The organism is Halomonas sp. V046 (genome assembly GCF_052645355.1).
The window spans coordinates 287,427-345,097 of the sequence record NZ_JBQXYF010000003.1 but is presented as its reverse complement, the minus strand read 5'-3'; the positions used below and the strand labels follow the sequence as shown (position 1 = coordinate 345,097).

The 57,671-nt window shown below is 64.6% G+C and carries 45 protein-coding genes (2 of these 45 cut by a window edge); 37 read left to right on the top strand and 8 right to left on the bottom strand.

Annotated elements, in window-relative coordinates; genetic code table 11:
- Positions 1 to 250: the 3' portion of an acetoacetyl-CoA reductase gene (phbB, locus tag ACUN9Y_RS05860; protein WP_445459750.1), read on the top strand. 497 nt of this gene lie to the left of the window's left edge; the window shows 250 of its 747 coding nt (coding positions 498-747); the start codon falls outside the window, past its left edge; the stop codon is at positions 248 to 250.
- A gap of 323 nt (positions 251 to 573) precedes the next feature.
- On the opposite strand, the gene ACUN9Y_RS05855 is transcribed toward phbB, so the two are convergent.
- Positions 574 to 3,360: a DUF349 domain-containing protein gene (locus ACUN9Y_RS05855; RefSeq protein ID WP_445459749.1), complete on the bottom strand. Its 2,787-nt coding sequence runs from the start codon at positions 3,358 to 3,360 to the stop codon at positions 574 to 576.
- Between the two features lie 252 nt (positions 3,361 to 3,612).
- Here ACUN9Y_RS05855 and minC point away from each other — a divergent pair, with 252 nt between their 5' ends.
- From minC to sbcB, 4 genes are all read left to right on the top strand, one after another.
- Entirely contained in the window at positions 3,613 to 4,362 is a 750-nt protein-coding gene (minC, locus tag ACUN9Y_RS05850; protein ID WP_445459748.1) for a septum site-determining protein MinC, read from the top strand.
- A gap of 64 nt (positions 4,363 to 4,426) precedes the next feature.
- A complete protein-coding gene (gene minD, locus ACUN9Y_RS05845) occupies positions 4,427 to 5,245 on the top strand; it encodes a septum site-determining protein MinD (RefSeq protein ID WP_445459747.1) in 819 nt (272 codons plus the stop codon).
- Positions 5,242 to 5,496 (top strand): cell division topological specificity factor MinE, encoded by a 255-nt coding sequence (gene minE / locus ACUN9Y_RS05840; protein WP_445459746.1) that lies wholly within the window; start codon positions 5,242 to 5,244, stop codon positions 5,494 to 5,496. Before minD ends, minE begins: the two co-directional genes overlap by 4 nt.
- 284 nt (positions 5,497 to 5,780) lie before the next feature.
- On the top strand, positions 5,781 to 7,271 hold the full coding sequence (gene sbcB, locus ACUN9Y_RS05835) for an exodeoxyribonuclease I (RefSeq protein ID WP_445459745.1): 1,491 nt from the start codon (positions 5,781 to 5,783) through the stop codon (positions 7,269 to 7,271).
- Between the two features lie 221 nt (positions 7,272 to 7,492).
- On the opposite strand, the gene ACUN9Y_RS05830 is transcribed toward sbcB, so the two are convergent.
- Together ACUN9Y_RS05830 and ACUN9Y_RS05825 are read right to left on the bottom strand one after the other, a co-directional pair.
- The gene (locus ACUN9Y_RS05830) at positions 7,493 to 10,438 is read right to left on the bottom strand and encodes an insulinase family protein (RefSeq protein WP_445459744.1); all 2,946 of its coding nucleotides are present in this window, start codon (positions 10,436 to 10,438) and stop codon (positions 7,493 to 7,495) included.
- A complete protein-coding gene (locus ACUN9Y_RS05825; protein ID WP_445459743.1) occupies positions 10,438 to 11,121 on the bottom strand; it encodes an SOS response-associated peptidase in 684 nt (227 codons plus the stop codon). The genes ACUN9Y_RS05830 and ACUN9Y_RS05825 overlap by 1 nt, the downstream gene beginning before the upstream one ends.
- Before the next feature lie 199 nt (positions 11,122 to 11,320).
- Here ACUN9Y_RS05825 and ACUN9Y_RS05820 point away from each other — a divergent pair, with 199 nt between their 5' ends.
- A complete protein-coding gene (locus tag ACUN9Y_RS05820) occupies positions 11,321 to 11,941 on the top strand; it encodes a TetR/AcrR family transcriptional regulator (protein ID WP_445459742.1) in 621 nt (206 codons plus the stop codon).
- Entirely contained in the window at positions 11,938 to 12,648 is a 711-nt protein-coding gene (locus tag ACUN9Y_RS05815) for a 1-acyl-sn-glycerol-3-phosphate acyltransferase (RefSeq protein ID WP_445459741.1), read from the top strand. The genes ACUN9Y_RS05820 and ACUN9Y_RS05815 overlap by 4 nt, the downstream gene beginning before the upstream one ends.
- Before the next feature lie 254 nt (positions 12,649 to 12,902).
- Here ACUN9Y_RS05815 and ACUN9Y_RS05810 read toward each other — a convergent pair whose 3' ends face one another.
- Positions 12,903 to 14,189: an HlyC/CorC family transporter gene (locus ACUN9Y_RS05810; RefSeq protein WP_445459740.1), complete on the bottom strand. Its 1,287-nt coding sequence runs from the start codon at positions 14,187 to 14,189 to the stop codon at positions 12,903 to 12,905.
- Positions 14,190 to 14,264: 75 nt separating this feature from the next.
- Positions 14,265 to 15,065: a cytochrome C assembly family protein gene (locus ACUN9Y_RS05805; protein WP_445459739.1), complete on the bottom strand. Its 801-nt coding sequence runs from the start codon at positions 15,063 to 15,065 to the stop codon at positions 14,265 to 14,267.
- A 244-nt stretch (positions 15,066 to 15,309) separates the two neighbouring features.
- Between ACUN9Y_RS05805 and ffh the strand changes: the two genes are divergently transcribed.
- The 11 genes from ffh to recJ all read left to right on the top strand — a co-directional run bounded on the left by ffh (position 15,310) and on the right by recJ (position 27,130).
- Positions 15,310 to 16,728, top strand: a complete 1,419-nt coding sequence (ffh, locus tag ACUN9Y_RS05800) for a signal recognition particle protein (protein WP_445459738.1) — start codon at positions 15,310 to 15,312, stop codon at positions 16,726 to 16,728.
- 408 nt (positions 16,729 to 17,136) lie between these two features.
- The gene (gene rpsP, locus ACUN9Y_RS05795; RefSeq protein WP_445459737.1) at positions 17,137 to 17,385 is read left to right on the top strand and encodes a 30S ribosomal protein S16; all 249 of its coding nucleotides are present in this window, start codon (positions 17,137 to 17,139) and stop codon (positions 17,383 to 17,385) included.
- 225 nt (positions 17,386 to 17,610) lie between these two features.
- The gene (rimM, locus tag ACUN9Y_RS05790) at positions 17,611 to 18,180 is read left to right on the top strand and encodes a ribosome maturation factor RimM (RefSeq protein WP_445459736.1); all 570 of its coding nucleotides are present in this window, start codon (positions 17,611 to 17,613) and stop codon (positions 18,178 to 18,180) included.
- Positions 18,181 to 18,224: 44 nt separating this feature from the next.
- On the top strand, positions 18,225 to 19,034 hold the full coding sequence (gene trmD / locus ACUN9Y_RS05785) for a tRNA (guanosine(37)-N1)-methyltransferase TrmD (protein WP_445459735.1): 810 nt from the start codon (positions 18,225 to 18,227) through the stop codon (positions 19,032 to 19,034).
- Between the two features lie 112 nt (positions 19,035 to 19,146).
- Positions 19,147 to 19,503 (top strand): 50S ribosomal protein L19, encoded by a 357-nt coding sequence (rplS, locus tag ACUN9Y_RS05780; protein WP_445459734.1) that lies wholly within the window; start codon positions 19,147 to 19,149, stop codon positions 19,501 to 19,503.
- Positions 19,504 to 19,626: 123 nt separating this feature from the next.
- Positions 19,627 to 20,544 carry a site-specific tyrosine recombinase XerD gene (xerD, locus tag ACUN9Y_RS05775; RefSeq protein ID WP_445459733.1) on the top strand — a complete coding sequence of 306 codons (918 nt, stop codon included), beginning with the start codon at positions 19,627 to 19,629 and terminating at the stop codon, positions 20,542 to 20,544.
- Between the two features lie 2 nt (positions 20,545 to 20,546).
- Positions 20,547 to 21,284 carry a DsbC family protein gene (locus tag ACUN9Y_RS05770; RefSeq protein WP_445459732.1) on the top strand — a complete coding sequence of 246 codons (738 nt, stop codon included), beginning with the start codon at positions 20,547 to 20,549 and terminating at the stop codon, positions 21,282 to 21,284.
- A 253-nt stretch (positions 21,285 to 21,537) separates the two neighbouring features.
- Positions 21,538 to 22,854 carry a homoserine dehydrogenase gene (locus ACUN9Y_RS05765; protein ID WP_445459788.1) on the top strand — a complete coding sequence of 439 codons (1,317 nt, stop codon included), beginning with the start codon at positions 21,538 to 21,540 and terminating at the stop codon, positions 22,852 to 22,854.
- 122 nt (positions 22,855 to 22,976) lie between these two features.
- Positions 22,977 to 24,368: a threonine synthase gene (gene thrC / locus ACUN9Y_RS05760; RefSeq protein WP_445459731.1), complete on the top strand. Its 1,392-nt coding sequence runs from the start codon at positions 22,977 to 22,979 to the stop codon at positions 24,366 to 24,368.
- 108 nt (positions 24,369 to 24,476) lie between these two features.
- The gene (locus ACUN9Y_RS05755; RefSeq protein ID WP_445459730.1) at positions 24,477 to 25,094 is read left to right on the top strand and encodes a glutathione S-transferase family protein; all 618 of its coding nucleotides are present in this window, start codon (positions 24,477 to 24,479) and stop codon (positions 25,092 to 25,094) included.
- Between the two features lie 239 nt (positions 25,095 to 25,333).
- On the top strand, positions 25,334 to 27,130 hold the full coding sequence (recJ, locus tag ACUN9Y_RS05750; RefSeq protein WP_445459729.1) for a single-stranded-DNA-specific exonuclease RecJ: 1,797 nt from the start codon (positions 25,334 to 25,336) through the stop codon (positions 27,128 to 27,130).
- A 29-nt stretch (positions 27,131 to 27,159) separates the two neighbouring features.
- Here recJ and ACUN9Y_RS05745 read toward each other — a convergent pair whose 3' ends face one another.
- The 3 genes from ACUN9Y_RS05745 to ACUN9Y_RS05735 form a co-directional block, all read right to left on the bottom strand.
- Positions 27,160 to 27,576: a VOC family protein gene (locus tag ACUN9Y_RS05745; RefSeq protein WP_445459728.1), complete on the bottom strand. Its 417-nt coding sequence runs from the start codon at positions 27,574 to 27,576 to the stop codon at positions 27,160 to 27,162.
- Between the two features lie 228 nt (positions 27,577 to 27,804).
- On the bottom strand, positions 27,805 to 30,471 hold the full coding sequence (locus ACUN9Y_RS05740; RefSeq protein WP_445459727.1) for a heavy metal translocating P-type ATPase: 2,667 nt from the start codon (positions 30,469 to 30,471) through the stop codon (positions 27,805 to 27,807).
- The gene (locus ACUN9Y_RS05735; protein ID WP_445459726.1) at positions 30,468 to 30,899 is read right to left on the bottom strand and encodes a MerR family transcriptional regulator; all 432 of its coding nucleotides are present in this window, start codon (positions 30,897 to 30,899) and stop codon (positions 30,468 to 30,470) included. The genes ACUN9Y_RS05740 and ACUN9Y_RS05735 overlap by 4 nt, the downstream gene beginning before the upstream one ends.
- Positions 30,900 to 31,200: 301 nt before the next feature.
- Between ACUN9Y_RS05735 and ACUN9Y_RS05730 the strand changes: the two genes are divergently transcribed.
- The 19 genes from ACUN9Y_RS05730 to ACUN9Y_RS05640 all read left to right on the top strand — a co-directional run.
- Positions 31,201 to 32,526 (top strand): OmpP1/FadL family transporter, encoded by a 1,326-nt coding sequence (locus tag ACUN9Y_RS05730; RefSeq protein WP_445459725.1) that lies wholly within the window; start codon positions 31,201 to 31,203, stop codon positions 32,524 to 32,526.
- 933 nt (positions 32,527 to 33,459) lie between these two features.
- The gene (locus ACUN9Y_RS05725; RefSeq protein ID WP_445459724.1) at positions 33,460 to 33,897 is read left to right on the top strand and encodes a copper resistance protein NlpE N-terminal domain-containing protein; all 438 of its coding nucleotides are present in this window, start codon (positions 33,460 to 33,462) and stop codon (positions 33,895 to 33,897) included.
- A 155-nt stretch (positions 33,898 to 34,052) separates the two neighbouring features.
- Positions 34,053 to 34,802, top strand: coding sequence for a hypothetical protein (locus tag ACUN9Y_RS05720; RefSeq protein ID WP_445459723.1), 750 nt, complete (start codon positions 34,053 to 34,055; stop codon positions 34,800 to 34,802).
- A gap of 54 nt (positions 34,803 to 34,856) precedes the next feature.
- Entirely contained in the window at positions 34,857 to 35,387 is a 531-nt protein-coding gene (gene tssB / locus ACUN9Y_RS05715; protein ID WP_445459722.1) for a type VI secretion system contractile sheath small subunit, read from the top strand.
- 15 nt (positions 35,388 to 35,402) lie between these two features.
- On the top strand, positions 35,403 to 36,899 hold the full coding sequence (tssC, locus tag ACUN9Y_RS05710) for a type VI secretion system contractile sheath large subunit (RefSeq protein ID WP_445459721.1): 1,497 nt from the start codon (positions 35,403 to 35,405) through the stop codon (positions 36,897 to 36,899).
- A gap of 91 nt (positions 36,900 to 36,990) precedes the next feature.
- Positions 36,991 to 37,458 (top strand): type VI secretion system baseplate subunit TssE, encoded by a 468-nt coding sequence (gene tssE, locus ACUN9Y_RS05705; RefSeq protein WP_445459720.1) that lies wholly within the window; start codon positions 36,991 to 36,993, stop codon positions 37,456 to 37,458.
- Positions 37,458 to 39,293: a type VI secretion system baseplate subunit TssF gene (gene tssF / locus ACUN9Y_RS05700; protein ID WP_445459719.1), complete on the top strand. Its 1,836-nt coding sequence runs from the start codon at positions 37,458 to 37,460 to the stop codon at positions 39,291 to 39,293. Before tssE ends, tssF begins: the two co-directional genes overlap by 1 nt.
- Complete coding sequence (gene tssG / locus ACUN9Y_RS05695) at positions 39,257 to 40,339, top strand: type VI secretion system baseplate subunit TssG (RefSeq protein ID WP_445459718.1); 1,083 nt, start codon at positions 39,257 to 39,259, stop codon at positions 40,337 to 40,339. The genes tssF and tssG overlap by 37 nt, the downstream gene beginning before the upstream one ends.
- The gene (gene tssH, locus ACUN9Y_RS05690) at positions 40,336 to 43,146 is read left to right on the top strand and encodes a type VI secretion system ATPase TssH (RefSeq protein WP_445459717.1); all 2,811 of its coding nucleotides are present in this window, start codon (positions 40,336 to 40,338) and stop codon (positions 43,144 to 43,146) included. The genes tssG and tssH overlap by 4 nt, the downstream gene beginning before the upstream one ends.
- Complete coding sequence (tssJ, locus tag ACUN9Y_RS05685) at positions 43,133 to 43,768, top strand: type VI secretion system lipoprotein TssJ (RefSeq protein ID WP_445459716.1); 636 nt, start codon at positions 43,133 to 43,135, stop codon at positions 43,766 to 43,768. The genes tssH and tssJ overlap by 14 nt, the downstream gene beginning before the upstream one ends.
- A gap of 22 nt (positions 43,769 to 43,790) precedes the next feature.
- A complete protein-coding gene (gene tssK / locus ACUN9Y_RS05680) occupies positions 43,791 to 45,134 on the top strand; it encodes a type VI secretion system baseplate subunit TssK (protein ID WP_445459715.1) in 1,344 nt (447 codons plus the stop codon).
- Entirely contained in the window at positions 45,131 to 45,892 is a 762-nt protein-coding gene (icmH, locus tag ACUN9Y_RS05675) for a type IVB secretion system protein IcmH/DotU (protein ID WP_445459714.1), read from the top strand. Before tssK ends, icmH begins: the two co-directional genes overlap by 4 nt.
- Positions 45,893 to 45,904: 12 nt before the next feature.
- Positions 45,905 to 49,930 (top strand): type VI secretion protein IcmF/TssM N-terminal domain-containing protein, encoded by a 4,026-nt coding sequence (locus ACUN9Y_RS05670; RefSeq protein ID WP_445459713.1) that lies wholly within the window; start codon positions 45,905 to 45,907, stop codon positions 49,928 to 49,930.
- A gap of 31 nt (positions 49,931 to 49,961) precedes the next feature.
- On the top strand, positions 49,962 to 50,903 hold the full coding sequence (tagF, locus tag ACUN9Y_RS05665) for a type VI secretion system-associated protein TagF (RefSeq protein ID WP_445459712.1): 942 nt from the start codon (positions 49,962 to 49,964) through the stop codon (positions 50,901 to 50,903).
- Positions 50,900 to 53,368 carry a type VI secretion system membrane subunit TssM gene (gene tssM / locus ACUN9Y_RS05660; protein ID WP_445459711.1) on the top strand — a complete coding sequence of 823 codons (2,469 nt, stop codon included), beginning with the start codon at positions 50,900 to 50,902 and terminating at the stop codon, positions 53,366 to 53,368. Before tagF ends, tssM begins: the two co-directional genes overlap by 4 nt.
- Before the next feature lie 206 nt (positions 53,369 to 53,574).
- The gene (locus ACUN9Y_RS05655) at positions 53,575 to 54,120 is read left to right on the top strand and encodes an Hcp family type VI secretion system effector (protein WP_445459710.1); all 546 of its coding nucleotides are present in this window, start codon (positions 53,575 to 53,577) and stop codon (positions 54,118 to 54,120) included.
- A 273-nt stretch (positions 54,121 to 54,393) separates the two neighbouring features.
- Positions 54,394 to 55,497 (top strand): type VI secretion system protein TssA, encoded by a 1,104-nt coding sequence (gene tssA / locus ACUN9Y_RS05650; RefSeq protein ID WP_445459709.1) that lies wholly within the window; start codon positions 54,394 to 54,396, stop codon positions 55,495 to 55,497.
- 3 nt (positions 55,498 to 55,500) lie between these two features.
- Positions 55,501 to 56,679: a hypothetical protein gene (locus ACUN9Y_RS05645; protein WP_445459708.1), complete on the top strand. Its 1,179-nt coding sequence runs from the start codon at positions 55,501 to 55,503 to the stop codon at positions 56,677 to 56,679.
- Between the two features lie 80 nt (positions 56,680 to 56,759).
- Positions 56,760 to 57,671, top strand: partial view of a type VI secretion system Vgr family protein gene (locus ACUN9Y_RS05640; RefSeq protein WP_445459707.1) — the 5' portion only. The gene runs 1,749 nt beyond the window's last position; 912 of the gene's 2,661 nt are visible here — the first part of the coding sequence; the start codon lies at positions 56,760 to 56,762; its stop codon lies off the right edge, out of view.

Genomic DNA, 57,671 nt, shown 5'->3' with positions numbered 1-57,671 from the left:
GATGGCTCTTGCGCAAGAGACGGCGACCAAGGGCATCACGGTCAACACCATTTCCCCCGGCTACATTGCCACCGACATGATCATGAAGATTCCCGAGAAGGTTCGTGAAGCCATTCGCGAAACCATTCCCATGAAGCGTTACGGCACGCCCGAGGAGATTGGCCGCCTGGTCGCCTTCCTGGCGGACAAGGACAACGGTTTTATCACCGGTGCCAACATCGATATCAACGGTGGCCAGTTCATGGGCTAAGGCGCCTCCTGTCCGACCCGGGAGACGCTGCGGTGAAGGCCGTCACGAGACACCATCTTGGACGGCCGGAGACCTAACGTCACACCTGACGTGGCACCTGAAGACGTGGCACCTGAAGACGTAGCTCCGGGACTAGCTTTTGAAATAGCTTTTGAAATAGCTCCTGGAAATCGCTTCTGGAGTCACAAGAGTCAGGTCATGGGCGGGGCCATCCGCCCCCGAGTGCTACCGGCCTTGAATGCGCCACGGAACGACCGACGGCAGCACGAGACGAGCGTCTCGTGCTGCCGTTTTTGTTGCCAGAGCGGGCGTGTCGGCGGTCGTCAGGGCGGGGGGAGCTGGCTCAGGCCATCGAGCAGGCTGTCCAGGTCGATGACTTCTTCCTGCCACAGGGCGGGAGGCACAGGGCCTGTGGCCAGCAGTTCGCACAGCACCGACTGCAGCTCGTCCTCGCGTCCCGGGCCTTGGCTCAGGCTGTCGTTGAGACGCTCGACCTGGATGGCGAGCCTCAGCGGCTCGTCCTGATAGGCGATGGCACCGCCGGCGAGCAGCGATAGGTGAACCCGCAGTCGCGCCAGTCGGTCCGCGACTTCGTCGGGCGGAGCGGGGTGTCGACGGGCCGCGTTGCGCGTGGCGTGGGCGCGCAGCAGGGCCGCCGACAAGTCGAGGTCCTGGGGCGGTTCGATGTCGCCGCCGGCGTGGCCGACCAGAGCCTCGGCATCGGCGGCCAGGTGGCGTTGAAGCAAGGGTTGAATCGCGCGCCAGCGGCCGACCTTCTCTGCTACCGCGATGCGCTCCAGGCGTTCGCGACGGGCCCGGACGATGCCGGTCCAGCGGCGCCGCATGCCCTCGGTGCGGCGGCCAGAAGGCAGCGGCTCCAGCGTCGAGGCTTCATCGAGGGCTGTCTCCAGCAGCGCGATTTCGTCGCTGGTGGCCGGTTGCCAGGCGTCGATGCGGTCGATCAGGGCCTGCATCTGGTCGAGCCGGTCTTTCGTGCGCTGGGCGCGATCGTCGCGTTCGGCGTCGCGGCTGGCGAAGATCTCGTCGCATAGCTGACGGAACTCGCGCCACAGGGTCTGCTCCTCGCCCTTGGGGGCGCGTCCCAGCTCTCGCCAGCGCTGCTGCAGTGCCTTGGCCTGTTCGGCGCGCCTGTGGCTTGGCCCGTCGTCCTGGGCCAGGCGGCGAGTCTGCTCGATCAGCTCGCGCTTGGCCTCGGCGATTTCCACGGCGCGGCGATCGATCAAGGCTTGCAGCTGGTGACGAATACGGCCGAAGCGTCGGCCGATGGCTTCGGCCTGGTCGCGCGGTACGGGCGATGTACGCTTCCACTGCTCGCGGGCCTGATCGCGGATTTCCCGCAGACTGTCGGGGTCGGCCAGGGCGGCGGGCTGCTCGAGCAGGGCTTCCAGCTGGCTGCACAGGGCCTGGCGCTCTTCCAGGTGATGCTGGCGCTCCAGGCGTTGCTGTTCGTGCCAGTGCTTGAGGCGTTCGCGAAGTCGGTCCGAGGCCGCGCGAAAGCGCTCGGACTGGTCTCGGTTGTTGGCGGCGTCGCCGAGGGCCCGCCATTCCTTGACCAGTTGACGATGGCGACGATCTCGGTCGCGGTCCGAGAGGCTCGGGTCGGCCTCCAGGTCGGTGATCGCCTGACACAGGTGTTCGCGCTTGGGCCCGGCGACGAAGCCGCGCCAGTCGCGCAGCTCGGCAAGCCTGGCCCCGTGGCGCTTGAGCGTGGCGCGTTGGCTATCGGCGCTGGCGGGCAGGCGCTCGGCCAGGTGGCGCAGGCGCTGGTGCAGCCGGCTGGCGCCCTTGAAGGAGCCGGCATCGAGCAATGCCTCAAGGCGGACGAGCTCTTCGTCGAAGCGGCTGACGAGCTCCGCGCTGGCGTCCTCACCATCGTCTCCAGCGAAGTCCTGCTCCAGGCGCAAGTAGTGCCGGGCTCGGGCCAGGCGAGGGTCCGGCGGAATGCCCTCGGGCCAGTCGCAGTCGCTCACCAGCCGCTTGAGCAGCGCTTCATTGCCATCCTTGATGGCGGCCTCCAGGTCATCGGCGCGTTCGTCGAGACGCATCCTGGCCTGGGCCAGGCGGTCATACTCCTTGAGCGCGGCATCGTAGCGCTGGCGCAGGGCACCTTCGGCCAGATGCAGCTCCGACAGCGCCTGCCAGCGGCTGGCCATCAACTGCTTCTGGGCCCGCAGGCTGTCCAGGTCCTGGTCGGTTACCCCTTCGCCCTGACGCAGCGCCTTGAGGCTTTCCTCCAAGGCCATGACCAGCGCTTCACGATCGTTATCCGCCTGCTCGCGTCGGCGTTGGTCGGCCTCCCTGACATGCTCCTGAGCCTCATGGTCGCCGATGACCTTGCGACAGCGCAGGCTGGCGTCCTGAAAGCGTCGATCCTGCTCGGCGCTCGGCAGGTCGGAGAGCCGTGACCACTCCCGCTCAAGATGGCGGAAGCGTCCGGCGTAGAGCGGCTCCCAGGTGGCATTTGCGTGGCTTTCCAGGGTCGTCAGCAGCTGTTCGCGTTGCTGGCAGGCCTGCTCAATGGAGGCGGCATCGGCACGAATACGACTGAGGCGCTCCTTGGCGCCGCGGGCCACATGGCGATCACGACGGGCCTCGAGGGCCAGGCGCTTGAGCCCTGCCTCCGACTCGATACGCTCGGCGGCGGCGTGACGAACGGCGGCGATGCCGTTGTCGCAGGCTTGTCGAATCAGGTCGTCTTCGTTGTCCAGGCGCTCGAGCGCGGCAAGACGTAGCTGCTGATTATCGCCCTGCAAGGCGATGTCCCCGAGTAGCGTGCTGTCGTCGATCCGGCCGATCAGGGACTGGCGCTTGGCAAGCTCCAGGTGCCCATGCTTGCCGGTGATCAGGTCGAGCAGTTGGCGGTCGAGTTCGCGTGATCCCTGGCCATCTGCGCGCAGCGTCAAGAGGCGCTCTGGGTCGTCGAGGCGCTTCAGTGCCGCCAGACGGACCTGGGGATCGCCGTCCTGGGCGAGGTGTTCCAGTGCGTCGCGCTGAGTCGCCGGGTCGAGTTTTTCGGCGGCTTCGCGGCGAACACTGGGGTCGGGGTGCCGCCAGCGAGGGGAAAACAGGCGGCGAAGGAGTCCTGACATGGGGCGTCCTGGCATCGTGAGGGTGACGGGGATGTCACGCCATCTTGTTGTTGCGCTCGGAAAAGTTTGGCCCGAAATGGCCTTGGTGTATCTAAGCATGCGCGCCGGTGGCAGAAAAGCCCCGCAGCGGTGCCTGTGGACGAATGGAGACACTGACATTGGCGTCGATGGAGCTTATGATCGGTTGCAGGGACGCGGGCTCTCGCATAGCTTGAGCCTTATCCCGATCAACACCCGACGTGGAGTTCGGCAATGAGCCTCAAAGTGGACAGGGACAGCATGGCGTTTACCTTCAAGGGCGGCATGCTGCCGATGACGGTGATGGAGCTTTCCAGTGCGGACCCGGAGCGGATTCGCGAGCAGCTGGCGGGCAAGCTCTCTCAGTCGCCAGCCTTCTTTCAGCATACGCCTGTGGTGCTGAGCGTCGAGAAACTCGACGAACCGCATCTGGCGCTGGAAAGAATCTGCGCCGTGTGCCGAGCCCACAAACTGCTGCCGGTGGCAGTGCGCGGTGGACCGGACCCGGTGAAACAATCCGCCTGGGCGCTTGGCCTGGGCTGGTTTCCGCCTCAGGAAAGCGCCCGGGCGCGTACCCTGGAGAGCGTGCCGACCACGGGTGCCGAGCCTGAGCCGGTCGAAGAAGCGATGGCGGTTCCGGAAGCCGGGCTGCCCCAGGGCGGGCGCATTTTCCGCGGTACCGTCCGTTCCGGTCAGCAGATCACTGCCCCCGAAGGCGATCTGGTGGTGGTCGGGGCGGTCAATGCCGGTGCCGAGGTGCTGGCGGCGGGCAATGTGCACGTCTATGGCGCTCTTCGTGGCCGGGCCCTGGCCGGGATCCATGGCGACACTCAGGCGGGCATTTTCTGCCGCGAGCTTCACGCCGAGCTGCTCTCGGTGGCAGGCAACTACAAGCGTCTCGAGGACATCGACCCCCAGCTTCTGGGTAGCTCGGTTCAGGTTGTCCTGAGCGACGACCAGCTGGGGATCACCTCGCTGGCGTAAACGGCCGTGGGGCCGCGGAGCGGCCACCGAGGACCAATAACATTACGAAGACAGGATGCGACACTTGGCCAAGATCATCGTTGTGACCTCCGGCAAGGGTGGGGTCGGTAAGACTACCAGTGCGGCAGCCATTGCCACCGGCCTGGCGCTGCGAGGCAACAAGACCGTGGTGATCGACTTCGACGTCGGTCTCCGTAATCTGGACCTGATCATGGGCTGCGAACGCCGTGTGGTCTATGACCTGGTCAACGTCATCCAGGGCGAGGCGGGCCTCAACCAGGCCTTGATTCGCGACAAGCGCGTGGACAACCTGCATATCCTTCCTGCCTCCCAGACTCGGGACAAGGATGCGTTGACCCTCGAAGGCGTGGAGAAGGTGCTCGATACGCTGTCGAAGGATTTCGACTATATCCTGTGCGACTCGCCGGCGGGGATCGAACGCGGTGCCCAGTTGGCGATGTACTTTGCCGACGAAGCCATCGTGGTGACCAACCCCGAGGTGTCCTCGGTACGCGATTCCGACCGTATCCTCGGACTGCTGTCGTCCAAGACGCGGCGTGCAGAGCGCGGTCAGGACCCGATCAAGGAACACCTGCTGATCACTCGCTACAATGCCAGCCGTGTCGATCAGGGCGATATGCTCAACCTGGAAGACATTCGCGAGATTCTGGCGATCAAGCTGGTGGGCCTCATTCCGGAGTCCGAGGCGGTGTTGCGGGCTTCCAACCAGGGCGTTCCCGTCACCCACGACGAGGCCAGCGATGCCGGTCAGGCCTATGTCGATACCGTCGGACGACTGATCGGTGAGGACATCCCGTTACGCTTCCATCAATTCCAGAAGAAGAGCCTGCTGAGCCGTATGTTTGGAGGGACTCGCCGGTGAAACTACTCGATTTCCTGAAGCGCGAGCGTAAGAAGTCCGCCTCTGTCGCCAAGGAGCGGTTGCAGATAATCGTCGCCCACCAGCGCAGCCAGCGAGGTCAGCCCGACTTCCTGCCGATGCTGGAAAAAGAGTTGCTCGAGGTCATCCGCCGCTATGTCCAGGTCGACGATGACGCCATCAACATGTCGCTGGACAGCGAGGACAACTGTTCGGTGCTGGAGTTGAACGTCACGTTGCCGCGTAGCTCGTAGCTCGTCGCTCGCAGTGCCGTGCGGTGCGCGCTGTGGCACAGGACAGCGCCACGCGGCTTCCCGTTCGACCGCGGAAGGCGTGTCTCGGCAGGTGCCGAGCACCGGTTGCCGGCCGTGCTGATGCCTCCGGGCTTTCTTTCAGGGGCGTCCTGGCTGTGATGGGGGGCGTGTCGAGCCTGCTCCTCGGGCACGGCCTGTCGGCGGCTGAGGTCCGGGCAGGGGTGTGCTAGGCTGTCGCCCCGTTTGTGATGTTTTCTTAATGCCCGCGTGGAGAGTTCTTTCCGATGGCGCAGCCGACAGCCGCTCCGCTGACCTTCCTCTGGCACGACTACGAGACCTTCGGCGCCGACCCACGTCGTGACCGTCCGTCCCAGTTCGCCGCCATTCGTACCGACGCCGAGTTCAATGAGATCGGTGAGCCTGTGGAGCTGTTCTGCAAGCCAGCCGACGACGCCTTGCCTCACCCCATGGCCTGCCTGATCACCGGTATCACCCCGCAGAAGGCGCGTCGCCACGGGCTGCCGGAGGCCGAGTTCGCCGGCGCGATTGTCGCCGAAATGAGCGTTCCGGGAACCTGCGCTGTGGGCTATAACAGCCTGCGTTTCGACGACGAAGTCAGCCGTCATCTGTTCTATCGTAACCTCATCGATCCCTACGCTCGTGAGTGGCAGAACGGCAACTCGCGCTGGGACCTGATCGATGTGGTGAGGGCCTTTCATGCCTTGCGCCCCGAAGGCCTCGAGTGGCCGACCCGCGACGACGGCTCGCCGAGCTTTCGCCTCGAGGACCTGACCGCCGCCAACGGTATCGAGCATGCCGGCGCCCACGATGCCCTGGCCGATGTGCGTGCCACCATTGCCCTGGCGCGGCTGATGCGCTCGGCCAACGCCAATCTGTTCGACTACCTGCTGTCGCTCAGGGGCAAGCGTCAGGTCAGCAAGCGTCTGGATGTTGCCCAGCGCAAGCCGGTGCTGCATATCTCACGGCGGTATCCGGCCAGCCGCGCCTGCAGCGCCCTGGTGATGCCATTGGCCGAGCATCCGACCAATTCCAATGGTGTGATCGTCTACGACCTGAGCCTCGATCCGACCGAGATGCTGGCGCTGTCGCCGGCCGATATTCGTGGGCGAGTGTTTGTCAGCAACGACGACCTGGCCGAAGGCACAAGTCGTATTCCGCTCAAGGTCATCCATATCAACAAGTGCCCGGTGGTGTTCCCCCCCAGCGCATTGAAGGATGTGTCGGGGCCACAGCAAGGCAAGTACGGCACTATCGTCGCGCGCCTTGCGCTGGACATGGAGCAGTGTCGCGAACACTTCAAGCGTCTGGCCGCCGATCCTGAGATTGCCGCCAAGGTGCGCGAGGTCTTCGCCGAGCCGCCGCCCGAGCCGCCGCGAGACCCGGACCTGATGCTGTATTCCGGCGGCTTCTTCTCGCCGGCCGATCGACAGCAGATGCAGCGGGTGCGCGACAGCGATCCGTGGGATCTGGTCGACGCCAGCTTCGCCTTTCAGGACCCGCGTCTGGAAGAGATGCTGTTCCGCTATCGTGCCCGTAGCTACCCCGACACCCTGACCGGCGATGAGCAGTCACGTTGGGAAGCGTTTCGCTGGGAGCGCATGAACGATTCGGCACTCGCCAGCCTGACGTTGAAGGACTTCGCGCGCGAGATCGAACGATTGAACCAGACCTCGCTGTCCGATCGCGACCGCCAGGTCCTCGAGGAAATGGTGATGTTCGTCGAGTCGATCATGCCGGCCCAGGCTTTCGGGTGACGGTCGGGGCGACGCCTGAGCGCAAGACGCCGGCGGATGGCGTTGAACGAGTCCGCGTTAGCGCGAGGTGAACTGCCCTGCGTCGAAGTTTAATTGTCGCTGATGGCCGACGCAGGCGTTGGCCATCTTGCCGCAGCTCCTCCAGCAGCCGTTTAACCAACGACAACGCCCGGCCAGATGGCCGGGCGTTGTCGTTGGTGGTGCTGGGGGGGGGCGAAGGTTCAGGCGTCGTCGTCGGCCACCGCGGCTTCCTCGGTCACCGGAGCCGGTGTGTCGGTGGGCCCCGGTGCGGGCGCGATATCGCCTTTCGGTAACTCGGAGAGCGGGCCCTTCAGGGCCATGACATCGGTCGGCGTCGCGCCGGGATCGAAGGTCACGTCGACCACGGAGCTGCCGTGCAGGCCTTCCCAGGTGGACGACAGTTGATCACTCGAGACCTCCAGCACGGCGCTGGCCAGGCGCTCTCGGCGGTCGAAGTTCGTATCGCCGTAGGACAGGGCACGCCACAGCCGGTCGGTCCGATACTCAAGCCCGGTGTCGCGTTGCAGGATCTCGTCGTGGACCGCCTGGCGGTAAGTCTTGAGCGTCGGGCCGTCGAGGGCGGCGATACGCTCCGGTACACCGTTGAGGAAGGCGCCCACGTGCTGCTTGAGCTCGGCGCTCCTGGTGTCCGGGGACTGCACCAGCAGGCTGATGCCCGGCGCGTGCAGCAACGGCGAGTAGCCGGCGCGGACGACATAGCCGAGCTGCTGCTCGGTGCGTAGTCGCTGGTAGAAGGGGGTTTCCAGCAGCTTGCCGAGCACCGCGATGCGCGCCTGGGTCGCAATGGCCTGGTCCTGGCCCTGCAGATAGCGTAGCAGCAGCGATTCATCGCGATTGGAGTCCGGCGTCAGGGCCGGCAGGTCCACCGCCTTGAGCACTTCAAGGTCCGGCACGGCGTCGGCGGGCAGGCTCGGTGCCAGGTCGGCGATGACCTGCTCGGCTTCCGTGCGGGCGAGCTCGGCATCCAGGTTACCGACCGCCAGCGCCTGCAGATGCAGCGTGGCGAGGAAGCTGTCGCGATACGCTCTGAGTGCCGCGGCATCGATGCCATCGAGGGCGGCGAGCAGAATCGCCGGTGTCCACTGCGGTGAGACCAGGGCCTCGGACAGGGTCCGCTGGCCTTGGTGGTAGAGCGGGTCCTGGGGCGCGTTACGCCACTGGCGCTGTAGCGCGTAGCGCACTCGATCGACGTTGGCCGCATCGATATCGCCGTTCTTGAGCTGCTCGACGACCCGGCGGATAACGCGATCCTGGCGGTCGCGCCAGCCAGTGAACGACAGCGTCATGCCGCGCGAGTGGGCATAGGCTTCGACCTGCTGCCCGGCCAGGCGAGCCGGGTACAGGCGCTCGTTGAGGCTATCGTTGAGCCAGCCGGCCAGCATCTGCGTCAGTACCGCGTCCTTCACCGATCGGCTGGCCGACGGGTGTTGCAGGCTGAAGCGCCACGATACCTTGGGCGTATCGAACTCGGCATCGGCCTTGTGCCAGACATCGGCTTCGGGGGTGTCGATCACCAGCGCGGGGCGTGCATCGTTGCCCGGTAGCAATGAGACGTCCTCGGCGATGTAGGGGTTGGGCTCGGGGAGCCTGAGGCCGGTCAGGGCGGCGGCGGACCCGGTGGCCGGCGAGACCGTCTTCCAGGCGGTGTTGTAGTGGAGGCTGTGCTGATCGCTCTCGACGTCGGGCCCGCTATACAGACGCAGCAGGTTGTTTTCCGTGAGCTTGTCGAGCCAGCTATTGATTTGCTCGGGGTCCAGGCCGTCCATGCGATAGCCGGCGCGATTGACGTCCTCGAGGGGGTAGTGGGTCAGGCTCATCGACAGGCGCATGGCCTCGTCCAGAGCGCCGCCGTGCTGCTGGAAGCGAAAGGCCTGGTCCGCCAGCCGGGCCTGCTCGTCGTAGCGGGAGTCGCTGATGCCGTCTTCGCGTATCTGCTCGATGGTGGCGAATAGGCTGGTCTGGATGCGGTCCAGGTGCTTTTCGCCCTCCGGGGTCAGGCTGACATCCACGGCAAACAGGGCCTGGTGGCCGTCTGCGCGGGTAACGCCGGCGGACAGGCCGTCGGCCCAGCCGGCTTCGCGCAGCCGACTGAGCAGGCTGCCAGGGCCTTCGTGGCCGATCAGGTTGGCAATGTAGCTTGCCGGCTTGCGGCGATAGCTCAGCACCGGATCGGGGGTCGGGAACAGGAAGGTGACCCGACGCTCGTCGCGCAGCGACTGGATCTCGGCGGCCAGCGGCAGGCTGTCGCTCTTGACCAGGGGCGCGCTGACTTGCGCGCGCGCAAGGCCACGATTCGCGATGCCGGCGAAGCGTTCGGTGACCATCTGCGCCAGGCTGTCGAGGGGGATCGGGGCGACCACGGCCAGGTCCATCACCCCGGCGTCGTAGTGCTGCCGATAGAAGGTCATGACCCGCTCGCGCAGGCTGGGTTCGCCTTCGGGGCGGTCGGCGAGGGTGTCGTTGCTGCCCACCGAGAAGCCTACCGTAGGGTTGTCCGGGTTGAGGAAGGCATCGAGGACTTCGTCCTGGCGGCGGCCATCATCACGCAGGCGAGCCATGTACTCGGAATGAACCACGGTGCGTTCGGAGCCGAGGCGATCGGCGTTGAACAGCGGATCGATGAAGAAGCCGCTGAAGCGGTCGAGGGCACCCGCGAAGGCATCGGGCTCGATGTCGAAGAAGTAATTGGTGTCCTGGGCCGCGGTGAACGCATTGTGGTTGCCCCCGTGGCGGCTGATGTAGCCCTGATAGGCGTCGGGCTCGGGGTAGGTCTCGGTGCCCAGAAATAACATGTGTTCGAGCAGGTGGGCGAGCCCTTCCAGGTCATCCGGGTCCTGGGCGCTGCCGACCGACACGTTCATCGAGGCGGCGGCCTTGTCGGCCTCGGGGTCGCTGACCAGCAGGACCTCCAGGCCATTGTCGAGGGTCATGACGCGGTATTCGCGGTCGTCGTGGGGGCTGACGATCGGCGTGGTGATGGCGGCGACGGCATCTGTCGTCGTGGGCGTCGCGCTGGTGTTGTCGGGCGTTGTCGCCAGCGCCTGGGTGGCCACCAGCGGCAGGCAGGCACACACCAGCGCGCAGGCGAAATGCGCTGCGCCTCGCTCGTAGAAGGTCGAAGCCATCATGTCTCCTTGGGGCTCTGGCGCCGCATCATGCCGATGGGATGGGCGCAGGATGGATCTTGCTCTCGGGGATTGTTCACACGTCTTGATACCGGAAACGCGCCCAACAGTTCCCCAGTTGGAGGCGAAAGATAGGCCTCCAGTTCCATCGCCGGGGTGTGTGGATCCAGCCATGCCGTGGCGGCATCCGGCGCGACCATGGCCGGCAGGCGATCGGTCAGGGGGGCCAGAAAGCTCGGGCTCGGTACCGTGATCAGGGCGAAGGAGTCGTTGTACTGGCTTAGCGTGGTGTGGAATCGACACCAGATACCGGCCAGCAGCAGCGGGCCTCGGTCGGCCCGGGTAATCAGGTAGGGCTGTTTGTGGCCGGGGCGCGGTTGCCAGGCGTACAGGCCGGCCGCAGGAACCAGGCAGCGTCGGGCACGGAAGGCTTCGCGGAACATGGTGCGGCTCTTGAGGCTCTCTGCCCTGGCGCAGTGGGGGGCATGGTCGAGCACCTTGAGCCAGGGAGGGGTTAGGCCCCAGAACAGGTTGCCAAGCGTCGGGCGACCGGCGTCGAGGCGAATCACCGACAGCGGCCGTCGCGGCGCCAGGTTGACGCCGCAGATGGGCTCAATGGGGGCGTAGAGGTCCGGGAGAGCCTGATCGATACTCGAGGCGGGGATGTAAAGACGGCCTGTCATGCGGGCTCCGGGTCGACGGGGCACTAGCGTAACCAAGGGCGGGAGCGGTGAAAAGGTGCGATTACCTGTGTGCCCGAACGCTCCGGCGGGCTAAGCTGTCGAAAACAGTGTTCGATTTATGTATGCTAACGATTATCTACGCTTTTGCCACCGGCCTCGGAGTCTTTGGACACCACGCCGGCGCTTCGAGAGGAACGCGATGGCTCGCCCCAGACAACACGCCCCAGAGGAGCTGCATGCTCAGGTGATGGCCGCCTGTGACGCCTGGTTGACCGACCAGCCGGTGCACACGCTGTCGCTACGTTCATTGGCGCGTGAAGTCGGGTGTGCGCCGAGCACACTATTGAAGTTGTACGGTAGCTTCAACAACTTGCTCCAGCACGTGAATCTCGAGAGCCTGGCCGGTCTGCGGGCCGTTATCGAACCGCTGCTCGCCGATACCACGCCGCCGGCGGAGCGCCTCAAGGCTCTGGCCATGGGCTATTGGGCCTTTGCGCGAGAGGATGCCCACCGCTGGCAGCTGCTGTTCGACTACCCGTTGGCCCAGGAGGGCGAGCTGGATCAGCGCCAGACGCGCATGATCGAGGCGTTGTTCTCGCGGGTCGAGGCGACCCTCAAGGAATATCAACCGACGCTCAGCGAGCTCGAGAGCCGCCGGCTGGCTCGAACCCTGTGGGGGAGCGTGCATGGCCTGGTGCAGCTGGGGTTGAACGACCGCCTGGGCTATTGGCAGGGCGGCGCCTTCGGTGTCGATGAACTGCTCGAACAACTCTTGACCACCACCCTGGCCGGCTTGCATCACATAAAACCCGAGTCGTGAACCCAAGCTATCTGTTCTGGGGCCTGGTGGCCCTGCTGACCTCCGCCGGTGTCTGGCGCTTCTCTCGCAACCCTGCGGCGCATTTGCGACGCCTGGTGTTTGCCCTGATCCACGTGCTGTACCGCCTGCGCTTCCAGGGCCGTCGCCACGTGCCCCTGCGGGGCCCGGCCCTGGTGGTGTGCAACCATGTCAGCTTCATGGATGCCCTGGTCATGGGCGGCGGCAGCCCGCGGCCTCTGCGTTTTTTAATGGACAGGCCGATCTACGAGTCGCCTTGGCTCAACTGGCTGTTTCGTCTCGTGGGGGCTATTCCGGTGGAGTCCGACCGGCGCGACCCCGGCAATGTTCGGCGGGCGTTGGGAGAAGTCAGCCGGGCGCTGCGCAACGGCGATGTGGTGATGCTCTTCCCCGAAGGGCGGCTGACGTCGACGGGGGAGATCAATACCTTTCGCCGCGGGCTGGACCTGATCCTGGCGAAGGACCCCGTGCCCGTGGTGCCGGCGGCCATGTCAGGGCTCTGGGGGTCGTGGACGTCGCATTGCCACGGCAAGGCGCTGGCGCATGTTCCGCGTCGCTGTCGGGCCCGGGTGGCGCTGTACTTTGGCGAGCCAATGCAGCCGGGCGAGGCGACTCGTCAGGTCCTCGAGGCGCGGGTGCGCGCCTTGAAGGCCGAGGCCGATCGTTGGGTCGAGAGCGGGCGGCCCTGATCTTCGCGTGGGGCGAGTGCATCAGGCCCTAGCCTCAGATCGCTGCCAGCCTTGGGGGTGTCGATCCAATGACTGTTATCGCGCCTGCGTCTGTTACCACGCGTCGTTGACGCGCCTACCCAGGGGCTGCACGCCGCCCAGGGTTTGCACGAAAGAGGGCCGGCAATCATTGCCGGCCCTCTTTCGTGCTGGGCTCTGAGTATGGCCGGGCGCTTTGCTTTGCCCGGCGTTGTCTTCAAAGCGGGGTGGGGCCGTCAGGACGCCTCGGCCTGAGGGCGCTGAGTCGCCGGCCAGCAGCATACCGAGGTGATCAGGTTGTCGCGCACGTCGAGGATCTCCATGCGGATGACGCCGATCTGCAGGCAGGCCTGGCCGTCGGGGAAGGCTTCCAGGTGCTCCAGGATCAGCCCGTTGAGGGTCTTGGGGCCGTCGGTGGGCAGGTGCCAGCCGAGTGACTTGTTGATCTCGCGGATGTTGGCGGTGCCGTCGATGACATGGGTGCCGTCGCTCTGGCGCAGCACGTCCTGTTCCTGGTCGGCAACGTCGGTGGTGAACTCGCCGACGATCTCCTCGAGGATGTCTTCCAGGGTCACCAGCCCTTCGACGTCGCCATATTCATCCACCACGATGCCGATACGACGCTTCTGCTTCTGGAAGTTGAGCAGCTGAGTGTGCAGCGGCGTCGACTCGGGAATGAAATAGGGCTCCCGGGCTTCCTGCACGATCGCCGCCTTGGTCACCTCGTCGCGGGACAGGAAGCGCGCCGCATTGCGCAGGTGCAACATGCCGATGATGCTGTTGATGTCGCCCTTGAACACGGGCATGCGGGTGTGCTGGCTGGTGCGGATCTGGGTCAGGATGTCCTCGAGGTCATCGTCGAGATCGATGCCGACCACCTCGTGGCGGGGCACCATGATGTCGTTCACCGTGACGTTCTCTAGGTCCAGGATCGACAACAGCATTGCCTGGTGGCGGTGAGGAATCAGCGTGCCGGCTTCATGGACGATGGTGCGTAACTCATCGCGGGTGAGGTTGTCGCCGCCGCCGTCGATGTTCTTGACGCCAAGCAGGCGTAGCAGCCCGTTGGAAATGATGTTGACCACCCACACCAGGGGGTAGAGCAACTTGAGCAGCGGCTCGAGGATCATCGAGGCCGGATAGGCGATGCGCTCGGGTTTTACCGCGGCGAAGGTCTTGGGCGTCACCTCGGCGAAGATGAGCACCACGATGGTGAGGATGGCGGTGGCGATCGCCGGACCGCTGACATCGCCGAAAAAGTGGATCGCGATGATCGTGGCGATGGACGCCGCGAGGTTGTTGACGAAGTTGTTGCCGATCAGGATAACGCCGATCAGACGGTCGGGGCGCGCGAGCAAGCGCATGACACGTTTGGCGCTGCCTTGTCCGCTGCCGGCCTGGTGGCTGAGACGGTAGCGGTTGATCGACATCATGCCGGTTTCGGAGCTGGAGAAGAAAGCCGACAGGGCGATGAGCAGCAGCAGCAGGCCGAACAGCATTCCCACGGGAAAGTCGTCGTTCAAGACGTTGGGTCCTTGGTCACGGGTAAGCCACGAGTTGTAGGGGGTCGCTGGTAGTGTGTCAAGGCAACGTCTGGCCTAGTTGTGCGCCAACAGTACCTCGAGGACAAACTTGCTACCAAAGTAGGCCAGCAGCAGCACGATATAGCCGCCGAGTGTCCAGCGCACCGCGCGCATGCCGCGCCAGCCTAACCGGTGGTGGCACAGCAGCAGGGTGGCGAAGGTCAGCCAGGCCAGCAGTGACAGCACCGTCTTGTGGACCAGATGCTGGGCGAACATGTCCTCGAGGAAGACGAAGCCGCTGGCGATCGAGAGCGTCAAGAAGCCCATGCCGACCCAGATCATCTCGAACAGGACCCGTTCCATGGTGGTCAGCGGCGGCAGCGACTGGACCACGCCGCGAATCTTGTGGTGGCGCAGCGCCTGGTTCTGCACGCCGACCAGTGCCGCTTGAATGGCGGCGATGGCCAGAACGGCGAAGGCCAGGGCGGAGCTGACCGCATGCAGGGCAATGCCCGGCGTCATGCCGTCGTCGCCGGTGGGCGTCGGCATTTCGATGCCGAGCAGTAGCACCACACCAGCGAAGGGGAAGAGCGCCGTGGCGATGTTCAGCACTGGCTTGAACAAGCTGGTACCGAGCAGCATGACGACGGCCAGTGCCGTGACCAGCACCGCACTGGTGGAAAAGCCGGGAAGCAGCGACCCCTCGAGCCCCAGCAGGCCGCCGGCCACCACCAGGTGCAGCGCCACGGCGAGGGTGCCGAAGCCGCGCACCAGCAGGTCACGCGGCGCTACGCGTCGCAGCAGGGTCAGGCCCTGCCAGGAAGCGGCCGCGAGATAGAAGACGAAGGCCAACAGGGCCAGAGGTAACGCCTGCATCGTGAGCTGTCCGTACGCCTGGGTGGCGACTTGATAAGAAAATGGTCAAGGATCATCCCTGAGGCCAAACACTATACCGAATCCCGGCGGGCCTGACAGCCAGAGCGGGGTCACGGTCGATGGCTCGACGTGTCGCGTGGCACGCGCATGGAGACTCGTCGCTACAAGGCGTATAATTTTCGCCCAACAACGGCAAGGGAGCGCGATGGCGGCTTTCTTGCGGCCATCGCATTCGGAGAGGCCCATGTTTCAGAATCTCAGTGAGCGCCTGTCGCAGACGCTCAAGTCGATCAAGGGTCAGGCACGCCTGACCGAAGACAACATCAAGGACACCCTGCGCGAGGTACGCAAGGCCCTGCTCGAGGCCGACGTCGCCCTGCCGGTGGTCAAGGCCTTCATCGAACGCGTGCGTGAGCGCGCGGTGGGCCAGGAAGTGTCCAAGAGCCTGTCGCCGGGTCAGCAGTTCGTCAAGATCGTCCAGCAGGAGCTGGAAGCCACCATGGGCGAGGCCAATGAGGGCCTGGCGCTGAAGGGGACTCCCTCCGTGGTGATGGTGGCGGGCCTGCAGGGGGCGGGCAAGACCACCTCCGTGGCGAAGCTGGCGCGCTACCTGCGTGAGCGGGAAAAGAAGAAGGTGCTGGTCGTGTCTGCCGACGTCTACCGTCCGGCGGCCATCGACCAGCTCGAGACCCTGGCCAAGGAAGTCGAAGTCGACTTCTTCCCGTCGCGTTCCGACCAGCAGCCGGTGGCTATCGCCGAAGCGGCGATCAAGCATGCCAAGATCCAGTTCCATGATGTCGTGATCGTCGATACGGCCGGGCGTCTGGCCATCGACGAAGCCATGATGGATGAGATCAAGGCGTTGCATACGGCGATCACGCCGTCGGAGACGCTGTTCGTCGTCGATGCCATGACCGGCCAGGATGCCGCCAACACCGCGCGGGCCTTCGGTGAGGCGCTGCCGTTGACCGGTGTCGTTCTGACCAAGACCGACGGTGACGCCCGCGGTGGCGCCGCGCTGTCGGTGCGCCATGTGACCGGACGGCCGATCAAGTTCATGGGTGTCGGCGAAAAGGTCGATGCACTAGAGCCGTTCCACCCCGATCGTGTCGCCTCGCGGATCCTCGGCATGGGCGACATGCTGTCGCTGATCGAGGAAGCCGAACGCACCGTCGACAAGGGCAAGGCCGAACAGCTCGCCAAGAAGGTCAAGAAAGGCCAGGGGTTCGACCTCGAGGACTTTCGCGAGCAGCTGCAGCAGCTGAAGAACATGGGCGGCATGGGGGGCTTGCTCGGCAAGCTGCCGGGGATGGGGCAGATGGCCGAAATGGCGCAAGGCCCTGGTCCCGAAAAGGAGCTCGGCAAGCTTGAGTCGCTGATCAATTCGATGACCCCCAAGGAGCGCCGTCAGCCGGATATCATCAACGGTTCGCGCAAGCGTCGTATCGCCGCCGGTGCCGGCCTTCAGGTGCCCGATCTCAATCGCCTGCTCAAGCAGCACAAGCAGATGCAGAAGATGATGAAGAAGGCAGGCAAGAAGGGCGGTATGCAGAAGATGATGCGGGGCATGTCGGGGATGATGGGCCCCGGCGGCATGGGCGGCCCCGGCGGCATGGGTGGCCCCGGTGGTATGGGCGGCCCGGGTGGCATGCCGCGGCGCTAGGCCGTGGCCCGGGCAAGACGGGCGGCATGCGCTGATACAAGACCAGTGATGCGTGAGTCGCGGGTGATGGGCCCCGGCGGCATGGGTGGCCCCGGCGGCATGGGTGGCCCCGGCGGCATGGGTGGCCCCGGTGGTATGGGCGGCCCGGGTGGCATGCCGCGGCGCTAGGCCGTGGCCCGAATCCTTCCTTGTCGATCAGGCGCTTGTGGCACGAAAGCCGCGATGTAAGTGCCTCGCGCGGCGAGGAAAGGCAAAAAAGGTTCCCAATGTGGGCGGTTTTCCGTAGAATATCGCCTCTTCACTGGCAGGACCGCGTCTTTCGCGGCCCTTGTCGTGACTGTATCACCGGCAGCGGGCGAGTTTCGCCGCCGTTTCACTCCGTAAATCCAACCGAAGGACAGTCAACGCATGGTTACCATTCGTCTGGCACGTGGTGGCGCCAAGAAGCGTCCCTTCTACCACCTGACCGTGACCGACTCTCGCAAGTCACGTGACGGCCGTTTCATCGAGCGCCTGGGCTTTTTCAACCCGGTGGCCCGTGGTCAGGAAGAGCGCCTGCGCGTCGACCTGGATCGCATCAGCCATTGGCAAGAGCAAGGCGCGCAGCTGTCTGATCGCGTCGCCGAGCTGGTCAAGGAAGCCCGCAAGCAGGCCTGATCGGGATGACCCTTGGCGCGACGGCTCAATGCCGGTCGCAGGGGGTCGAGTCAGGTTTTACGCTTGTCAGGTGTGACACGGTTTGCCACGGCTGCCTTGACGTGCTGGCATGATGTGCAGCGCGACGCTCAAGGCATCGCGACGAGTTCAGGCAAGGTTCCTTCACTTTTCAGCGTTCCAGCAAGAGCGATAGAGAGTGAACGTCAGAAACGTCAGGAGAGCTTCATGGGATCGCCAATGAGCCAAAGCGCTTCGCGCCAATCGGCCGACGATCGCCAGGCCGACGACTACGTCGTGTTGGGCAAGCTGACCAGTCCTTATGGCATCAAGGGCTGGATGAAGGTGTTTTCCTACACCTCGCCCATGGAAGGCATTCTCGACTATGCCGAATGGGTGATCCGCCAAGGCGGAAAACTGTCACGCCATCGTCTCCAACAGGGACGTCGCCAGGGCAAGGGCTTGGTTGCGCAATTGGACGGCATCGATAGCCGCGATACGGCCGAAGCCATGGCCGGTGCGGAAATCCTGCTGCCCAAGGGCGAGCTGCCCGCGCTCGAGAGTGGCGACTACTATTGGTACCAGTTGGAAGGCCTCAAGGTCATCACGCTGGAAGGGGTGTCCTTAGGACGCCTGGCCTACCTGTTCGAGACCGGTGCCAACGACGTCATGGTCGTGAAGGGTGGCGATGCCCCCGATGATCGTGAACGTCTATTGCCCTACCTGCCGAACGACGTGATCAAGAGCGTCGATCTGGAGGCGGGGGAAATGCGCGTCGACTGGGACCCCGAGTTTTGAGGCTGGACCTTGAAACGCAGGACGGGAAGCAGGAGCGCGACGCTGTGTGGATAGGGGTGGTGTCACTGTTCCCCGAGATGTTCGAGGCGATCACTCGCCACGGCGTCACCGGGAGAGCCGTTGACAGGGGCCACGTCACCCTGGAGTTCTGGAATCCCCGGGACTACGCCAGCGACCGCCATCGCACCGTGGACGACCGCCCTTATGGCGGTGGCCCGGGAATGCTGATGAAGGTCGAGACGCTACGCAGCGCAATACACGCTGCCCGCGAGCGTGCCGTCGAGGCCACGGGCCAGAGGCCGCGCGTGATCTACCTGTCGCCCCAGGGGCGCAGGCTCGATCAGCAGGGAGCGCAGGAACTGGCGTCAGGGCCACCGCTGATCGTGGTGGCAGGACGCTACGAAGGCATCGATGAACGGGTTGTCGAGGCCGATATCGATGAGGAATGGTCCATCGGTGACTATGTGTTGAGCGGCGGTGAGCTGCCAGCCATGGTGCTGATCGACACGGCGGCAAGGTTGGTGCCTGGAGTGCTTGGGCATCAGGATTCCGCGGTCGAGGACTCCTTCAACGACGGTCTGCTGGACTGTCCGCACTACACGCGCCCGGAAGTGGTCGATGGGCGACGGGTACCGGATGTCCTGCTAAGTGGCCACCATGGACAGATCCGCCGTTGGCGGACCAAGCAGTCCCTGGGGCGCACCTGGCTCAGGCGGCCGGACCTGCTGGACGGCAAGGTGCTGAGCGCCGAGCAGCAGGCGTTGCTGAACGAGTTTATCGACGAACACGCCGACGAGGCGGAGGTGCAGGACGCTTTTGGTGGCCCGGCAAGCGACGCTTGCGGGAACCGTTAGCGGACCTGCGTCACCAACAGACCCGAGGACTCGCGTGTCGAGTGCCGGGATCACGACCCACCGACATCCCCGACAGATCGGTGAGTCACAACGTTTTCAGGAGTTTGACGACATGAGTAGCAAGAACAAGGTGATCCAGGCGCTCGAGACCGAGCAGATGACCAAAGAGGTGCCGAACTTCGCACCGGGCGACACCATCATCGTTCAGGTCAAGGTCAAGGAAGGCACCCGCGAGCGTCTGCAGGCCTTCGAAGGTGTGGTTATCGGCAAGCGTAACCGCGGCCTGAACTCCGCTTTCACCGTGCGTAAGATTTCCCACGGTGTTGGCGTCGAGCGTACCTTCCAGACCTACAGCCCGCTGGTCGACTCCATCAGCGTCAAGCGTCGCGGTGACGTACGTCAGGCCAAGCTGTACTACCTCCGCGAGCGCAGCGGCAAGTCGGCTCGCATCAAGGAAAAGCTGGCCTAAGGCGACAGCCTTTGCCAGTTCGGGCGAGGAGCAACGCTCCTCGCCACCTGACACCCCGTCACCGCTCTGCGGGACGGGGTGTTTGGTTTTCGTGATAGCTCGCCGCTTGGTGGTGGAGGTTCGATGAGTGACGTAAAGCCCGAGCCCGGCCCGGCCGATGCCGGGCTGATCGACGCCTTTCTCGATCATCTCTGGCTCGAGCAGGGCGCCAGTGACCATACCCTCAGCGCCTATCGGCATGACCTGACCGCCTGGGCGGTGCGCCTCTTGGCCGCTGGCGGCGGTCTGCTGTCGGCCGGGGGGGCGGTATTGCCCGAGTGGCTCGACGAGCGGCGTGAAGCGGGTTACCAGTTGCGCAGCAATGCTCGCCTGCTGGCCAGCCTTCGGCGTTTCTATCGCTGGGCGCTTGGGGAGTCGCTGCTCGACGCCGACCCCTTGGCCTGCGTGAAGCTGCCGCGGGTGCGTCCGGCGTTGCCCAACACCCTGGACGAAGATGAGGTCGAGCGCCTGCTGGCGGCGCCGGCGCTGGACACTGCCCTCGGCATGCGCGACCGTGCCATGCTGGAGGTCTTGTACGGCGCCGGCCTCAGGGTCAGCGAGTTGGTCGGGTTGACCACCGATGCCGTCAATCTGCGTCAGGGCGTGGTGCGAGTCCGGGGCAAGGGCGACAAGGATCGGCTGGTGCCGTTGGGGGAGGAGGCCGCCTACTGGGTGACCCGCTACCTGCGCGAGGGCCGTGGGGCGCTGATGAACGATATCAGCCGTCCGGCGCTGTTCCCCGGGCGCCGCGATGCATGCATGACGCGTCAGACGTTCTGGCACCGGATAAAGCGCCATGCCCAGGTCGCCGGCATCGATCGCCCGCTGTCGCCGCATACCCTGAGACACGCCTTTGCTACCCATTTGTTGAATCATGGGGCTAACTTGCGTGTCGTACAGATGCTCCTGGGTCACACTGACCTCTCGACCACGCAGATCTATACCCACGTGGCACAGGCGCGACTCGAAGCCCTGCACGCCGACCATCATCCTCGAGGCTAATCATGATTCGCACTTTTCCTGCCCTGACGGCACTCTCCCTGGCCACCGGCCTGATCGTTTCCAGCGTGGCCCAGGCGGCGCCGCCAGCCTCCCTCAATGAGCTGGAGGTCAACGGCCAGAAGATGCCTGTCACGGAGGTCCTGGATACCCCCATGGAAGGCCTCTACGAGGTTCGCCTCGAAACCGGTGAAACCTTCTACACCAACGCCGATGGTAGCCACTTCGTGGTAGGCGATCTCTACGAGAACGCTGACGACGGCCTGGTCAACGTGAGTGAGCAGCGCCGCAACGAGACCCGCGCCGAGCGCGTGGCCGCCGTGCCCATGGACGAGCAGATCGTGTTTCGTGGCGCCGACGAGCCCAAGGCCGTGATCAGTGTCTTCACCGATAGCACCTGCCCCTATTGCCGCAAGTTGCATGAGGAAGTGCCGCGCCTTAACGAGCTGGGTATCCAGGTCAACTATCTGGCCTTCCCCCGGGGCGGCATGCAGAGCGAGGGGGCTCGTGAGCTGCAGCAGGTGTGGTGTGCCGAGAATCCGAGCGAGGCCATGAGTGCGGCCAAGCGCGGAGAGGTTCCGAGTAGCGCCGCAAGCTGCGACAATCCGGTAGAGCGGCAGTATCATCTGGGTCTTGAGGTGGGCGTTCAGGGGACGCCCGCCATCATCCTGCCGGATGGCACCCTGGTGCCGGGCTATGTACCGGCCGAGCGCCTCGCCACGATGCTCGGCATCGATGGCTGAGCCAGGGCTGACCCAGGGCTGAGCGAGCGCTGAACACAAGCGCTCGCCGGGTGGAGCCTGGTCCGGCGTCGGGCGCGTCCCGTGCGGCCCGATGCGCAGGCCGCCACGGGGTGGCCGAGCCGCAGTCCCGACTTTGCAAGGACGGCAACGACCGTCGACGACACAACAGGCCGCTCCGCCAAGGAGCGGCGATCAATCGCTGAGACACCCACCGCCCGTTGGCGGTGGTCGGATGCAACGAGGGAGAATGACTTTGAAACCGGTGAGAGTGGGAATCTGTGGTCTGGGAACCGTCGGCGGCGGCACCTTCAATGTGCTGATGCGCAACGCCGATGATATTGCGCGCCGTGCCGGCCGCCCCATCGCGATCGAGCAGGTCGCCTATCGCAGCCTCAACCCCGAGTGCGACATCACCGGCATTAACACCACCCATGATGTGTTCGAGGTGGCGACCAACCCCAATGTCGACGTGGTGGTCGAGCTGATCGGCGGGTATGACGTGGCCCGGGACCTGGTGCTGACCGCCATCGACCATGGAAAGCACGTGGTCACGGCCAACAAGGCGCTGATCGCGGTGCACGGCAACGAGATCTTCCAGGCGGCGCACAAGAAGGGCGTCATCGTCGCCTTCGAGGCCGCAGTGGCAGGCGGCATCCCGGTCATCAAGTCGTTGCGTGAAGGCCTCGGCGCCAACCGTATCAGCTGGGTGGCCGGTATCATCAACGGCACCGGCAACTACATCCTGACCCACATGCGCGATGAAGGCCGTGCCTTCGAAGACGTCCTGGCCGAAGCCCAGGCGCTGGGTTACGCCGAATCCGACCCGACCTTCGACGTCGAAGGCATCGATGCGGCGCATAAGCTGACCATCCTGGCTTCCATCGCCTATGGCGTGCCGCTGCAGTTCGAGAAGGCCTATACCGAGGGCATCTCTCGCGTCACCGCCGAAGACGTCGAGCAGGCCGATAACCTGGGCTATATCATCAAGCACCTGGGGATTTCCAAGCGCACCGATGCCGGGCTTGAGCTGCGCGTGCATCCGACACTGATTCCCAAGGAGCGTCTGCTGGCCAGCGTCCATGGGGTCAAGAACGCCATCGCGGTGATGGGCGACGCCGTCGGCCCGACCCTTTACTACGGCGCCGGCGCCGGCGCCGAGCCGACCGCCTCAGCGGTGGTGGCCGACCTGCTCGATGTGGCGCGTGATATTTCCACCGAGCATCGCTATCGCACCCCGTACCTGGCCTTCTGCGGCGTCGATGAGGACTGCGAGACGCTGCCGATCATGCCCATGGAAGACATCACCACGGCGTACTACCTGCGCCTGCTGGCGGTGGACCGTCCGGGGGTGCTGGCTCGGGTCGCCACCATTCTGTCCGAAGAGAGCATCTCCATCGAGGCGCTGATCCAGAAGGAAGCCACCGAAGGCGAACTGGTGCCGATCATCATCCTGACGCACCGCACCCTCGAGAAGAACATGAACGAGGCCATTCGTCGCATCGAATCGCTGGCCGATATCGCCGGCTCCGTGACGCGCATCCGCGTGGAAGCGCTCGACGAACAGGACTGACGTGTGCGGGACAGTGGCACCGCGGCCTGCAGCCGTCGCTCCAGGCCGCGCTGTGCCGCGGCTGTCCCGTTTCGCTGGATACTCAGGCCGTGACACCCAAGGTCTCGGCAAGGAACCTCAAGATGCGCTACATCAGCACCCGTGGGCGCGCGCCCGCACTCTCCTTCGAAGACGTCGTGCTCACCGGCATGGCCTCCGACGGCGGCCTCTATGTACCGGAGTCGTTTCCGCAGCTCACAAGCGACGATCTGGCCGATATGGCCGGGCTTTCCTATGCCGAGATCGCCTTTCGCGTGATGAAGCCTTTCGTCGGCGGTGAGATCGACGACGACACCTTTCGTCGCCTGGTTACCGAGGCCTATGCGACGTTCAGCCACGACGCCGTGGTGCCGCTCAATCAGCTCGATGCCAACCATTACCTGCTCGAGCTGTTCCACGGCCCGACGCTGGCGTTCAAGGATGTCGCTCTGCAGCTGCTCGGTCGCATCCTCGACCACTTCCTCCAGAAGCGTGGTGAGCGTGCGGTGATCATGGGGGCCACCTCGGGGGATACCGGGTCGGCGGCGATAGAGGGCTGTCGTCACTGTGACAACCTCGATATCTTCATCCTCCACCCGCACAACCGAGTATCCGAGGTGCAGCGGCGGCAGATGACCACGGTGCTGGCGGACAACGTCTTCAATGTCGCCATCGAAGGCAATTTCGATGACGCCCAGGCGATGGTCAAGGCGAGCTTCGCCGATCAAAGCTTCCTGAACGGCACGCGCCTGGTGGCGGTAAACTCGATCAACTGGGCGCGGATCATGGCCCAGGTGGTCTACTACGTGGCGTCCGCCGTCGCCTTGGGCAGCCCGCGGCGTGAGGTCAGCTTCTGCGTCCCCTCGGCGAATTTCGGCAACGTCTTCGCCGGCTACGTGGCCTATCGCATGGGGCTGCCGGTCAAGCAGTTCATCATCGCCACCAATGCCAACGACATTCTGCACCGGACGCTGGCCGACAACGACTTCTCCAAGCAGGAGTTGCAGGCGACCCTGGCGCCGTCGATGGACATCGTGGTGTCGTCCAACTTCGAGCGCCTGCTGTTCGAAGCCTATGAGCGTGACGGTGCGGCGGTCGACGACCTGCTGAGTCGCTTCCAGCAACAACCCGCCGTGCTGGCCGAGGCACCGCTGTCTCGTCTGCGCGAGCTGTTTGCCAGCCACAGCGTCGATGATGTCACCATCCTCGAGGTGATTCGCGAGGCCCACCACCGCACCCAGGAAATCCTCGACCCGCATACCGCGACCGGCTATCGCGCCGCGGAGCGCGAGCGGTTGGATGCGGCGACGCCGGTGATCACGCTTGCCACCGCCCATCCGGCCAAGTTTGCCGAGGCGGTGGTGAAGGCTGGCTTCCCGGGTGTGCCGCTGCCGCCGCATATGGACGATCTGATCGAGCGCGAGGAACGCTACACCGTGCTGCCGGCTAAACTCGAAGCGGTGCAGCGCTTCGTCGCCGAGCAGCGTCGCGGTTAGCGTGATCGGGGACAAGCGGGAGTGTCGCCATCGCCATCGCCATCGCGACCCGCACGGTCAGGGAGGGCGACACTGTCGCCCCTGGTTCATCACGAAGGGAGTAGCCTCATGCGTTTGCTGGGACGAAACAACTCGATCAACGTCAAGAAGGTGATGTGGTGTGCGGCTGAGTTGGGCATCGAGCTCGAACGAGTCGACATGGGGGGCCCCTTCGGCGGTCTCGACAACCCCGATTACCTGGCCAAGAACCCCAACGGCCTGATCCCCTGTCTGGAAGACGGCGACCTGGTGCTGTGGGAGTCCAATGCCATCGTCCGCTATCTGGTCGCCGAGTACGGCCAGGGCAAACTCGGCAGCGATAGCGCCGCGAATATGGCCCGCAGCGACAGGTGGATGGACTGGGCGTTGACGACCCTGGCCAACCCCTTCCGCGCGGTGTTTCTGAACAAGATTCGGGCCACCGACGCGACCCGGGACGAGGCGGCCATGGAGGCAGGCCGTGTGGCTTGCGCCAAGCACCTGGTAGTGCTGGACGATGCTCTCGGCCGTCAGGCGTGGCTGTCCGGCGAGAGCTTCGGTGTCGGTGATATTCCGCTCGGCTGCTACGCGTACGGCTGGTTTGGCATGGACATCGAGCGCCCCGAGTTGCCGCACCTGGCCGCCTGGTACGAGCGTCTTACGCAGCGTCCGGGCTTTCGCGAGCACGTGATGATACCGCTGACCTGAGCCCGGTGAGCGTCGGCCGGCTTGCCGCGACAGGGCAAGCCGGCCGCGCGTTGCCGACGATGCCAATCGCCACGACCCGAAGGGTCGCTCCCTGTGCTGATGTCGTGTCGAAACCTCCTGTCGGAACCTCCTGTCGGTCTGATGCCGGCGCCCGAGGACTCGATGAGCGGTGTCGATCCCGACGTCCCTGCTCCTGCCGTTTTCGCTGTTCGGGGTAAGCCCCGTAGGAAAGAGACCCCATGCCACACGCCCCCGAGCGGTTGTCCCCTGCGACCGCCCGCCCCTTGATCGTGACGCGAAGCCGCAATCAGTCCCTCTATCGCCGCGCCCTTGAGAGCGGGCTATCCGAGCTTCAAGCGCGGATTCTGGCAGGGCGTCTGGCCGATTACGACGGTGAGATAGCACCACTGGTGGACCCCAGTCTGCGCTCGTTGGCTCATCCCGAGCGCCTGGCCGATGGTGTGCGAGCGGCGGAGCGGATCGCCCAGGCGGTGGCCGAAGGCGAGCACATTGGCATCCTCACCGACTATGACGTCGATGGCATCACCTCCCATGTGGTGATTCGGCGCACCCTGTGCGAGTTGTTCGGCGTCCCCGAGTCTCGCCTGCATAGCCTGATCGGCCATCGCATCCAGGATGGCTATGGCATCAGCCTGCCGTTGGTGGAGCGCACGTTGAAGCTCGGCCCCAGGCCGACGCTGGTCATCACCGCCGACTGCGGCTCCTCTGACGAGCCGCGTATCGCTCGGCTCAAGGCCGCCGGTATCGACGTGGTGGTCAGCGACCACCACGCGCTGCCGATCGAAGGACCGCCTCCCTCCGCCTATGCCACCGTCAACCCGACGCGCCAGGACTGTGACTACCCGGATGCCACCATCGCCGGCTGCATGGTGGCGTGGCTTCTGATGTCGCTGACCCGCCAGGTGTTGATCCAGCAGGCGGTGGTAGCGCCCTCGACGCCCAAGCTCTCGGCGTGGCTGTCCTACGTGGCGCTGGGCACGGTGGCCGACTGCGTCTCGCTCGGGGCGAGCGCCATCAACCGTGCCGTGGTGCGCCACGGCCTGACGTTGATCAATCGCATGGGCGAGCCCTGCTGGCGGGCCATGGCCGAGCGCCTCGGTGCCGACAGCGTGCCGTTCAACGCCGAGACCCTGGGGTTTCAGATGGGACCCCGGATCAATGCTCGCTCGCGGCTCGATGATCCCTATGCGGCCCTGCACTACATGCTGGCCGGCGATGATAGCGTGGCCAGGCAACACCTCGAGGTACTCGATGCCGACAACCAGTCGCGCAAGGCCATCGAGGCCGACATGACCGAGGTCGCCAAGGGCCTGGCCGCGGAGGCGTTGGCCTCGGATGCGCCGATCATCATCGTCTATTTGAGCGATGGGCATCCCGGCGTACAGGGCATCGTGGCCTCGCGCCTGGTGCAGGCCTATGGTCGCCCGACCCTGGTGCTGACCCCCGCGGCAGAGGCGGGCATGCTGACGGGGTCCGGCCGTTCCATCGAGGCGCTGCACCTGCGCGACGCCTTGCAGCGTGCCTTCGAGCTTGCCCCCGAGACCCTGCCACGCTTCGGCGGTCACCGCGGGGCTGCCGGCGTGGGGGTGCCGCTGGATCGCCTCGAGGAATTTCGTCGCGCCCTGACCCAGGCGGTGGGCGAGCAGCTTGAAGGCGTGCACCTCGCCCCGCGGATCTATACCGACGGTGAGCTGACGTCGACCGAGCTGCGCCTGGAGACCCTGGCCGAGCTCGAGTTGCTCGGCCCGTATGGGCGTGAGTTCGATGCACCGCTATTTGAAGGTGAGTTCCTGGTAGAACGCGTCAAGCCGGTGGGCGATGGCAGCCACCTGATGATGGAGCTGTCGCGCCAGGGACTGACGCTCAAGGCGATCTGGTTTCGCGCCCTGACGCCGGGAGACATGCCGAGCTTCGGTGAAGGCGCCACGCTTCGCTGCGCCTTCAAGCTCAACCGAAATCGCTTTCGAGGCCGCGAGAGCCTGCAGCTGATGGTCGAGCACGCGGAGGTGGTTTAACCCGGCGCCCGAAGCGTCCCGCTAGCCCGTCAATAATTCGGCCAGACCCCCGGCGTTGCCAGCTCCAGCAGATGGCCGTCGGGGTCTCTGAAGTAGAGACTTTCTCCGCCCTTGGGCCAGTGGGTACGCCCTTCGATGCTGGTGCCATGGGCATCGAGGGTCTGCTCCCAGCCGGCGAGGTCGGCCGCATCGATGGCGAAGGCCATGTGCACGCGTCCACTGCCATCGTGGGGCGGAATCGTGCCCATCTGCCCCGGCAGTATCACCGTCTCGGTGGTTTCGCCTTCGAGGAACAGCAATAGCACCGAAGGGCCCACCGTGTAGGCGGTGAAGCGGTGGTCGGCGGTGAACGGCGACAGGCCGAGGGCTTCCTCGAAGAAGGCGCGGGCGCGGGGCATGTCGGCGACGTAGAGGGCGGTTTCCAGTACGGCGTTGAGGCGGGGCATGTCCGTCTCCTGTACCCGGTGGGCGGTGGCTGGGCGCGGCCGGCTTCTCGCGGCGAGCGCGAGAAGCCCAGGGTGGCTGGCCTTGCCTGTTGCTTTCAGGGTAGCCGCTTTGGCGGCCACCTTTCACGACACCAGGCCCTGGCCGCGGCACGGTGATCGCTCAGTTCAGCCAGAACCACCAGACGATCAGTCCGATCAGGCCGACACCGGCGAGGGTCACGAACAGGCTCATGCGCTTTTCTCCCTGGTACTTTGCGTCGCGGCGTTGTGGCGGCTTTCCCTCGCGTCGCGGGCGTCCTTGGTGCCGATGCGCGCCAGGCGCAAGCGGTTGGCGTTGCCGACCACCGTGATCGACGACAGCGACATGGCTGCCCCGGCGATCATCGGCGACAGCAAGGTGCCGGTGAAGGGGTAGAGCACGCCGGCGGCGATGGGAATGCACAGCGCGTTGTAGCCCAGTGCGCCCCACAGGTTCTGCTTGATATTCGCAAGCGTCGCCTGGCTGATCTCGATGGCATCGGCGATGCCGGACAACGACGAGCGCATCAGAGTGATACCGGCGCTTTCGATGGCCACGTCCGTGCCTTGGCCGATGGCGAAGCCGACGTCCGCCTGGGCCAGCGCCGGCGCATCGTTGATCCCGTCGCCGACCATGCCGACGACCTCGCCTTCACGTTGCAGGCGTTCGATCTCGGCGTGCTTGTCATCGGGCGACAGGCCGGCGCGGACCTCGTCGATGCCGACCTCCGCGCCGATAGCCCTGGCGGTGGCCGCGTTGTCGCCGGTCAGCATCACCACCTTGAGGCCATCACGCTTCAGGCGTGCCACGGCAGCGCGGCTGTCGTCACGTAGCGGATCGTGAATGGAGAAGGCGGCGGCCAGTCGGCCGTCGACGGCGAAGTACACCAGGGTGCGAGCCTGGGCCTCCCAGGCGTGGCGATCCTCGCCGATGGCATCGAGCGAGACCCCCGTCTGTTCGAGCAGCCGAGCGTTGCCCAGCACGAGTGCACGGCCCTTGGCATCCGTGGCCTTCACGCCACCGCCGGTCACGCTCTCGAACCCGTGGATGGCGGCGCTCGGGGCGTCGCCCGTGATGGCGCTGGCGTGGCGCGTCAGCGCCTCGGCCAGCGGATGTTCCGAGCGTCCTTCGAGGCCGGCGACCAGCGCCAGCAACTCGCCTTCGTCGCCGTCGATGATGCGGCTATCGGTGACCTGTGGCTTGCCTTCGGTCAGGGTGCCGGTCTTGTCCACCACCAGGGTGGTCAGCCGGCTGGCCGTCTGCAGCGCATCGCCCGAACGAATCAGTACGCCATGCTCGGCCGCCTTGCCGACCCCGATCATGGTAGAAAGAGGTGTGGCGAGCCCCAGGGCACAGGGGCAGGCGATGATCAGCACCGTGGTGGCCGTGACCAGCATGTGGATGACCCGGGGCTCGGTGCCGAAGTGGAACCAGGCCAGCGCCGTGAGTACGGCAATGATCATTACGCTGGGCACGAAAACCGCGGAGACGCGATCGGCCAGATTGCCGATAGGGGGCTTCGACCCCTGGGCGTTGGCGACCTGTTCGGTGATGCGGCCCAGTCGCGTGTCGGCGCCGATGCGGGTGGCATGGTAGGTCAAGGATCCCTTGCCGTTCACCGTGCCGGCGCTGACCTCATCGCCGGGGCCGCGGGCGACCGGCGCAGGCTCACCGCTGAGCATCGATTCATCGATGTAGCTCTCGCCCTCATTGACCACGCCGTCCACCGGCAGTCGCTCACCGGGGCGCACGCGGATCAGTTCGTCCTGCCGGACCTCGTCGATCGGCACATCGATATCCTGGCCATCGCGCAGGACCCTAGCGGTCTGGCTCTGCAGGTCGAGCAGGCTATGCAGGGCACTCGAGGTGCGCCCTCGGGCGCGAAGCTCCAGCGCATTGCCGAGCAGCACCAGGCCGATGACCATGCTCGAGGCCTCGAAATACAGGCCCTTGGCCGCGTCCGGTAGCCAGGGAGCGGCAATCACCACCGCCATGGAATAGAGCCAAGCGGTACCGGTGCCGATGGCGATCAGGGTATCCATGTTGGCCTGATGGTGACGGCCGGCCTTCCAGGCGTTGACGAAGAAGTGGCGTCCGGGGCCGACCAGTATCGCCAGGGTGGCCAGCCCGATGATGCCCCAGCCAAGGCGAGCCAGGCCGACCGGCTCGGGGTGCACGAATAGCATGCCGAGCATCAGGGGCACGGCCAGCGCCAGCGACAGCAGGCTGCCGCGCAGCAGGCGCTTGTACTCGCGGTGACTGCTGTCGGCCCGGCGTTTTTCCGCCTCGCGCAGATCGAGGATCGGTTCGGCAGTGTAGCCGACGGACGCCACCGCCTTGACCAGGGCATCGCTGTCCACGTCGCCTTTGATCCGTGCCGTGTGGGAGGCGAAATTGACCTCGGCGTTGGCGACGCCGGGTGTCTTGGCGAGCGCCTGTTGCACGCTTCTCACGCAGCCGGCACAGGTCATACCCTGGATCGAGAGGCGCGTACTGCCGAGGCTCTGGCTCGGCTCGGTCTGCCCGGTCGGCGGTGGCGCCTTGGTGGTGTCTGCCTGCACCTCAGGGGCTGCTTCAACGTCGGGGGAGGAGCCTGCCCTGTCGTCGGAAGTGCCCTCGCGGCCGTCGTCGCGATCATCGTCGCGATCATCGTCGTGGCCAGCGTTGCTTGCGCCGGGGGCTGGGGAGTAACCCGCTTCGCGCAGAATGGCATCGAGGCGTTCGTCGCCGAGCATCGTGGTGGCATCCAGGCGTTTCTCGGCCGGGGTTCCTTCGACGCGAGCGCTGGGGTCTTCAGCCTGAATGGCCCGGCGCATGCTGGCCACGCAGTTCTGGCAGCTCATGCCCGGGATCGTCCGGGTCCTGGTCTCGTTCATGGGGTCTCCTCGGGCCGGGGGCCGGGTACCGGAACACTTTCGATCAGGCGACATAGGCTATGCCCATCTGGTGTGCCATCGGGCATGTCTTGCCAGGCCCTGAGCGCCTGCTCCATGCGGTCGGCAAGCGCCTGCAGGTGCTCGATGCGCTGACGAATCTCGGGCAGTCGAGCCGCCAGCAGGTCGCGCACCAGGGGGCAGGGGGAGTCGCCGAGGTCGGCGTGTTCGAGAATGTTGCCAATTTCGCCAAGGCTGAACCCGAGCGTGCGTGCACGCTGGATAAAGCTCAGGCGATTCAGGTCCTGTTGGGCGTAGCGGTGGTAACCGTTGTCTGGATCCTTGACAGGATTCAGCAGTCCCTCGCGGGTGTAGTGGCGCACCGTCTCGGCGGTGACGCCGGCCCGACGGGCCAGTTCGCTGACCTTCATGTGACCTCCTTGGCGTGGGGCGCCTGGTGAGGATGCCAGTGTAAAACCTTTGTGTAACACATGGGTCAAGCACAGGAATGACGTTTCTATGCCGTTTCGATCAATTTTATAACCCCCTGATAGTTCAAGAGTGATTGCTTACGTTTGACCAAAGTATGAGCAAATAAATGATTAAAACGAACGTTTGGCCTTGAACTATCGGTAGCCATCGCAAACACTGCGAGCAAGCCGGGCCAGGTCGTAGCCGGCGCCATGGCTATAAGCACGCCGACTAGCTTGCAGAACAAAAGGACATCGAGACATGCATAACAACTTCAAGCCTCTCTCTCTCGCGGTCGCCGTGGCTGCCGCCGCCGTTTCCGGCCAGGCCATGGCCGGCGCCTTCCAGCTCAACGAGCAGAGCGTCAGCGGCCAGGGCACCTCGGGCGCCGGACGCGCCTCCTCGGTCAATGACGCTACCATCGTGCACGGCAACCCGGCGGGCATGTCGTTTCTCAACCGCGCTCAGGTCACCGGTGGCGGGGTGTACTTGACCGTAGACTCCGATATCGACAACGCCTCGGGGAGCGCTTCGGGTTCCAATGAAGGCGACATGGTGCCCAATACGGTGATTCCGTTTGGCTTCTATGTGCAGCCGATCAACGACAATCTGCATTTCGGCCTCGGCGTTTATGCGCCCTACGGCCTGATCACCGACTACGAAGGTCAATTCCAGGGCCGCTTCTTCGGCGATCGCAGCAAGGTCGAGGTGGTCACGGTCCAGCCGACGATATCGGTCAAGTTCAGTGACCAGTTCTCTGCCGGTTTCGGCCTGACTTACAACCAGATCGACGGCGAACTGACGGCCAACACCCAAGGGGGGCCGGTGGGGTTCTTCGACCAGACCGGCGCCTTCACGCCGACCGGTGTCGCGGGTGAAGGCGATATCGATGTCGAAGGCGATGACAATGCCTGGGGCTATACGCTCGGCATGATGTACAAGCCCTGGGAGCACACCACCTTCGGCTTCGCCTATCACTCCGAGGTCGACTACGACCTGGAGGGCAAGGCGCGCTTTACCAATGTGCGCGGCACGGGCTCTCCCACCGTGGTACCCGGGCTCGGTCCTGTCGTACCGGTGGGCACGGCCACTCAGCAGACCGACGCCGACCTGTCCATTACGCTGCCCGCGGTCTGGGACTTCTCGGTGACTCACGAACTCAATGATCGCTGGACGCTGATGGCCGGCGCCGCGATGACCGACTGGAGCGAGTTTGAAGAAATTCGCGTCGAGAACGACGTGCGCGAAATCGTCGAGGCCCAGAACTACGAAGACAGCTGGCAGTACTCCGTCGGTACCGCCTATCAGCTGAACCAGGCCTGGGTGCTGCGCACCGGCTTGACCTACGACGAGACCCCGATCAAGGAAGATTACCGCAGCGTGCGTGTGCCCTCCGACGATCGCGTGATCTTCTCGCTGGGCGCCGGCTGGACACCGATGGAAGACCTGACCGTCGATGTCGCCTATTCCTACATTCACGAGACCGAGGCCTCGCTGAGCCAGGAAGAGGAAAATCGCGGTACCTATGAGGCGGACTACGACAACACCGCCCAGGCCTTCGGTGCCCAGGTCACCTATCGGTTCTAACCATGCTGCGACAAGCGCCAGCCAAGGCGATCTGAATCGCCAGCGCTTGCCACGTCACCGCGAGATGCCCCGCCGCGCCCCCTCCCAGGAGGGGGCGCTTTCGTTGGCGGCTGTCGGCCGCAGTGCTTCATCGCACGGGTCGCCCTGGATCGGAGAGATGGCGCTTGGTCGGAGGTGGTGGCTGTCTGTCTAGACCGTGGCGAGCAAGCGCCTGTGCTTTGTTGAAAGGTCGCACCTCCGCGAGAGTCACAGCGGTAAAGTTTGTGGGAGGACCGGTGTTCAGAAAGGGCAGGGCGGGCTAGGCCAGTTTGACCCTGCTGACACGATCCTTGGCGCCGCCGAACAGCTGGCTGCACCACAGTTGCCGTCGCGGCGCAGGCGGATGCTGACGGCCTCCGGTTCCTGGCCGGCAACGGCGCTTGCGGTGTTGAACCCTCGGCGCAGGTTCGCGCCAAGGGCAACGCCGGTAGTGCGAGCCGAAGCAATGTCGTTTAACGATAAAATGACGGTGTCTTGAATGCCGTGAATTGCCGGTTTGTAGGAAATGTATTACACGTATTTAAGATATATCTTACAAATTATTAAGATGTTAATGATGATGTCTGTTGTGGCAAAATAGCGGCCAATGCGGCATGGCAACAGGTACTAAATTAGTGAGTTATTGAGCCTATTTCAGGGTATTTTTCTGTCATTTCTTTGTCGTCATTCTGTTATTTTACTCGGTAGTAGCGGTACGAAATTCTCGGGATGATGCCAGTCGGCGTCGGCATCGGCGCCTTCTCGCAGCATGGCGGTGGCCTAGCTGCTGGATGTCAAGTGGACGAGTGGCCGAGCGGGGTAAGGTGTCTTTTTAACAATCATTGGGGTGTTGCTTCGCAGCCTGGTGATCAATCGTTGACTGGGTGGGAAACGGAAATGCTCTGGAGTAAGGCGATGGCTAGGCTTTTCGTGGTTGGCTTGGGGGGAGTCACCCTGGCGCTGGTCGGCTGTGCATCGGGCACCGGAGGTGCTGACAGCGCTGGTGTCATCGAGCCCGAGACGCGCTTCGTGGGCAATTTGCCGTGTGATGACTGCCGGGTCATTCGAGCGGACTTGACGCTGCATCGTGACGCAGAAAGTGGCCAGCCGAAGCAGTTCTTTCTGCATCAGACTCACGTCGATGCCGTTGGCGGAAATGTCACGTCGACTTCCTGGGGGGATTGGCAGCTGATGCCGGCCGATGACGCCATGTTCTATCGCCTGGAGAGCGGGCCGCAACCCATGGTGTTACGGCTGGAAGATGATGGCCAGCAGCTCGGCTGGGTCGGTCTCAAGGACAGCCATGACGATGATGTCTCGTACGAGCTGCGTCGCGCCGCGCTGATGCGCTGACCCGATGGGTGTGGGGCCGTGCGCCCGGTAGCACGTAGTAGCACGCGGTTGAAAGGGGCAAGAGAGCCACGGACGACACAGCCTGGCCGTAGGCGTCAGGCCATCAATAGTGGTCATGACGCCAGGTCGTGGAGTAGAGGGGGCAGAGCCCGGGTATGCAACGAGAATTCGATATCGAGTCGTTCATCAAGCTGCGTAAACAGACGCGCGTGGTGGGTGATCTTCTGCACGAACAGGCGATGGATTACATGGCGACCCTGGCGCTGCTGATTCGTCCTCAGCTGGTGTTCGGCGAGTATCTGCAAGGGGCGCCTCGGGGCAACGGCCGGGACGCACAGCACGCGTTCAAGGAATTCAAGTCGCTCTTCGAGGCCACGGCCACCGCTGCTCCTTTTCGGTTGATTCAGGAGCTCGAGGTGCCGCTGGATATTCTGAGCTCCACGCCCCAGCTGTATCCGTACGAGTATGACGTGACGCTGGAGGGGCGTAGCCATCCCGTACGGGTTACCAGCCCCGTGCGCTGGGTGGTCGGCTACAAGGGCTTCGAGCTGGAGCGCTTCCGGCAGATCATCAAGGACCCCAATCGCAGCACGGCGGAGCTGTTTCGCTTCGTCGCTCATTACCTGATGTTGTTTTTCTGCCTCAACCGCGCACCGGGCCTGGGGCGGCTGCTCTTGGGCCTACGCTTTCCCGTCAGCTTCGAGAAGCTCGCCGATTTTGGCGACTTGCCGTTCTGTGTGATCGGCTCGCCGGTGTCCTCTCATCTTCCCGATGACGGCATGATCCTGAGCAGCACCGAAGTCGCGGGCAACCACACCTTCGAAGAGTTGGTGGACCTGGCCGACATCCAGGAGATCGAGGATGCCATCAAGGAACGCTTGCTGAAGGCGGTCTCGGCGATCTAGGCAGGCGCCGGCTGACCAGCACATCACTTATCCACGCACAAGGAATTCGACGCCATGGCGGAGAGGGATAGCACACAACACAAGTTAGGGCGGATTCGCGCTCCGCGGGTTCAGATCACCTATGACGTTGAGATCGGTGACAGCCAGGAGCAGAAGGAATTGCCCTTCGTCGCTGGGGTGGTCGGCGATTACAGCGGCAATCCGCTGAGCCCGCCGCCCAAGATGAAGGATCGCAAGTTCGTCGCCATCGATCGTGACAACTTCGACAGCGTTCTCAAGGGCTTCAAGCCGCGTCTGGCGTACCGCGTCGATAACACCCTGTCCAAGGATGGCTCGCAGCTGCCGGTCGAGCTTAATTTCAACGCCCTGGAAGACTTCGAACCGCAGAACGTCGTCAAGCAGGTCGAGCCCCTGCGCAAGCTGCTCGAGGTTCGCAACAAGCTAGCGGACCTGCGCAACAAGATGGGCGGCAACGACAAGCTCGAGGAGCTGCTCATGGACGTGCTGCAGAACAGCGAGAAGCTCAAGACCCTCGGCGACGAGTTCGGCCGCGAGCAAGCGGTACGCGACGACAACGACAGGTAACGGCGGAGCCACGACATGTCAGACAAGCATACTCAAGCCCAGGCATCGGTGACCGAGGAAGCCGTCTTCGCTCCTCAGACATCCTTGCTCGACAGCATCATTTCGGAGAGTCGTGTGGCGCGTTCGGAAACCGAGCGTAGCCGCGCCCGGGACCTGATCGAAGAACTGGTCGCCCAGGTGCTGGAAGGCGAAGTGCTGCCGAGCAAGGATCTCATCGCCGTGCTCGATGCCCGGATCGCGGAAATCGACGCCATGCTCTCCGAGCAGATGAACGAGGTCATGCATGCCGGCGAGTTCCAGCAGCTTGAATCGTCCTGGCGCGGTTTGAAGTACCTGGTGAGCCAGAGCGAGACCGGCACCAATATGAAGATTCAGGTGCTCAACGCCACCAAGAAGGACCTGGTGCGTGACCTGAAATCCGCCCCGGAGTTCGACCAGAGCGCGTTGTTCAAGAAGGTCTACGAAGAAGAGTACGGCACCTTCGGTGGCGCGCCCTTCGGCATGCTGATCGGTGACTACGAGTTCTCGCGCAGCCCGGAAGACATCTACCTGCTCGAGCAGGTCTCTCACGTCGCCGCCGCCGCCCATGCGCCGTTTATCTCGGCGGCCTCGCCGGAGCTGTTCGGGTGGGACTCGTTTACCGAGATGAGCGGTCCGCGTGACCTGTCCAAGGTCTTCGACACCGTCGAATATGCCAAGTGGAAGTCGTTTCGTAGCTCCGAAGACGCGCGTTATGTCGGTCTGACGCTACCCCATGTGCTGGGTCGTCTGCCTTATGGGCCGGATACCGCCCCGGTCGAGGAGTTCAACTTCGTCGAAAACGTCGATGGACGCGAGCACAACCAGTACCTGTGGATGAACGCCGCCTATGCCATGGGCGCGCGGGTGACCGAGGCCTTCTCGCAGTACGGCTGGTGCGTTGCCATTCGCGGCGTGGAAGGCGGCGGCCTGGTCGAGGACCTGCCGACCCATACCTTCCAGACCGACGACGGTGAAGTCGCGCTCAAGTGCCCCACCGAGATCGCCATCACCGACCGTCGTGAAAAAGAGCTCGCCGACCTGGGCTTCATTCCTTTGGTGCACTGCAAGGGGACGGACTATGCGGCCTTCTTTGGCGTGCAGTCGGCGCAGAAGCAGAAGCACTACAACACCGACGTTGCCAATGCCAACGCGCGACTCTCGGCGCAGCTGCAGTACATCTTCGCGACCTCGCGGATCGCCCACTACATGAAGGCGATCATGCGCGACAAGGTCGGCAGCTTCGCCTCGCGCACCAGCGTCGAGCGCTATCTGAACGAGTGGTTATCGCAGTATGTGCTGCTGGACGACAACGCTAGCCAGGAAGCCAAGGCCCAGTACCCGCTGCGTGAAGCGCACGTGGAAGTGGCCGAAGTGCCGGGTAAGCCGGGGGTCTACAAGGCGGTGACCTTCCTGCGTCCGCACTATCAGCTCGATGAGCTGACCGCGTCGCTGCGCCTGGTGGCGGAACTGCCCCAGTCTTCGCGTAGCTGACCGGCGCTCTCATCATCACACCGGCAGCCCGCGTGCCGCGGGGCTGCCGGCCGCTCGTCGGAGGTGAGTCGTGCAAGTGAAGGGCACAAGGATGATCGTGCCAACCCTCTGGAACCGTCTGCTCGATGATGAGCCGCACCGGGGAGTGGAAGCCGAACAACGGCTGTGGAGCACGCTCGACGAGTACAAGGCGACGATCGTTGCCGACCTGGAAACCCTGGTCAACACGCGTCAGGAACTGCTGGCGGCCAACCTCGCGGCTTACCCGTCGCTGCGTGGGTCGTTGCTGGAGTATGGCTTGCCAGACTTTCTTGGGCGCGGCCTCAACAGCAGTGAGGACCGCCAGCTCATCCAGCGCCAGCTCGAACATGCCATCGAGAGCAATGATTGCCGTTTTCGCAACGTGCGCGTCAGCCTTCGCGATCAGGATCACAAGGATCGCTTGCTGCGTTTTCGCGTCGATGCCCTGCTGGTGCTGGTGGATTCTTCCCAGCAGGTGACCTGTGAAGCGGTGCTCCAGGCCGAAACTCAGCGCTATAAAGTACAGAACCTTACCTGATGCTAGACGACCTGCTGCCGTACTACGAAAAGGAACTCTCCCACCTGCGCTTCTTGGGTCAGGAGTTTGCCCGTGAGTATCCGAAAGTCGCAGCGCGTCTGCAATTGGAAGAGGATGACTGCGCCGATCCGCATACCGAACGCCTGATCGAGGCGTTTGCCTTTCTTTCGGCTCGGGTGCACAAGAAACTCGACGATGACCTGCCGGAGATCGTCGAGTCGTTCCTGGATGTGCTGTACCCCCACTACCTGAAGCCGACGCCGTCGATGTCGATTGCCCAGTTCGATCCGGGGGAGGCCTCGACGTTGGACAGCCGCTACCACGTCGCCCGCCATACCGAGATGTTTTCCCGCACGGTGGGAGGCAATAACTGTCGCTTTCGAACCTGCTACGACGTCACAGTGTGGCCGTTGCGGGTCGAGCAGGCGCGTTTTTCGCTACTCGAGCGCTCGGCTTTCAATGGCCGTGACGGCGACAGCGTCGCCCGGCTCGATGTCGACCTGGGGACCCTTGCCGATCAGCCCATCGGGTCGCTGGGCATCGACCAGCTACGCGTCTTTCTCGATGGCGAGGGTGCCTTGATGCATCCGCTCCATGAGCTGTTGTTCAACAACCTGTCGCGCCTGCGGGTGAGCTTCGATGAGGGGGGGCGGCGTCGCGGCATGGCCTTGCCGCTGAGTGCGATTCGCCCGGTGGGCTTCGCGCCGGACGAAGGCTTGATCGACTACTCCGAGCGTTCGTTTCTCGGCTACCGCCTGCTGCATGAGTACTTCGTCTTTCCCGAGAAGTTCATGTTCTTCGACCTCACCGGGCTTGAACGGCTCCTCGCTCAGGTCGGCGGGTCGCGCGTCCAGCTGCAGTTCTTCTTTGCCGACTACGAGGTGGGCGAACGGTTGTCGCGCCTGGCGCAGAACCTGGGGCGTAACCACTTTCGCCTGGGCTGCACTCCGGTGATCAACCTGTTCAAGCAGATGGCCGAGCCGATCAAGCTGACCCATACCCAGCATGAGTATCCCGTGGTGGCGGATGTGCGTCAGCCCTACGGCGTCGAGATCCTGTCCATTGATGAGGTCAAGCGGATCAAGAAGACCGCGGCCCGTGACGAGGTCAGCCTGTGCCATCCGTTCTTCGAGCCGCGCCGCCAGCAGGTCCAGCGCCAGGCCAGCTATTGGATCGGCAAGCGGGTGCCATCCGAGCGCAACCGTGACCACGGTACCGAAATGCTGCTGCGCCTGGTCGATCGAGAGTTGACTCGCATCGAGACCTCCAGCGACGTGCTCAGCCTGAAGCTGACCTGCAGCAATCGTGACCTGCCGCAGCAGCTCAGCTTTGGCCACCCGGAGGGCGACTTCACACTGCCGCGGGAACAGGTGGTGAAGACCATTCGTTGCCTGCGCAAGCCGACGTCGTCCGTGCGTCCGCCGCTTGGCAAGGGCGTGATCTGGCGTCTGGTGTCGCATCTGTCGCTCAATCACCTGTCGCTGGTGTCGCGCGGGCGCGAGGCGTTGCTCGAGATTCTGTCGCTCTACAACTACCGCGACATGGATGCTTCTCGGCGTCAGATCAACGGCATCTCGTCCATCGAAAGCGCCCCGACCATGACCCGTATCGGCCACCCGCGTCCGGCCTTCGTGCGCGGACTCGGTATCACGCTTGAACTCGATGAGCAGCAGTTCATCGGTAGCGGTATCTATCTATTCGGCATGGTCCTCGACCATTTTTTCGGACAGTACTGTTCGATCAACAGCTTTACCCAACTGACGCTTACCAGCCGTCAGCGCGAAAAGGATGTCGTGACATGGCCGCCCAGAACCGGCACTCAGTCCCTGGTCTAATCGACCGGGCACGGGCTGAGCCATACCGGTTCGGCTTCTTCCAACTGGTGCGGCTCTTGCGCCTGCATTACAGCCATCAGGGACGTCTCGACCCCGAGTCGCGACCCCATGAGGATCCGCTGCGTTTTCGCAGCCAGTTGTCGCTGAGCTTTCCGGCGAGCGAAATCAGCGATCTGACCTTCGAGAGCGACAAGCGGGTGTCGCCGCTGGATCAGCCGTTGACCGAAATTCAGGTCACCTTCATGGGCCTGGTCGGGCCATCGGGCGTGTTGCCACGGCCCTACACCGAGACGCTGATCGATCGCCATATCCAGCTACGCGATGACGCCGCCCATGCGTTTCTGGACGTGTTTTCCCATCGCATGACGGCGATGTTCTACCAGGCCTGGCAGAAGTACCGGTTCTTCATCGAGCACGAGCGCAAGGGCGAGGCTGACTTCGAGCGTCAGCTACTCGCGCTGACCGGGCTAAGCCCGCATACCACCCAGCGCTTGATCGGCGAGACCCCGGAGGCTGGGGGGGAGCGCGATGGCTTGCCGCGGGAAGTGTTTGGCTACTTCGCGGGGCTCTTGACCCAGCGACCGCGCAACAAGCTCAACCTCGAGGCGCTGCTGGGCTTCACCTTCGGCGTGGACTGCGCGGTGAAGCCGTTCAGCGGTCGCTGGCTCGAGATTCCCGGGCGCGAGCGCACCCGCCTGGGCAGCCGCAATGCATTGCTGGGGCAGTCGGCGGTCACGGGCTCCCGGGTCTGGGACTACCAGTCGTGTGTGCGCGTGGTGCTCGGGCCGCTGTCGCGTCCTGACTATCAGCGCTTTTTGCCCGGTCAGGCGGACCACCCTCGGCTGGTCGAGCTGATCCGCTTTTATCTCGGCGCCGAACTCGACTTCGAGATCGAGCTGGACCTTGGCGCCGATCAGGTCCCTGCGGCACGACTAGGCGGCAGCGATGGGGTGTCGTTGGGCCGCCTTGGCTGGCTCGGGCGCCGAGCCCGCACCCTCAATGGTCACGCAATCTTTCGCATTCCCTTCGATGGAGCCACCACGTGAGCCTCAAGACGCTGTTTGCCAAGCTCAATGAAGTCAGCCGCCAGGCGATGGAAGAAGCCGCCGGGTTATGCCTCGCCAAGCGTCAGTACGAAGTCGACGTCGAACATCTGCTGCTCAAGCTGCTCGATGGCGACGATAACGACGTGCTGCGCATCGTCCGCCACGCCGAGCTGGCGCTGGATCGCCTCGCCGACCAGCTCGACCGGTCGATGGAGACCTTCAAGATCGGCTGCACGCGCACCCCGGCGCTGTCACCGCACATCACGCGGCTGATCGAGCGCGCCTGGGTGGTGGCATCGATCGAACAGGGTGGCCATGAGGTTCGCTCTGGGCATCTGCTGTTGGCGCTGCTGGGCGATCAGGAGCTGCGTCGCGTGGTGATGGACAGCGCCCCGGAGCTTGAGCGGCTCGATGCCGACGACCTGCGCCTGAACTTCGATGACCTGCTCTCGGCGAGCCCCGAGCAGCCAAGGGCAACCGGCGCGGCGGGCGAGAGCCCGGGACGGGCGGCGACGCCGCGCGCCGGCAAGACCCCGGCGCTGGATCAGTACACCATCGATCTGACCGCCAACGCCCGCGCGGGACGCATCGACCCGGTGCTCGGGCGCGACGCTGAGGTGCGTCAGATGATCGATATCCTCACCCGCCGGCGCCAGAACAACCCGATCCTGACCGGGGAGGCCGGGGTCGGCAAGACCGCCGTGGTCGAGGCGCTGGCGCTGAAGATTATCGCCGGTAGCGTGCCTGAGGCGCTTGGCAACGTTGAGCTGCGCACCCTGGATCTCGGTCTGCTGCAGGCCGGCGCCGGGGTCAAGGGGGAGTTCGAGCAGCGCCTCAAGAACGTCATCGACGAGGTCAAGCGCAGCCTGCACCCGATCATCCTGTTCATCGACGAGGCGCACACCCTGATCGGCACCGGCGGCCAGGCCGGCCAAGGCGATGCCGCCAACCTGCTCAAGCCGGCCCTGGCCCGGGGCGAGCTGCGCACCATCGCCGCGACCACCTGGGCGGAGTACAAGAAGTACTTCGAGAAGGATGCGGCCTTGGCCAGGCGCTTTCAGGTGATCAAGGTCGAGGAGCCCAGCGAGGACGTCGCCATCGACATGCTGCGCGGGCTCGCCGGCCGCATGCGCGACCACCACGGCGTCGAGATTCTCGACGATGCGGTGGTCCAGGCGGTGCGTCTGTCCCATCGCTATATCAGCGGCCGCCAACTGCCGGACAAGGCGGTCAGCGTGCTGGATACCGCCTGTGCCCGTGTCGCCCTTGGCCAGGCCGTGGCACCGGCCGAGCTCGAGGATGCTCGTCAACGCTCATGCGATCTCAAGGCCGAACGTACGGCGCTGCTTGGCGAGCGCGAACGCGGGGCGACGGAGCACGATGCGCGCCTGGAAGAGCTCGATGACAAGGTGACCGCGCTCGCCGCCGACATCGAGGAGCTCGAGGCCGACTGGCAGCGTCAGCGCGACGCCGTGGCCGAGTTGCGCAGCGCCGAGCAGGCGCTGAGCGAGCTTTCATCCCAGGGCCAGGCCGCAAGCGACGGCGCGGGCTCGGGACAGCACGTCGAACAGCTCAGTGAACAGGACGCCAATCAGGACGCCAAACCGGGCGTCGAACCGAACGCCGCCGCCCGGGAGCAGGCGCGCAATGACGTGATCCGCAAGCGTCGCGCGCTCGAGGACATTGCCGCGACTCGGCCGCTGGTGCATCCCTGTGTCGATGGCAACGCCATCGGAGCCGTGGTCGCGGCCTGGACCGGGATTCCGCTGACCAAGATGCAGCGCGATGAAATTGACACCGTGCGTATGCTGCCGCAACTGCTCGGGGAACGGGTCATCGGTCAGGACCATGCCCTGGTCGAGATCGGCAAGCGCATCAGCCTGTCCCGGGCCAAGCTCGACGACCCGAGCAAGCCGGTCGGTGTCTTCCTGCTGCTCGGCCCCAGCGGGGTGGGCAAGACCGAAACCGCGCTGGCCCTGGCCGACACCCTGTACGGCGGTGAGCGCAATCTGATCACCATCAACATGTCGGAGTACCAGGAGGCGCATACGGTGTCGTCGCTCAAGGGCTCGCCGCCGGGCTACGTCGGCTACGGCGAGGGCGGCGTGTTGACCGAAGCGGTGCGGCGCAAGCCGTATAGCGTGGTGCTGCTCGATGAAGTCGAGAAGGCCCATCCCGACGTGCTCGAGCTGTTCTTCCAGGTCTTCGACAAGGGCGTGATGGAGGACGGCGAAGGACGCGAGATCGACTTCCGTCACAGCGTCATCCTGCTGACCTCCAATGTCGGCACCGACTGGATCATGCAGCGCTGTCTCGGCGACTCGCCGTCACCCGAGACACGGCCCGAGCCGGAGGCTCTGGTCGAGGAGATGACCACGACCCTCAACGGCGTGTTCAAGCCGGCCTTCCTCGGGCGGTTGAAGATCGTGCCGTACTACCCGGTGCAGGGCGAGGTGCTCACCCGCATCGTCGATCTCAAGCTGGACCGCCTGGCGCGGCGCTTCCGCGACCATCATGGCGCCAGCCTCAGCTTCGATGACGCGCTCGCTGCCCATATCGCCGAGCGCTGTACCCAGACCGACAGCGGCGCTCGCAGCATCGATCACCTGCTGACCGGCGCCTTGATGCCGCAGCTTGCCGAACGCGTCTTGCAGAGCATGGCCGACGATAGCCCCATCGAAAGCATCGCCATCGGCATCGATGCGCATAGCCAGTTCACCTATCGCGTGGGTGATGGCCACACCGCCAGCGAGCCTGGCGGCGGCGAACAGGCGAAACCGGAGGTTCATGCTCATGCGCAACACTGAACCGCGCCACCGCTTTCGCCGCGCCCCTTCCGGGCGCAAGCGTCATCCTGGCGTCGGCCTGGTCGTGCTGCTGCTAACGGCTGTGCTGATCAGCGGCTGTGGCGTTGGCGGCCGCATCGGCAAGCAACTCGATGGCACCGTCGGCGACATCCTGTTCGATCAGGACGAGCGGGTGACCGTGGTGCTGAATGCCGAGGAAGACATCAACCCCGACACCGAGGGCAACCCGCTATCGGTGGTGGTGCGCATCTATCAGCTCGATTCGCTGACCGCCTTCAATGCCGCCAGCGCCGATGAGCTGTGGCACAGCAGCGACGATGCGCTTGGCGACTCGCTACTCAGCGAGCGTGAAGTCGTTGTGCTGCCGGGGGAGGTGGCGCTGGACAGCGCAGCGATGGCCCAGCGTGCCGCGTACGTCGCGGTGGTGGCGTTCTTCCGTCAGATGCCGGACCAGCGCTGGCGACTGGTGTTTGACGCCGCCGCCATGCGCAAGGACGGCATCCTGACATCGCCAGACGGCGTCGTCCTGAGCCTGGCCGACAGCCATATCGAACCCGTGGGCGAGGACAGCGCCGAGCTGATCGCCGTGGCCAACGCCATGGGACGTTTCTCGGCGCCATGAGTGACGATCAAGGAATGTATACGTGAGCAAGCATAACCGAGTGATGTGGTCCGAAGGCATGTTCCTGCAGCCGCAACACTTCCAGTATCAGGACGAGTTTCACCAGCACCAGCTGGGCGAGGCCAATGCGCGCTCTGGGCCCTTCAACTGGGGCGTGCAGATACTGGAAGTGGACCAGGATGCCCTGGCTCATGGGCGTCTGCAGCTGTCGCGGCTCAAGGTCGTCTTCGCCGATGGCACCCTGGTCGATGCCCCCCAGCATGATCCCCTGCCGCCGGCACGTGACCTGGGTGAGTTGAGTGGCGTGTCGGAGTGCAAGGTCTACGCCGCCGTGCGTCAGCTCGAGCCCTTCGCGCCCAATGTGGTCGACGATGAGCACCGCCGTGGCAAGAGTCGGCGTTTTCGTCAGCGTTTCGAGAGCCTGCCGGACCTGCTCGAAGGGGAACTCGACAACGAATTGGCGCTGCTTGAACTGAATGCCACGCTGCTGCTGGAAGGCGATGATCTCGATGGCACCAGCCATTGCCCGCTGCTGCGCCTGAAGCGCAATGCCGCCGGCGACTTCTCGGTCGATGCCGACTTCGTGCCGCCGTGCCTGCAGTTGAGCGCCAACGATACCCTGCTGGCGGTGGCCCAGCGCCTGATTGGCGTGCTCCAGGCCAAGAACGAAGCGCTGTCGAGCCGGCGCCGGGAGCGTGCCGACAAGGTCGCCGAATTTGGCTCCAGTGACGTCACGCTGTTCTGGCTGCTGTACACGGTCAATCGCGCCTATCCGCACCTGGCGCACCTGCTGGCCAACCCGCGTCTGCCCCCCGAGCAGCTGTATCGCTTTCTCACCGATCTGGTAGCGAGTCTGATGACCTTCTCCATGGGGCATCAGCTCAGTGATCTGCCGGATTACCAACATCGGGATCCGGCTCGTTCGCTGTTCCGGCTCGAGGCCATGGCCCGGGAATTGCTCGATACCGTGGTGCCCAACCAGTACATCCCGATTTCGCTCGAGCAGACCAAACCGTCGTATTTCGTCGGTCGCTTGCACGATCCGCGCCTGGTGGATGCGGATTTTTATGTCTGCGTGCATGCCGACATGCCGGGCGCCAAGCTGATCGAGCTGGTGCCGAGGGCCTTCAAGGTGGGCTCTCCGGAAGACATCGAGGTGGTCGTCAACAGCGCCATGCCTGGCGGCACGCTGGCGCATGCCGCGCGTCTGCCGGTGGCGATCCCGGTGCGCCTGGACAACCACTACTTTGCCCTAGAACCCAAGGGACGCATGTACGAGCGAATGATGGCCGCCCAGGCCATCGCCTTTTACGTCCCCAGCGGCTTTACCAATCTAAAAATTGAACTGATGGCGGTGTTGAAATGAACCAGACCTCAGCGACACAGCAGGGAACGCAGTACTCGGCGGCACCGCGGCACGCCGCCCATCACCAGTCGGCGAAGGAGGACGCCCCGGCACGGCTGAGCCTTCTGGTACAGGATTTCTTGTCCATGGTGCTGATGGTGCGTCGCGGCTGCGAGGCCCAAAGCGTCGAGACGTTTCTCCAGCGCGTGGAGGAGTACTTCCAGGAGCTGGAAGCCCGGGCGCTGGCCTCCGGCTACACCCTGGAGCAGTACCGCGACGGCCAATATGCGCTGTGCGCCTTTCTCGATGAAAGCGTGCTGGCGGCGGGGGAGAGCAACATTCGCCGGCATATCGAACTGTATCCGCTGCAGTACAAGTACTTCGGCGTGCACCTTGCCGGCGAAGGATTCTTCGAGCGTCTCGAGACCTTGCGCAGCGACATCAAGGGCAATCTCGACGTGCTCGAGGTCTATCACCTGTGCCTGGCGCTGGGCTTCGAGGGCAAGTTCCGGCTCGAGCATCGTGACCAGTTGCGCTACATCGCCAACACCCTGGGTCAGGACCTGGCCCGCTATCGACCGGTTCCGGCGGAGCTATCGCCGAGCTGGCGGTTGCCGGATCAGGTCGGCCAGCTGCTGCGTCATGAGGTCCCGGTGTGGGTCTATCTGGTGCTGATCGCCTTGTTCTGTGGGGTGGCGTTTCTGGTCCTCGACGGATTGCTGGATACCCGTGTCGATGCGCTGATCGAGCGCCTGCCGTCACTTTTCGAAACCTCCTAGGGTGAGACAGACATGAGGCGATTGCTGGGGGTATTGAAGAGTTTCTGGCTGCTGTCGTTTCTGCTGTGGCTGATCGGCGTGGCGCTGTGTGTGTGGTGGGTACCACGCCTGGGCGGCAGTCCACAGCGGCTGGCGGTGGCGGTGGCGATCCTGTCGGCGGTATGGCTGCTGGCCATCGTGCTGCGCAAGTATCGCAAGGTGCGCGCCGAGCGCGGCCTGGAAACCCTGGTGCAACTGGAAGTCGATCGCGAGGCGGCCAGTGCGGCGTCGCCGTCCGGTGAGTACGAGGTACTGCGCGAGCGCCTGAAGTCGGCACTTGGCATGCTCAAGGTCCGCAGTGGGCGTCGCAGCACCCTGAGCGAGTTGCCCTGGTACCTGGTGGTCGGGCATTCGGCATCGGGCAAGACGTCGCTGCTGACCCGCTCGGGGTTGAACACCAGCGTGGCCGGGCTCGGCGCCGAGTCCGGTACCCAGTACTGTGATTGGTACTTCGGTACCGAAGCGGTAATGATCGACACCGCCGGGCGTTACATCGCCGAAGAGCAGCCGGCGCGTGAGTTTGGCGATTTTTTGCGCCTGCTGGCCAAGCGGCGCCGTCAGACACCGATCAACGGCCTCGTGGTGGTGGTCGATCTGGCCGAGCTGCTGCACTCAACTCGTGAGCACAATTATGCCCACGCGCAGCAGCTGGTCGAACGCATCGATGACTATCATCGGGCCCTGGGCGCGACGCCACCGGTGTATCTGTGCTTCAGCAAGGCCGACTTGCTGCCCGGCTTCGTCGAGGCTTTCGGCGAACTGGCCGGCGAGAGCCGCCAGCGCCCCTGGGGGATGACCTTCCCACTGTCCGAGATTCGCGGCCATGGTGTCGGCCGTGCCTTTACCCGGCGCTTCACGCCGATGGTGGATGCGCTGCGTGCCCACGTCGAGCGCCAGCTGCGTGACCAGGGGCGCCAGGCGGACTCGACGCTGCTGCGCTTTCCGGACTATGTGGCCGAGATCGAAGGGCGGCTGACGGACTTTCTCGAGCCGTTCGACCTGCGGGTGAACCCTGGCTCGGCGCCGCTGACGCGGGGGCTCTACTTCACCAGCGCCCTGCAGCGCGGTGAAGGCCTTGAGGCCGTCATCGACGACCATGTCAGTGAGACCTTCGCCTTGAGTGCCAGCGACGGCACGGCTGCGGCTCAGGCGGTCGCGCCGCACCAGGCGGGCGCCGAGGACCCCGGCATGCCGGCGGGCCGCAACGGCGTGCGCTCAGAGCGTAGCTACTTCATTCAGGGCCTGTTTCACGACGTCATCATCGCCGATCGTAGCCTGGTGCAGCATCAGTCCCGCGATGGCCACCGGCGCTCGGTCAATCTCTGGCTGACCGCCATCGGCGCTCTGGTGGGGGTCGGTGTGCTGGGGGTGCTGGGCAGCGCTTACTGGTATCAACGCGAGACCCTGATACGGCTCGATGAGCAGGTAGGGAGCGCCGCCGAGGCTCCCGACCGTGATCGTCTGGCCTTGCTGCATCGGGAACTCTCGCGCCTTGAACGTGAGGCCAAGAACGGGCTGCCGGTGTGGCAAGACGGTGGTTTTAACGTGGCAGGCGGCCTGCGCCCTGGGGTCGAGCAGGCCTACTTCAGCGCCCTCGACCGCCAGGCCCTGACGCCCGTTGCGCAAAGCCTGCGCCAGCGTCTGGACGCCATTGGCGAGCTGGCTGGGTCCCTGGGCCTCGATCCCCGGGTCGACTACGGCCCGACGTTGGGCGGCGCCATCGACGGGCGGTCTGACGCGGATGCCGACGCCTCGATCGTTGGCCAAGGCCAAGAGGCATTGGCCGAGCGCCGCGACAGCATGCGCGACCGACTGACGTCGCGGCCGGCCCTTGGCAGCGTGCCGCGCTCACCGGGAGAGCTCGCCAGCCGCTTGCGTGGCGAAGCCGACTATCGCCTGCGCGGCAGCGTCAACGATGCCTACTGGGGCGTGCGTCAGGAGGGACGTGATGCCCTGCGAGAGGGCGCCCGAGATGCCTGGCGCAGTGGCCTGGATGGCCTCGCCAACAGCGGGCCGGCGGTCACCGAGGATGGCCCGGCGATCTCCCAGGCGGCGCTGAATCAGCTCGAGCCCGCCCAGGTGGCGGAGCTGATCGATGCCTATGACGCGCTGAAGCTGTACCTGGTGCTGACCGCGCCAGACGTGCACCCCGAGGCGGACTTCGTGCGTGAGGCCCTGCCCGCCGCCTGGCAGCGCCTGGCCCGGCGTGACCCGCGGGTCAATCACGGCGCCGCGGCGATTCGCGACAACGTCGCGCTCTACGCCAACTATCTCGAGCAGGGCAAGGTACCGGCGCTTGTCCGTGACGAGCGCATGGTCGCCCGGGCCAGGGCGAACCTGAAGGCCTTTCTGATCGACAATTCGCCGGCCGATCGCGAGTACCTGCGCCTGCGCCTGGCGGCCCAAGCCCAGTTCCCGGCGCTGACCCTGGCGGACATCTTGCCCAAGGCCAGTCAGCCGGCGATGTACGCCGGCGAAGCGGTGCCCGCCTTCTTCACCCACCGGGTGTGGCAGGAGTTCGTGTCGCCGGAGCTCAGAAAGACTCTGGCGTCGGACCTGAAAGTGGAGCGTGACTGGGTCTTGGATGGCGACTCCAACGAGGACGACAGCCATAACAAGGCGCAGTTCGCCCAGGCGGTGATGGCGCGCTACAAGCGTGACTATATCTTCGCCTGGGAACGCTTCCTGACCGGGGTCGGTGTTCGACGCTTCGAGGGATTGGAAGAATCTCGTCAGCACCTGACTCAGCTGAGTGACTATCAGCGGTCGCCGATCAAGTCGCTGCTGCAGATGGTCGACGCCAATACCCGCTGGGACAGCGTGGATGCCGAGCGCCGTAGCGCCGGGGCCGCTGCCCCGGGAGGCGATGGTGACGACGCGCCCCAGGACCAGGAAGCGCCGGGTTTCTGGCAGAGCACCGTGGACTGGGTCAGTCAGGACGGAGGCAGCGCCGAGGCCTCGCTGACCGCATTGTCCGATATGCCGTCGGCGTTCGACGGCGTGATCGCCGGCTACTTCGAGCCGGTGAATCAGTTGTTCGATGCCGATGTGGGCAGCGGCGAAGATGCCACACAGATGGACCGCTACCTGCTCTTGCTGCGTCAGCTCAAGGTACGACTCGACAGCCTCGAACGCGGCGATCTTGGCAAACGCACCAAGCAACTGGTCGAGGATGTGGTCGAGGGGCGTCCCAACGAGATCACCGCGCTGCGTAACTACGTCGCGGCCAACATCGATACCTCGAGGGACGAACTCGTGCAGTCGCTTCAGCGCCTGTTCCGGGCGCCGGTGGAGTATTCCGTCAGTAGCCTGAACGGTCCCATTGCGATTCAGCTTGCCGCCGCCTGGGGCGATCAGATCGCCGTGCCCTGGAACAGCATGGTGGGGGGGCGCTATCCGGTGAGTGATTCGGCCAATGAGGCCTCGGTGCGTGACCTGCGTCGTTTCGTGGACCCCCAGTCCGGTATGTTGACGCGCTTCGATGAGACCGAGGTCGGCAGCCTGGCCGATGCCCGCAGCGACGGCGAGCCGCTGGTCGATCCGCGCATCACCTCGACCATTACCGATGGCACCGGGGTGGGCGATGTGCTTGCCAGCCTCGGCGATGTCGAGAACGGCTTCGAGATCATGATCCAGCCGGCCCCCAACCTGACCTCGATTCGCCTGACCATCGATGGGCAGGAACAGGTCTATCGCAATGGCCAGCAGTCCTGGCAGCGCTTCACCTGGCCCGGGGAGCCCCGCGAGGCCGGGGCTCGTCTGGATATCGTCACCTATGGCGGACAGCGGGTGACGGTGTTCGATTTCCCGTCACGCTGGGGGCTGCTGCGCATGATCGACTCCGCCGACGTGACCAATCTCGACGGCGTCCGTCAGCGCTTCACCTGGTACACAGGAGCGGGCCCTGTGAGCTTTACCGCGCGCAACTTCGGCGGGGTCAAGCTGACCGATCTCGAGCAGGTCCGGCGACTGCGCATCCCGACGCTGGGGGCACGCTGATGGCGCGTAGGGATAGCTCGGAGGGCGAGGCATGATCGGCTACTTCGGCAAGTTGCCGGGCAGCGCCGACTTCGTGGCGCACAACGCGGCCTACAAGGACGTGCGCGAGCTCGACGAGTGGTTGCAGCAGGCGCTGTCGCGGCTCGCCGAGTGCGAGCAGGACTGGGCCGCACACTTCGATGCGCTGCCCATCTGCTTCTTCCATTTTCGAGCCAGCAACGGCTACTGGCTGCTCGGAGGCATGCACGCCTCCAGCGATGCCAGCGGCCGCCGCTACCCGCTGCTGGTCTTCCAGCGCCTGGGAATCGCGCCGAGCGCCGAGGGTTCCGTTGGGGTGCATACCCTCGGCGAGACGTTTTGCGGTCAGCTGCGTGAATTGCTGCAGCGCGCCGTGCACGGCAGCGCCGACATCACCGAGCTCCAGCGGGCCGTCGATGACCTGCGAGGCCTCGGCGAGGCCGATCTGAAACTTCACCAGCGCCTGCTGTCGCGCTATCTCGACGATGTGCGCTACGCCGACCTGTCACGGGCGCTGGCGCCCGGCTTTCCCGAGTTCGTCGGCACGGCCGTCGCCTTGCGCATGCAGGACCTGCGCGAGCGACTCAAGCGCGGCGAGACGGTGCAGGCGGTGATGCCGCTGCCGGCCGAACGCGCCCTCAAGCGGCCGACCGCCGACCTGTGGCTTTACTGGCTGGAGCGGGCGAGCCGGGCGAGGGCCAAGGCCAGCCTGCTGGTGGACGACTTCATGCGCCCGCAGCTGTGGCGTTTTGCCAGCGCCGAGCCCGACGCCCTGCGCCTGGTGGCAGGCCTGGCGCCGGCCACTGACCGCTTCGATGTGCTCGAAGCCTTCGACCATTTCGATCCCCGGCGGGCGCTTGCCACTCCCCCCGCGGCAACCCTCGACATGGGGACTTACATCACGCGTTTTCCCGGCGAAGAGGGCGCGATCGAACCGAATGGACCCCCGTTGTGATCAATCGACTGAAACTGTTTTGCCTCAAGTACCGTGCCTACGGGATGGCCCTGGCGTTTTTCCTGATGATCTTCGTGATCTGGGGCGTCGGGGTATGGTGGGGCTTCTCGTCCCTCGGCAGCGTGCTGGCCGGCATCCTGTTTTTCCTGGTCGCCTCGGCGCTGTACCTGTTGCTGCTGTATCGCGGCATGACCAGCAAGAGCGACGTCGAATCGGTGCTGATCCAGAACGCCGACGACGCGGTGCTGGGCGCCTCGCCCGAGGACCGCGAAGAGGTCAGCCTGCTGCGTGAGCGGCTGCTCGATGCGCTGGAGCGCATGAAGAAGGGCCAGGACGGCAAGGGCCGCAAGCGCGACCTGCTCTACCGTCTGCCCTGGTATCTGGTCATCGGCCAGCCGGCGGTGGGCAAGAGCACCCTGGTCTACCGTTCGGGCCTCAACTTTCCGTTCGCCGACCGCGAGAACGCCCGCGTTGCCGGCGTCGGCGGCACGCGCCACTGCGACTGGTTCTTCAGCAGCGAAGCCGTGCTGCTGGACTCGGCGGGTCGCTATGTCAGTGACGAGGAAGAAGCCGGCAAGTGGCGCGCCTTCCTCGACCTGCTCAAGCGCCACCGCCCGCGACGCCCGCTCAATGGCCTTATCGTCGCCGTCAGCATCGATGAGCTGACCGACTGCGCCCCGCCACAGCGCGAGGAACTGGTGCTGCGCCTGCGCGAGCGGTTGCAGGAAACCTACGATCAACTCGGTACCGTGCTGCCGATCTATCTGGTCTTCACCAAGAGCGACTTGATCCCCGGTTTCCGCCAGTTTCATGCCCAACTCGAGCCGTCCCAGCGCCACGAAGTACTGGGCAGCACCTTCGCGCATCAGGACTTCGCCAGCGCGGATTGGGCCGAGCGTTTTTCCAGCGCCTTGTCGCGGCTGGTGATGCGCTGTCGCGCCATCGGTGAACAGCGCCTGGTCGAAGGCGACATGATTCACACCCGGGATGATCCGGCCGCCCTCGAATTCCCGCTGGAGCTCCAGGCCCTGGCGCCGCTACTGGCGGACTTCGCCGGGGCGCTGCTCAAGGCCAACCCGTATCAGTCGGCACCACTGCTGCGTGGCTTCTACTTCACCAGTGCCCTCGCCGATGGCCAGCCCGTCAAGGGCGCCCACGCCCGCGAAATAGAAGAGCGTTTCGGCCTGTCGGCAAGCCAGGGCATCGGCGCGGCGCAGGACGGCAAGAGCCTATTCGTTGCCGGCCTGTTCTCCGAGGTCATCCTGCCCGACCAGCATCTGGTGGGGCTGTACAGCGGGCCCAATAGCGTACGCCAGCGCCAGCTGCGCTGGTGCTGGGCGGCACTGGCTCTGGCGGGACTGCTGTGCAGTGGCTGGGCCCTGTCGTTCTACCACAACAGCGTCGAGCTGGGTGACATCGACGCCCGCTTGAGCGCCGCCGAACACAACGATGCACGTCAGGCGACCAGTTACACCCGCTGGGAGACCCTGGACAGGCTGCGCGCCGTGGCCAAGCAGTACGACGAACGCCATCAGCAGGGCGTGCCCTGGTCGATGCGCCTGGGGCTCTATCATGGCAAGGACGTCGAGCCGGCCGTGCGTGAGAGCTACTTCACGCAGCTCGGTTACACCATGCTCACCCCGGTGTCGAACAACCTGAGCCAGGCGCTGTTCACGCTGCCGACGATTCCGGTCTACCGCAGCGGTGAAAGCCCGCGGGTCACCGAGATCGACATCGAGAGCGTCGAGGCCTACGCGCGGCCGGTCGACAACTCGCCCCAGGCACTGGCCGACTTTGGCAACGCCACGCTCGCGACCTACCTCGAGCTATCGCGCACCCCCCGGGACAAGGTCTCCACGGAGCTGCTGCGCCAGCGCCTGCCGGACTACTGGTACCCAGCGATCACCGCGCAGCAACTCGGTGAGCGTGACCGTCGGGACCTGGATTTCGCCAGCCGCCAGATCGATTTTTATGCCGCCCAGGTTCATGCCCCGGACGTGCCGCGCATCGACGACAACTCGTTTCTGATCTCGTCGAGCCGCAACTATATCGACGGCCTGCTGGACCGCTCCTTGCGCACGCTGGAAACCATCACGCTGGAGTCCGACACCCTGTTCTCGTTCGGTCGCGCCGATTTCGCCGGCCTGCAGGGCGAAGGGCAGCGTCAGCTCAACCGCATCGCCGAACGGCTGGCCAACACGCCGGAGGTCGGGCGCATTTCGATCGTTGGGCATGCCGACCAGATCGGCTCGGCATCGGCCAACAAGCGCCTCTCGCTAGAGCGCGCGCAAACCGTACGTACCTATTTGATCGGAAAGGGCATCGCACCAGCGCTTGTGGAGGCCATCGGGGCCGGCAACGAGCGTCCGCTGGTGCAGTGCGAGGGTCAGATGAGCCGCGGCGAACGGATTCGCTGTCTGGCACCGAATCGACGGGTGGAGATCGAGGTTCGTGCGCTGAATTGAGCGCACGCCACGGCCCTTGCCGTCACCAGGAAGATATCGGCCACTTCGAGGACGTGGAGTGGCGGATGTCGTAGGTCGCACCGGAAGGAGCCATGGAGGCTCCGGGCGGTAGCGTGCCTGCAAGAAAGGCCCGAAGGGAGCATGACTGCGTTTGGCTCTCCATCGGGTCGGTAGTTCAACCATCGCAAACTAGGGAAGTGTTAACCATGGCATTCGATGCATATCTCAAAGTCGACGGCATTCCGGGTGAGAGTCTGGACGCCAACCACACGGACTGGATTGAGCTGCTGAGCTTCGAGTTCGGCGCCAGCCAAGCCACCTCAGCAACCGCGAGCTCCGCCGGTGGCGCCTCTGCCGAGCGCGTCAACCTGAGCGAGTTCGCGATCAAGAAGTTCATCGACAAGTCATCGCCGAAGCTGTTCGAGGCATGCTGTCGTGGCCAGCACATCAAGGAGGTGGTACTGCAGGTTCACCGTGCTGGCGGTGAGCAGGTGCGCTACGCCGAAGTGAGGCTCGAAGAGGTCATCGTGTCTTCCACCGAAATGGAAGGCATGGCGAGCTTCTCGCAGACCGGAAACGGTGGCGGCACCGACTCGGTGCATGATTCGCGTCACGATCTGCCTTCCGAGGAGATCAAGTTTAACTACTCGCGTATCAAGGTCACCTATACCCAGCAGAAGCGTCAGGACGGCCAGGGTGGCGGTAACATCGCCGGCGGCTGGGATCGTACTCGCAACCGCGTTTACTCCTGATCTTCGTGTACGTCATGTAGTTCATGTGCGTCATGTAGTTCACGGCCATGGGGGAAGCCCCATGGCCGTGCTTCCTGGCCAGCCTCTTCGAGCATTGTCGGTCTCCGTGAGATCACCGGCCGTCGAGGGAGCTGACCAGGGAACCTTGAGCCAGGCGTCACAACAACATCGCTACGTCAGTGGTGACCCATCGACGCAGCGTTTCAACGCTGAGGCTTCAGCCACGTTGCTCAAGCGGTAATCGAACTAAAGCGGCAATCGAGAGGAATCACAATGGTCGATGAATGGGATCGCGAAGCGCTGCTCGCACCGATTGGCGAGCACGGTACCGGGGAAGATATCAGCTTTTCGCTGCTCATCGACCAGATCAAGGAGGCACGTCGGGCCGACCCGGCCTATCTCGCCCAGGGCGACTGGCAGGCCGACCTCAAACGCTCGGACTGGAACGAGGTCGTCACGCTGTGTGCCCAGGCCCTGGGCGACCAGAGCAAGGACTTGATGCTGGCTGGCTGGCTCTGCGAGGGCTTGTCCCACCGCGACCACTTTACCGGCATGGCCTATGGCCTGGGGCTTGTCACCGAGCTGTGCCAGCGCTACTGGGAGCCGCTGTATCCGACCCTGGAAGATGGCGAGGAAGAGCGCCTGGCGCGCCTGATCTGGCTGGACAGCACCCTGGCGGTGATGGTCGGCAGCATCCCGCTGCTGGATGGCCAGGACTATGGGCTGGCGCGCTACGAAGAATCGCGCCAGGTCGAGAACCAGGCGCGCAACGGCATCGAGTCCATGGACGCGGCGCTAGGCGAGGGCAAGATCAACGCGGAGATCTTCCAGCGCGCCGTGGTGCTGACCGAATCCGACGCCATGATCGAGCGCCACCACCACATCAGCGAGTGCCTGACGGCCCTGGCGACGCTGGAGCAGACCCTGGTCGAGCGACTGGAGGAGCAGGCACCGACCTTTTCGCAGCTCACCGAGGTGCTGGCGGAGTGCACGCGCCTGCTCGAGCGCCTGCTCGGCGAGCGCGGCGTCAGCCTCGACAAGGACGCCCAAGGTGACGGCGCCGATCCCGTGGCCGACGAAGACGGCTTGGCCACGCCCCAAGGCGCCAAGCCAGGCGGCTCAACGGCGACGATCAGCGAGGGTGCTGCACTGCGCACCACGCCCAGAAGCCGCGAAGAAGCCTTCGATATGCTCAACGGCGTTGCCCAGTTCTTCAAGGGCAGCGAACCTCACAGCCCGGTGCCGTACCTGGTCGAGCGCGCGGTACGCTGGGGGCGCATGCCGCTGGAAGACTGGCTGCGCGATGTCATCCGCGAAGACAACGTCATCGACGGCATTCGCGAGACGCTGGGGACCCAGCGCCGAGACGAGAACTAGGCCATGTCCAAGGCATCGATATACGACCGTCTTCAGCGTCGCCCCCCGGCGCCCGTCGAAACGCCAAAGGTCAGCACCGAGCGCAGCGACTTTCGCCGCGACCGCCTGCGGGTGATCGACGGCGTCGCCCTGACGCCTGCGGGGTTGGTGAATGCCCGTGAAATTCCTCCGCAGGCTGCGCCCGAAGTATCCCCGACATTGGAAGGGGCGGGCGGTTCCCGCCTGCTGATCCACCCCATTGTGGAGGGGGTGGGGCAGCAGGCGCCGGATCCGATGGACCCGGAGGCCAAGGCGCAGCGAGTGCATCAACTCATCGAGGCGGTTGCATTGGAGGCGATGATGATGCTCGACAACGCCGAACCAAGGCCGGCCGAGGTCGGGTTCGATATCGTGCTAAGTGCGCCACTGCGTTCGGCCACGGCCTGGAACACCATCATCGAGCCGCTGCGAAAAATGATTCAAGCTTCTCCTTACGGGCAGGGCCTTGGCAGCCTACGTCACACCGAGAACGGCTGGGACATGCATCGCCACCTGTCGGTGCCGGACACCGGCGGCAGGCCCTATGTGGTGTGGATCAGCGCCGACTCGCTGATCAACCGAGCCGATGTCGGACGCTTGCAGCAACATGCTTTGCTCGCCGGGCCCTCCACCCCCAATGGCATGAAGGTAGGCGAAGCCTGCGCCGCGCTGCTGCTGCAGCGAGTCGCCGAGGATACTCCGAATCCGGCTACGGGATGGTGGCTCGATGAAGCCAGCGTCAAGTCACACCCCAAGCGCGATGACCTTCACCAGCGGACCCGGCACGCTAACCTGGTTGAGCTTCTGGCCTCAGCCTTGGCCGATACAACGCCGGATGTCTTGATCAGCGATTCGCTGAGGCGCCCCGGGCGCGCCACCGAGGTAAGTCGCGCGCTACTCGAGCGTGGAGTGAGCCTGGATATCATCGATGACGGCATTAGCGTCGAGGAGTGGTGTGGCTGGCCGGGTGAAGCACTGACCGCGCTGCAGCTGGTGCTGGCCGTGGCGTCACTGGCCAAGATGCCAGAACAGGATGCGTTGATGCTCAACGTAGCCGAGGAAGAACGTAGCCGAGCCATGGTATTGCACAGCACGAGCGGCACGGATAGCTCAAGCCAGGAAGCGGCCGTCGCCGCATCGGCGGACACAAGGATAGGGAGCTGATCATGGCAGATTCATCGGGGCTAACTGACGGGCTAAATGACGGGCTAACTGACGGGCTAAATAACGGACTGAATAGCCTTTTGGCGTCGTTCGAGATCTCGCTGACCCAGGACGAACGCCTGCTCAAGCTCGATCTGGAGGCAGGTCGGGGAGCGGAGCTGATTCCCCATCGCCTGGTGGGTGAAGAGCGCGTCTCCCGGCCCTTCGCCTATACCCTTGACTGCATCTCTCAGCGCGGCGACATCGAGCTCAAGACGCTAATGGCTCAGCCCGCCGAATTGTCCATCCGCCAGGCCAGCGGCCAGTACCGGCGGCTGTCAGGACTGGTCGAGTCGGCCGCGCTTCTCGGTGAAGATGGCGGAGTGTTCTACTACCAGTTACGGCTCGTGCCTTGGATCGCGATGCTCAAGCTCGGCCGCGACAGCCGCATCTTCCAGGACAAGAGCGCCGTGGAGGTGCTTGAGGCGGTGTTCGAGCAGCAGGCCGCTTCCCTGGGCCCGAGTCAGTGCCAGTGGCGCTTCGATCTGCGCCGCGAGTACCCTGCGCGCAGCTACTGCGTGCAGTACCGAGAAAGCGACTATCACTTTATTAGCCGGCTCTGTGAGACTGAGGGCATCTGGTGGTACGCCGAGCACGCCGGTAGCCGCCAGGACGTGGACGGTGACCAGGGCGTGGACGGTAAAGAGCGCGGCGCGGCTGGCGAAGGGCGCGGTGACTTTATAGGCCACCGCATCGTCTTCACCGACGATCCACAGACCTGCCAGCCGGTCACGCCCCAGAGAATCCGCTTTCATCGCCAGGATTCAACCGAGCGTGAGGACGCCATCACCCAATGGGGCGGACGGCGCCAGCAGCAACCCACCCGGGTTAGCCTGGGTACCTTCGACTACAAGCAGCCTCGGCTTGAAAAGCGCAGCCTGCAGGACACCGTTCGCGACCAGGGCAACCTGCCCGAGCAAGAGGTCTACGACACCCCCGGGGAGTACTACTTC

Excerpts from the sequence above, each read along its gene's own strand:
- ACUN9Y_RS05855 (WP_445459749.1), bottom strand. The coding sequence starts at position 3,360 with ATGTCAGGACTCCTTCGCCGCCTGTTTTCCCCTCGCTGGCGGCACCCC.
- minC (WP_445459748.1), top strand. The coding sequence starts at position 3,613 with ATGAGCCTCAAAGTGGACAGGGACAGCATGGCGTTTACCTTCAAGGGC.
- sbcB (WP_445459745.1), top strand. The coding sequence starts at position 5,781 with ATGGCGCAGCCGACAGCCGCTCCGCTGACCTTCCTCTGGCACGACTAC.
- ACUN9Y_RS05830 (WP_445459744.1), bottom strand. The coding sequence starts at position 10,438 with ATGGCTTCGACCTTCTACGAGCGAGGCGCAGCGCATTTCGCCTGCGCG.
- ACUN9Y_RS05825 (WP_445459743.1), bottom strand. The coding sequence starts at position 11,121 with ATGACAGGCCGTCTTTACATCCCCGCCTCGAGTATCGATCAGGCTCTC.
- ACUN9Y_RS05820 (WP_445459742.1), top strand. The coding sequence starts at position 11,321 with ATGGCTCGCCCCAGACAACACGCCCCAGAGGAGCTGCATGCTCAGGTG.
- ACUN9Y_RS05805 (WP_445459739.1), bottom strand. The coding sequence starts at position 15,065 with ATGCAGGCGTTACCTCTGGCCCTGTTGGCCTTCGTCTTCTATCTCGCG.
- ffh (WP_445459738.1), top strand. The coding sequence starts at position 15,310 with ATGTTTCAGAATCTCAGTGAGCGCCTGTCGCAGACGCTCAAGTCGATC.
- rpsP (WP_445459737.1), top strand. The coding sequence starts at position 17,137 with ATGGTTACCATTCGTCTGGCACGTGGTGGCGCCAAGAAGCGTCCCTTC.
- rimM (WP_445459736.1), top strand. The coding sequence starts at position 17,611 with ATGGGATCGCCAATGAGCCAAAGCGCTTCGCGCCAATCGGCCGACGAT.
- rplS (WP_445459734.1), top strand. The coding sequence starts at position 19,147 with ATGAGTAGCAAGAACAAGGTGATCCAGGCGCTCGAGACCGAGCAGATG.
- xerD (WP_445459733.1), top strand. The coding sequence starts at position 19,627 with ATGAGTGACGTAAAGCCCGAGCCCGGCCCGGCCGATGCCGGGCTGATC.
- ACUN9Y_RS05770 (WP_445459732.1), top strand. The coding sequence starts at position 20,547 with ATGATTCGCACTTTTCCTGCCCTGACGGCACTCTCCCTGGCCACCGGC.
- thrC (WP_445459731.1), top strand. The coding sequence starts at position 22,977 with ATGCGCTACATCAGCACCCGTGGGCGCGCGCCCGCACTCTCCTTCGAA.
- ACUN9Y_RS05755 (WP_445459730.1), top strand. The coding sequence starts at position 24,477 with ATGCGTTTGCTGGGACGAAACAACTCGATCAACGTCAAGAAGGTGATG.
- recJ (WP_445459729.1), top strand. The coding sequence starts at position 25,334 with ATGCCACACGCCCCCGAGCGGTTGTCCCCTGCGACCGCCCGCCCCTTG.
- ACUN9Y_RS05745 (WP_445459728.1), bottom strand. The coding sequence starts at position 27,576 with ATGCCCCGCCTCAACGCCGTACTGGAAACCGCCCTCTACGTCGCCGAC.
- ACUN9Y_RS05740 (WP_445459727.1), bottom strand. The coding sequence starts at position 30,471 with ATGAACGAGACCAGGACCCGGACGATCCCGGGCATGAGCTGCCAGAAC.
- ACUN9Y_RS05735 (WP_445459726.1), bottom strand. The coding sequence starts at position 30,899 with ATGAAGGTCAGCGAACTGGCCCGTCGGGCCGGCGTCACCGCCGAGACG.
- ACUN9Y_RS05730 (WP_445459725.1), top strand. The coding sequence starts at position 31,201 with ATGCATAACAACTTCAAGCCTCTCTCTCTCGCGGTCGCCGTGGCTGCC.
- ACUN9Y_RS05725 (WP_445459724.1), top strand. The coding sequence starts at position 33,460 with ATGGCTAGGCTTTTCGTGGTTGGCTTGGGGGGAGTCACCCTGGCGCTG.
- ACUN9Y_RS05720 (WP_445459723.1), top strand. The coding sequence starts at position 34,053 with ATGCAACGAGAATTCGATATCGAGTCGTTCATCAAGCTGCGTAAACAG.
- tssB (WP_445459722.1), top strand. The coding sequence starts at position 34,857 with ATGGCGGAGAGGGATAGCACACAACACAAGTTAGGGCGGATTCGCGCT.
- tssC (WP_445459721.1), top strand. The coding sequence starts at position 35,403 with ATGTCAGACAAGCATACTCAAGCCCAGGCATCGGTGACCGAGGAAGCC.
- tssE (WP_445459720.1), top strand. The coding sequence starts at position 36,991 with ATGATCGTGCCAACCCTCTGGAACCGTCTGCTCGATGATGAGCCGCAC.
- tssF (WP_445459719.1), top strand. The coding sequence starts at position 37,458 with ATGCTAGACGACCTGCTGCCGTACTACGAAAAGGAACTCTCCCACCTG.
- tssG (WP_445459718.1), top strand. The coding sequence starts at position 39,257 with ATGGCCGCCCAGAACCGGCACTCAGTCCCTGGTCTAATCGACCGGGCA.
- tssJ (WP_445459716.1), top strand. The coding sequence starts at position 43,133 with ATGCGCAACACTGAACCGCGCCACCGCTTTCGCCGCGCCCCTTCCGGG.
- icmH (WP_445459714.1), top strand. The coding sequence starts at position 45,131 with ATGAACCAGACCTCAGCGACACAGCAGGGAACGCAGTACTCGGCGGCA.
- ACUN9Y_RS05670 (WP_445459713.1), top strand. The coding sequence starts at position 45,905 with ATGAGGCGATTGCTGGGGGTATTGAAGAGTTTCTGGCTGCTGTCGTTT.
- tagF (WP_445459712.1), top strand. The coding sequence starts at position 49,962 with ATGATCGGCTACTTCGGCAAGTTGCCGGGCAGCGCCGACTTCGTGGCG.
- ACUN9Y_RS05655 (WP_445459710.1), top strand. The coding sequence starts at position 53,575 with ATGGCATTCGATGCATATCTCAAAGTCGACGGCATTCCGGGTGAGAGT.
- tssA (WP_445459709.1), top strand. The coding sequence starts at position 54,394 with ATGGTCGATGAATGGGATCGCGAAGCGCTGCTCGCACCGATTGGCGAG.
- ACUN9Y_RS05645 (WP_445459708.1), top strand. The coding sequence starts at position 55,501 with ATGTCCAAGGCATCGATATACGACCGTCTTCAGCGTCGCCCCCCGGCG.